The organism is Nitratireductor lacus (assembly GCF_056431025.1).
In genome coordinates this window covers 56400-112120 of record NZ_JBWKMB010000016.1, presented here as the reverse complement: position 1 = coordinate 112120, position 55721 = coordinate 56400, and the positions used below count along the sequence as shown (strand labels likewise).

Here is a 55721-nt window from a genome sequence, read left to right as displayed (position 1 = left end):
TGAGCTTCATGGCGCAGCGCGAATTGACCGGCTCGACCGTGATCGGTCTCGTGGGCAGCCTGCCGCATTCCAAATGGGTCAATCCCTCCATTGTCGCCACCAAGGTGGCGGAGCGCTTCAAAGTGGACAGCTACCAGATCAGCGCGCCGGTGGTGGTGGATGATCCAGACCTGCGCGAGCGCCTGTGGGAACAGCCATCCCTGCGCGACGTGCGCGAGCGCGCCGCCAGGGCGGACATGGCGCTCCTGACCGTGGGTGCGATCTCACCCGACGCGACGATCTTCCGTCACGGCATCGTGCCAAAGGCACTGATCGAACCGCTGCGCGACAGGGGCGCGGTGGCCAACATCCTCTGCTATTTCGTGGATGCGGCGGGACAGATGGTCGACCATGAGGTGAATCAGCGGATCATGGCGATCGATCTCGATGTCGTGGCACGCATTCCGCATGTCATTCTCGCTGCCGGCGGCGAACAGAAGGTTTCCGCAATCCTGGCGGCCCTGCGCACGGTGTCTGCAGCGGCACTCATCACGGATGCCGCTACTGCAAGAATGCTGCTTGAAAAGGCAGATGAAGACCGGCTCTGAAAGCCGGCAGGCAGTCAGATCAGACCGCGCTCACGCATGAAATCATCGAGGCCCACATGCGTGATGGTCTCGAATTCGCGCACCGCCTCGACCATGGCGCGGCGCTGGGCCGCGAGCAGCAAAAGCACCTGACGCATCTCGCCGGAAATGCCGAAACGCTCCCAGCGATCCGCAAGATGGCTCGGAAGACCGGCAGCCTCGCAAAAGGCCGCGATGTTCCTGTAACCCAGATCCGTCACGAGCGCCTGCGTCTCCTCCGGCGTCGAGCGCGGCTCGAGCGCGTGGTCATGCAGGCGCTGCGCCAGAAGGCGAATATCGTTCGGCTGCGGCGCGTTGGCCAGAACCTTGTTGATCAGAGACGAAACTCTCGGGGGCTTTTCGCTTTGCATCGCACTCTCCATTCGCGGCGATCATAGGACGAGAGCGGGCGGCGCTCAATCGGAAAGCGCCGCCCGGCGATACCACTTTCAAACAACGCGTTAGGCAAGAAGGCGTGCAAGGGGTTTAACACGCTGGATCACCAGCACATCAAACGCAAGAAGGGCCAGCAGCGTGATGCCCGCCAATGGAAACAGCAGTGACACCAGAAGCATCACGACCACCGCCCCTTTCCACAGAGGAAGGTTGGCCGGTAGCGGTGGAGCGGCGAGCCGCAGCACGCGCGAGGGCCGGCGCATCCACCACATGACGAGGCCGCTGACCGACAGGAAGATGACGGACAGGCAGAAAACCGTGTTCAGAACGAGGTTCCACAGCCCCATATCGCCTTCGTGGAAGGCGATACCGACTGCCATTGCCTTGCCCGCCGGCGAATAATCTGCAAAGCCCACATCCGCAAGGACATTGCCGGTATACTGGTCGATATGCACCGTCCTGTCGGATGCAGGGTCGGTGGAATCGTTGCTCATGGAATCCTGAGCAAGTGTCCACACGCCCGTATCGCCGCGCGGCGTGGCGACGCGAAAACGCCCCTCATAGCCAAGGCTGCGCCCGAATGCGGCGATCTCATCGAGATTGAACGGACCGGAAGCCGGAAGCCCGGCACTGCCTGCATCAGATCCCGACGCGGGGAGCGGCGTCTGCTCCAGCGCCCAGGGCACATCCTTGATCGCTCCATGATTGAGCGAGGCATGCGTCTTGTCGGAAAGAGGCACATTGTCCCATTTCTCCGCCGGAAAGGTGCTCCATGCCTGAACGAATTTTTCTCCCCAGACGCCAGCCCAGGACAGGCCGCTGATGAGAAAGACAAGAAGGATGAGAGCGGTGTAGAGCCCGGTGGTCTTGTGCAGCGACTTCCAGAACGAGCGGCCCCGCGCACCGAAATCGGGGCGAAGCGCCTTGCCAGGCCCTTGCCCGTCACGCGGCCACCACAGATAAAGCCCGGTCACGATCAGGACGATACCGAAACCGGCGGCAATTTCGATCAACCGGTCACCCAAATCGCCGATCAGCAGCGTTCCGTGAATGTCAGATGCGAAGTCGTACCAGCCCGCCTGCCTGTTCCAGATGTCCAGTACCTCGGCTGTGTAGGGGTCGACGGCAACCATCATCGCCTCACCTCCGCTATCGACACGGAAAACGGCGGCGCGGTCAGCAGCGGTCGGCGCGATATATTCGACCACATGGCCTTCGTGCAGCGCCGTCTGCGCGGCGGAGGCCTGTGCAAGAATGCTGGTCTGCGCACCCTGCGGCGTCACGGCAATCTTTTCGCCATCACGCCCATCAATGGCGCTCACCCAAAGCATGATGAGCCCAGTGGCGGCCAGCATCACCAGGAAAGGTGCAACATAGAGACCGGCATAGAAATGCCAGCGCCATGCCGCCAGATAGAATTTGCGCGTCAGCGTCCTCTCCGTCGCATCCTGCGTCGGCAGGTCGGAGAGCACCTGTGTATCGGTATTGCTCATAATCCCCCCCTCAGCCCTGCGTTGCCAGACGCTTCAGCTTTTCCAGCATGGAATCGTGCGCCTCGCCGTAGGACAGCGTGCCGACGAAGCCGCCTTCGGCGTTCATCAGATAGACCGATGCCGTATGATCGATCGTGTATTCGCCGCCTTCCGTCGGGACTTTCTTGTAATAGACGCGGTAAGCCCGGGTTACGGCTTCGATCTGCTCCTTTGTTCCGGAAAGCCCCCGGATCCGATCATCAAAACTCGACGTGTACCGGGCGAGCTCTTCCGGCCCGTCGCGCTCCCAGTCCACGGAAACGAAGGCGTAGTTCAGCCTGTCCGCGTCCGGTCCGAGCGCCTCGATCAGACCTGACAGCTCGAATAGCGTGGTCGGGCAGACATCCGGGCAGAAGGTAAAACCGAAGAAGATCGCCGTGGGCTTGCCAAGGAAATCAGCTTCGGTGACGGTCTCTCCGTCCTCTCCGGTGAGCGTGAACGCACCGCCAATATCGGCGGTGCCGGTTCCCCCGCCGGCCCTGCCGCCGGAGGTGATGTTCATCGTCGCCACAGCCACGATGGCAAGGACCAGCGCGAGAACCGCGCCGGCCAGGATTGAAAGCGAGCGGCGAGACATCAGTTCTTGCTCTCGCCGTGCATGTGACCGTGGCCTTCAGGGGCAGGTGCGCCCGGTTTCGCCACAGACATCTCCACCTCGATTGAGCCCGCCTTCTCGAAGGTCAGCGTGACGGGAACCGGCGCGCCCTCGGCAATCGGCTCCTTCAGTTCCATGAACATCACATGCAGGCCGCCCGGGGCGAGACTGACCGTCTCGCCCGCCGGCACCGGGATGCCATCGGGAAGATGGCGCATCTTCATGACACCATCGGCCATGTCCATCGTGTGCAGTTCCACGCGGCCCGCAAAAGCGGCCTCGGCGCTGACCAACCGATCGTCTTCTTCACCGCCATTGACGATGGTAACGAAGCCGCCTGCAGCTTTGGCACCGGGCGGTGTCGCACGGGTCCAGGGCTGGTCGAGCTCCAGTTTGCCGAGCGTGTAATCGCCAGCGAATGCGGGGGCGGCAATGAACAGCATTGCAGCCGTTAGGGTACGGGTCAAAATGCGCATGTCTTGTCTCCATAAGCGCAGATACCGGCCACGGTCACCCGTGGACGTTTTCATGATTCAATGCGTCAGATGGAGAAAGCCGGTGGCGCGCGCGCCTCTGCAAGAAAGCCAAGCGCAACAGGATGAAGAACCAGCGCACCGGGCAGGCGCGCAATGGAGAAAGCATCACGGGAGGCACAGTCTAGCCCCGCATGTTCACCCGGCAGGGCCGGCGATACGGCACAGCCTGCCTGACAAAGCGCGGTGCAGCAGTCATGCACGCTGCGCGCCGGCGCAGTCCCATCGCTTTCGGCAAGGCCAATGCCGCTCGGCGTGCAGATAATGAAACCGGGGATGCCGCCAGTGCCTGCCATCGCACCCTGAGCGAAGGCAGCAGCAAAACCCTGCATGATGAGGAAATAGGCCAGAAGACCGGCAATCAGGCCAGTCGCAAGGCGATCCTTCAGCATGTCACGCATCGGCTTCATGGAAGCTTCGTGACACATTTCGACAAAAGTGTCACTGCGACGAATGCGGCAGCCGGACCGCAGTGGGCGGAAACCGCCCACTGCGGTATCGGATACTCCTAGCGCCGCTTGAGCAGCGGCAGGTTCATGGCGTTGGCGTATTTCACGCTTTCCGCCAGGAAGGTGTCATAGCTCTCGCGCACGCGGGCAACATCTTCGCTCTGGGCGGTCAGTTCGTCACGAACCTCTTCCCATGCCTTCTTGAGCCCTTCGGCCACATCGTCCGGCACATCGCGGAAGATGACGCCCTCGGCTTCGAGCGCGGCCATGGCGCGGGCATTGTGATAATCGAACTGGGCAAGGGCCTCCTGGCTGGCTGCGAGAGCAGCCGCCTCGCAGATCGCCTGCAGGTCGGGCGAAAGCTCGGCCCATGCGTCCTTGTTGAAAACGATGGCAAGCGCCGCACTCGGCTCGTTATAGGCCGGCAGGTAGCAGTTCTTGGTGATCTTCTGCAGGCCGAACGCCTGATCGAGGAACGGCCCGACCCATTCAGCCGCGTCAAGCGCACCCGATTGCAACGCCTGGAAGATTTCCGGCGGAGGCATCAGAACGGCGTTGACGCCGAGCTTGCGATACATCTCGCCGCCAAGGCCGGCGATGCGCATGTTGAGACCCTTGAGGTCGTCCAGCGACTTGATCTCGGACTTGAACCAGCCTGCACTTTGCGTGTTGGAATTGCCGGAATAAAGCGGCTTCAGGTTGCGCTGGGCGTAGATGTCGTCCCACAGCTCCTGACCGCCGCCATAACGCAGCCATGCATAATGCTCGGCTGCCGTCATGCCGAAGGGCACCGCGGTGAACCAGTGCAGCGACGGGTTCTTGCCGGCGGCATAATAGGGCGGGTTGTGCCCGACCGGGGCCTTGCCCTGCTGCACGGCATCCTCCACGCCGAAGGGCGGCACCAGCTCGCCACCACCGAAAACCTTGAAGGTCAGCCGGCCATCGGACATGGCGGCCACCTTTTCGGCGAAGCCGGTGACGTTGGTGCCCACGCCCGGCGCATTCTTGGGAAAGCTGGTGGGCAGGTTCCACTCGATCTTGCCCTGCGCAATGGCCGGGGTGGCGAGCGCCGCAGCCGTGGCGCCGGCACCAGCCGTAAGGAATGTTCTGCGTTTCATGTCGGGTTTCCTCCTGAACAACGACTATCTGAAGAGCATGTCCGGCAGCCATGTAACCACAGCCGGAAATGTGATGAGAAGCACCAGAGCGACAAGCTGTATGGCCACGAACGGGATCACCGAGCGATAGATCTCCAGGGTCGTGATGCTGCGCGGCGCAACCGAGCGATAATAGAAAAGCGCGAAGCCGAAGGGCGGCGTCAGAAACGAGGTCTGCAGGTTCATGGCGAGCAGGACGGCAAACCAGACGGGCGAGAAATCGGTGGCCAGAATGGGCGCGCCGAGCAAGGGAACGACGATGTAGATGATCTCCACGGCTTCGAGGATGAAGCCAAGGAAAAAGACAACCACCATAACGAGGGCAAGCGCCCCCCATTTGCCGCCTGGCACCTGCTCCAGAAAGCCCGCGACCAGCTCGTCGCCGCCGAAACCACGAAACACCAGCGAGAGCATGGAGGCCGCGATGACGATGCCGAACACCATGCCGGAGATGCGCAGCGTATCGATGACGGCTGGAACGAGAATATCCGTACGCATCAGCCGCCAGCCGGAAAAGGCGACGCCTGCGGCGATCAGCGTGGCAGCAAGGAGCGCAACGAAGCCGGCCGAAGTGCCAAGCCCGGATGGCGGCACAAACCCGAAAGCGCGCAGGAGCACCAGAACGCCGCCCGCGACAACGGCAGAGAGGATGACGCCCCGCCCGATGCGGCCAACACCGCCGCGCGTGTAACCGGCGAGCAGGATCGTGCCCACGGCGCCAAGGCCGGCCGCTTCCGTTGTGGTCGCCACACCGCCGAGAATGGACCCCAGCACTGCCAGAATGAGCAGGAGCGGCGGCAGGAAAACGCCAAGGATACGGCTCAGCGGAACCCGCTTGCGGCTGGTATTCTCAATGGCCGTGTGCGCGCCGCGCAGAGTAAACAGGATATAGATACCATAGAGGCCAACGAGCAGCAGCCCCGGCAAAAGCGCGCCGGCGAAGAGATCGCCCACGGACACGGCGTCGGGCGCGAAATTGCCGGCCTTCTGCTGCGCTTCCAGATAGGTGTTGCCGATCTGGTCGCCCAGAAGCACGAGCAGGATGGACGGCGGAATGATCTGGCCCAGCGTGCCACTGGCACAGATGATGCCGCTCGACACGCGCGGCGAAACCCCCGCCTGCAGCATGGCGGGCAGGCTGACGAGGCCGAGCATGACAACCGTTGCGCCGACAATGCCGGTGGACGCCGCAATGAGCGCGCTGAAGAGCAACACGGAAAGGGCAAGGCCGCGGGGCGATGCGCCAAGCATCTCGCGCAGGACCTCGAGCATGCGCTCGGCAAGCTGCGACCGCTCCAGCACCACCCCCATCAGAATGAACAGCGGCACCGACATCAAAAGCGTGTTGCTCATCACGCCCCAGACGCGGCTTGGAAAGAAATCCAGAAAGGACAGATCGAACGCGCCGAAGAGGCTGGCAATGACCGCGACGACAAAGGGCACACCGGCAATGGCGAGCATGGCCGGAATGCCACTCAGAATGCCGGCGAACAGCCCGACCAGCATCAGGCACAGAAACAATTCCGAAAGGGTCATAGGGCCGGCTCGTCTTCGGCGATGCGTTGTGCGTCCGGCGCGAGCACCATGGCGATCCCCTGCAGGATCATCATCGCAGCCCCGAGCGGCAGGGCCGTCTTGACGATGAACAGGCCTGGAAGCCCACCCGTTTCGACCGAAGCCTCGCGGATGGACCAGGAATAGGCGAGATCCGCCCAGTCGGCCCAGATGATCAGCCCGAACACCGGCATGAGAAACAGGAGCACCGCAACCGCATCCGCGATACGCGCGTAGGTGGGTGAAAGATTCTCAGAAAGAACCTCAACGCGCACATGCCCGCCCCTGCGAAGACAGACCGGCACGGAGAAGATCAGAAGCACGGCAAATGTGTAGGAGGCGAAATCCTGCAGCTCGATGAAGCCGATGCCGAAACCATAGCGCATCACCACGATGGCAAGCACGCTGGCCGTCAGAGCCAGGCAGGCAAGGACACAAAACGCCGTCGCCAGCCGATCCAGCACGGCGCAAAACCTCAAATACAGATGCAAACCGGGCTCCCATGCGAATTCGGGCGCGAAGCTATCGCATGCGTGGAGGAAAGGAAACGGGTATTTGCCCGTGACCGGCGCACAACGAAATCGCTCGCCGGAGAAACCCGGCGAGCGCGTGACATGCCAGTGGTTTGGAGCCTGTTATCCGGCTTTGATCGTCGCAGCGAGACGCGCCGAAGCCTTGTTGAGGGCGGACAGCTTTTCAGCCTCGGACCCGTCCTTGAAAGCCGCATCGAGCGTGTTGACGATCTCGGTGAAGAGCTCCAGCTCTTCGTCCGCCGCCGTCATGGTGAGCGGCTGGTCGTCATAGGCTTCCACGAAACGCTGCGCCGCATAGGCGATGAGCAGAAGGGCAGCGGCGTTTTCCGGCTCGCTGGTGATGCGGGCGTGGGCCTTGACCGCGCAGCCTTCATAGGCGCGAACGCTTCCGCCCTGCTCGTTCAGATCCTTCAAAAACGTCTCAAACATGATCCAGGTCCTTTGGGATTTACTGCGGCAGTTCTGAAATGCCGCCATGGTTCGCCGACCATTCTGTCGGCGCATTCAGGAATTTTTCGACCTCAGCGATCGTTTCCGGCGAAAAGCGATTTTCTTCCTTGCAGACAGCGAGCACATCCCACCAGGTGGCCAGATGATGCAACCGCATGCCGGCAGCTTCAAGCCGCTTCGGCGTGTCGGGGAAGATGTCGTAATAGAACACGGCAAAGGTGTCGGTGACCTGCGCGCCGGTGCGCGCCACGGCCTCGGCAAACTTGATCTTGCTGCCGCCGTCGGTGGTCAGGTCCTCGACCAGCAGCACGCGCGCGCCTTCGCTCAATGCACCCTCGATCTGCGCATCGCGGCCAAAGCCTTTCGGTTTCTTGCGCACATATTGCATCGGCAGGCCCATGCGCTCGGCAAGCCAGGCTGCAAAGGGAATGCCAGCCGTCTCGCCGCCTGCCACCGCATCGAATTGCTCGAAACCAACATTGCGGAAGATGACGGAAGCGGCAAAATCCATGATCGCAGCGCGAACGCGCGGATAGGAGATCAACTTGCGGCAGTCGATATAGACGGGACTTGCAAGACCAGACGTGAAGGTGAACGGCTGCTCGGCGCGAAAATGCACCGCCTCGATCTCCAGAAGCATGCGGGCGACCATCTGCGAAATGGCGGACTGGTCGGGAAAGGTGTTGGAGAACATGTCGTGGTCCTGTTCGTTGATCGGGCCTTTTCGCTAACAGCAATCTCCCGCCTGAGCCAGCCCGGCAATGAGGAGATTCGTTTCCAGAAGACTCCGCACTGTCACTCCGCCCTCGCAAGGAAAGCAGAAAGGATATCCACGCCGGCAAGGAAATCGTCGATCTCCATCGCTTCCTGCGGATTGTGCGAGCCATTCCGGTTGCGCACGAACACCATGGCGGAGGGAACGCCGGCGGCAGCGAACACGGCTGCGTCGTGCCCGCCGCCGCTCGGCATGACGAAGGGCTCCTGTCCGACCTGGCGCATGGCCTCTTCAAGGCCTGCGACCAGCCCCCTGTCGCACAGCGCCGGCTCGACACGAAGCTCTTCGCCAAGCTCGAAACGCACCCGCCGGTCGCGTTCGATCTCGCGTATTTCGCTCTTCAGAAGCGCGCGCATGTCGTCCAGCGTTTCCGGCTTCTGGCTGCGCATGTCGAGGCTGAACGACACACGGTCGGGGATCCGGGACATGGCATGTTTTTCCGGATCGGTCGCCACGACACCGCTGGTGAGCACAAGATCGTCGCCCTTGTTCAGAATCGTCGTCCAGCTTTCATCGAGCCGCACCAGAAGATCGGCCATGGCAAGCACGGGATCACGCCGATAGGCCTTCGGCACCGCGCCGGAATGTCCGGCCTCGCCGTGACAGGTGATCGAGCGGTAGCGGATATTGCCGCGAATGCCCGACACAGCGGCCGCCGGAATGTTCTTGCCGATCAGGAGCGGCCCCTGCTCGATGTGAAGTTCGAGATAGGCCTCCATGCGGCTGACATCCATCAGTGGCTTTTGCGCCCGGATATCTTCGACCGGCAGGCCGATATCGGCCATGTGCTCTTCCAGCGTGCGACCATCGCCCTTGTGGGTTTCTTCAAGCTCGCGCTTTGAAAGCGTGCCGGTCAGCACCTTCGAGCCGATATAGCACGGGCCGAACCAGGCGCTTTCCTCGCCACGCATGGCGAGCACATGCACCGGTTTTGCAAAGCGGCGCCCCTCGCGCCGGGCGCGGATCAAACAGATGAGCCCCGCGACAACACCGGCCAGCCCGTCGAAATTCCCGCCGAATGGCACGCTGTCCACATGGGAGCCGACGACGACGACACGCTCGGCATCGCGGTCCTCAGGCAGCGAGAAAAGCGCGTTGCAACCTGCATCGTACCAGACCGCCAGCCCCTCGGTCTTCGCTACGTCTTCAAGATATTTCAGCGTCCGCGTCTCGATCTCGGAAAAGGCCGGACGACTGACGCCTTCCACGTCCGGCGAAAGACGCGCCACATCGTCGAAAAGGCGCGCGGCGAGCGCGTGATCCTGCGCCCGGACATCGGCGAGCGGAGCGGGCTGCGCGTTCATGGCGCTGCTTCCATGAAGACGACCGCCTCATCCTGTTCGCCATCGATCACCGTGCCGATCAGGTCTTTCACCGAGGAAAGCCCCTGGTTGGAAAGCCAGTCTTCCAGACCATCGATCAGCGACAGCATGATCGTCGGGTGAATAAAGGTGGCGGTGCCGACCTGAACGGCGGATGCCCCGGCGATCAGATATTCGATCACGTCTTCCACCGTGGAAATGCCGCCGCAACCAATGACGGGAATCTTGGTCGCACGCGCACACTGATAGGCCATGCGCAGAGCGATGGGCTTGAGGCTCGGGCCGGACAGGCCACCCATGAGATTGCCAAGCTTGGGCCGGCGCGTGTTGATGTCGATGGCCATCGAAAGGATGGTGTTGGCCACCACCAGCGCATCGGCACCCCCCTCTTCAGCGGCGCGCGCCACTTCAGAGGTTTCACCCGTATTGGGTGTGAGCTTTGCCCAGAGCGGCAGGTCGGTCGCCGCGCGCAGCCTGCGCATCACGTCATGGGTGGAAGACGGGCGGATGGCGAACGCCTTGCCGTCTTCTTCGATGTTCGGGCACGAAATGTTGACTTCGATGGCCGCAACGCCGAGAACACTGACCTCGGAACACAGCGTTGCGAATTCATCCGCCGTGTTGCCCGAAATGGAGACGACGAGCGGCGTCTCGTAATGCGCATAGAACGGCACGACCTTCTCGATGAAAGCCCCCACGCCCTTGCTCGGAATGCCGATGGAGTTGAGCATCGATCCGTTCACCTCGCAGACGCGCGGCGTCGGATTGCCGTCGCGCCAGCCACGGGTGATGGTCTTGGTCACATGCGCGCCAAGCCGGTCGAGATCGAACACCTCCGCGAGATCCTCGGAGAAGGTGCCCGATGCCGGCATGATCGGGTTCTTGAGCCTGAGCCCGCCGATATCGACAGAAAGATCTACCATGCGATCGCCTCCATCATGTCGAAGACGGGACCTTCGCGGCATACCCTCAGATGCACCTGACGGTCGCCACGATTGAACGGGCGAACACAGCAATGGCACATGCCGATGCCGCAGGCCATCTGCTGCTCCAGCGCGATCTGGCCGGGTATGCCGTGCCGCTCGCCGATGGTCTGCAACAGCCTGAGCATGCGGTTGGAGCCGCAGGTGTAGAAAGCATCGGCGCGACCGGCCGCGATCAGCCCCTCGATGACCTTTTCCAGATTGTCGAGATCCGATGTGCCTTCCGCATCGGTCAGCGTGATGACATCCGCGCCGAGCGACGCGAAATAATCCGTCGACATCAGATAATCGGGATGACGCGCGCTGCAGATCGCGGTGAGCCTGCGGCCAAGACGGTTGGCCTCCAGCGCCAGCGGGGCAAGTGTCGCAAGCCCAACCCCTCGCGCCACCAGAACGAGGTTCTGCCAATCGTCGGCAATGGTGAAGGGCTCGCCCAGGGGACCGAGAACATTCAGCCTGTCGCCCAGCGCCAGCGAGGCCAGCGCGCGGGTTCCAGCACCCGTCACCTTGTAGAGGAAATGCAGCTCTCCCTTCTCGGGATAGAAGCCGTAAATGCTCATGGGTCGGCGCAGATAGGGTGTCTCACCGCCGGCCTGCGGGCACAGAAGATGAAAGAACTTCCCTGCACGGCAGCGCTTCAGGATGTCGTGCGGCGCCGCAAGAACCAGAAGACGGTATTCGCCATTCACCGGCTCGTTGCTTTTGACCGAAAGCGGCAGCTCGAACGCCCTGATTGACGGTATATCGTCCATCGGTTCAATCCTTTCTGGCATTCCCGTCATCCGAACACGAGGCGTGGCAGGAAGGTGGAAATGTCCGGCACATAGGTGATGATCGCCAGCACGATGAGGTTCGCGATGATGAAGGGCCACAGGCCCGAAATGATCGTCAGAACCGGCTTGGAGAGCGTCGAGGACGCCACGAAGATGTCGAGCCCGAAGGGCGGCGTGATCATGCCGATTGAGATGTTCAGCGTAACGATCATGCCGAAATGGACAGGATCGATGCCGAGCGCCAGAGCCACCGGATAAAGCGGCGGCACGAGGATCAGGAGCGCCGAATTCGGATCGATGAACATGCCCGCAATCAGGAAGCTGATGTTCACGATCAACAGGAACATGACCGGCCCGGCGTGGATCGCTTCAAGAAACGCGGTGATCGCCGAAGGCACCTGCGCCAGCGTGATGAAGTAGGAAAGCAGCCCGCCCATCGCCAGAAGGATGAAGATGATCGCGGTGGAGATGGCCGCACGCTCCGTGACGGCGAAAAGCTTGCGCCAGGTGAGCTCGCGGAAGATCACACCTTCCACGAAAATGGCGTAGACGACGCTGACGGCCGCCGCCTCGGTGGGTGTGAAATAGCCGCTGTAAATGCCGCCCAGAATGATGATCGGCATGCCCAGCGCCCAGCCGGCCTCCCGGATTGCGACAAGACGCTCGCGCCAGCTTGTCCGCGGGCCGCGTTCGACGCCGGAGCGGCGCGCTTCAAGCGCCGCCATGATGGCGAAGGCGAGGCCAAGCACCAGCCCGACGGCAAGACCTCCGACAAACAGCTTGGCAACCGAGGTGCCTGTCATCCAGCCATAGATGATGAAGGTGATGGACGGCGGAATGAGCAGCGCCGTCTCGGCGCTGGAAACGATGAGGCCGAGCGAGAATTTGTCGCTGAAACCGGCCTTGCGCATTTCCGGATAGACCATGCGCGCCATGGCCGCGACGGTGGCCGGTGCGGAGCCGGAGACCGAGCCGAACGCCATGGAGCCGCCAATGGTGGTGTAGCCCATGCCGCCGCGCAGATGACCGACCAGCACCTTGACGAGCCCGGTGAGGCGGCGGGCGATCTGCCCCTCGCCCATCAGTTCGGCCGCAAGGATGAAGAAGGGAATGGCCAGAAGCGTCGTGTGGTTGATGCCGCCGAGAACCTTCTGAATGACCACCGGATCAGGCAGGTTGCCGTAGAAGAATTCCTTGATCATGAGCGCCGGCACGCCCAGCACGAGAAACATCTCGAAACCGAGGACCAGCAGCAGAACCGCGACAATGATGACGAGTGCGAAAAGGATCATTATTCCTCCGACGCCTGTCCGGCGAAGCGATCGATGCGGCCGAAGAAGCTGAGCGCGAAGCGCAGCGCCATAAGCGCAAAACCGATGGTGGGCGCGAGATAGATCCAGAAGACCGGGATGTTCAGCGTCGGGCTCTTCTGACCCATGCCGTATACGAAGGCGGTCATCTGGTAGCCGAGCCAGACAAGATAAATGCAGAACACAAAGCCGACCGCATCGATGATCTTTCTCAGCGGCAGCCCTGTCGCCCGCGCAATGCGGTCGCGCCAGGTATGAACGCCGGCATGACGCCCCTTCTCAAGGGCAAGACCGACCGTGAGGAACACGAGGAAGAGGCTCATCAGCCGCACGGCTTCCTCTACCCAGGCGAACTCGGAGGCAAACGTGCCACCGACCTGACGCGCCAGAACATTGGCGAAATAGAGCGCGACCATGACCAGGAAGATGGAGACCGCTGCTATGCGCTCGGCTGTTCTGATGATGGCAAGTGCTTTCAACGTCTCAATCCTTGGAAAAAGGGAACCGCTGCCGGGCCCGCGAGGGAGCCCGGCATATGAAAGTCAATGCTTTGGTTCAGGTAAGAGGCGGCGCTTACTTTGCGCCTGCCGCCTCATATTCCTTTTCGTAGATGGCGATCAGCTTCTCGCCCTCTTCGCCGGCGCGCTCAATGTAAGCGGCGCGCGCGGCCGGGTACATCTTGTCACGGAACGCGGCCTTTTCATCGTCGCTCATCTCGCGGATGTCGATGCCGGATGCCTTGATCTCCTCAAGTGCTGCAGCGACAGCCTCGGCCTTGTGGGTGATCAATTCGGGAATGACTTCGTTGAAGGCATCGACAATGGTCTTCTGATGCTCTTCGGGAAGGCTCGCCCACCAGGCCGGATTGAAGAGGATCACGTCCTCCATCGCTCCGTGGTCGGACAGGACAAGGTGCTTCTGCACTTCGTAGAATTTCATGCGCTGGATGGTGTCGAGCGGGTTTTCCTCGCCATCGACCACGCCGGTCTGCAGCGCCGTATAGAGCTCGCCAAAGGGAAGCGCGATGGCCGAAGCGCCAAGCGAGTTGAACTGCTCGATCAGAATGTTGGAATCCATCACGCGGAATTTCTGGCCGGCAAAGTCCTCAAGGCTTGCGAGCGGCTTGGAAGAGGTGAAGTTCTTCTTGCCGTTCGGCCACAGGCCGATGCAGGTCACACCCCGCGAATTGAAGCTTTCGCAGAGCGCCTCACCGAATGCGCCGCCGCGGATTTTCTGCGCGGTCTCGTCATTGTCGGGAAGCAGGAACGGAATGTCCATGATCGAAACGGCGGGGTTGAAACCTCCGAGGAAGGCTGCCGGCGCGACGGTTGCCTCGAGCGTGCCAAGCTGAACGCCCTCGGTCATCTCGCGCTGCTGGCCGAGCTGGCCCTGCGGGAAGAGCTGGAACTCAACTGCACCGTCGGTGCGCTCATTGACCAGCTTGGCCACTTTTTCAAGATGAACGTGACGCGACTGCTGCGCCGATTCCAGATGACCGATCTTGGCCACGAAATCCGCCGCCCAGACGCCTGTCGCGAATGCCGCGCCAGCCACGCCCATAACAGTCGTTGCAGCCAGTTTGCGAATGAGATGTTTCATTGTTCCGCCTCCATTGCTTTTTTGAAAACGCAGACTACGAGCCCCGAAATAGCCTGTCAACGAAATTCTCAAAATTGAGACGGGTTGCACTTTTGTCCAATTTATGAGCTTTCAACGCTTATTTGAGCATCTTCGTTGACAACCCGATACAGGGCACCCGATAACGGAAGGAACTGGAACTTGCGAGAAAAAAGCGTGTCACAGGGCGACTTGATCAGATTCAGCGACATCGGTGCCCGGCTGCGCGCGTATCGTCTCGGCAAGGGCCTTGCTCCCGACGAACTGGCAGAGAAGCTCGGCATCTCGCGCGCCGCTCTCTACCGCGCCGAGAAAGGCGAAATCCGCAAGATCGAGATGCTCACGAGCATCGCCGACGAGCTGGGCGTTTCGCTGCCCAGCCTGATGGGCGTGGGCGTGGAATATGTGTCGAGCGCCATCGCCTTCTTTGAGCGCATGCGCCAGCTTGAAGATGACTGCCAGCAGGTGATCGGCCTGTTCAGTCCCGTCTCCTATCTACTGACCTCGGATGCCTATGACGACGCGCTGCAGGAAGTGCTGCGGGAATCCGTGCCGCCCGAGATCGATCCCGAGGGGCTTTCGGGCGAAGTGGTGGATGCGCTGATCGACATTCTGCGGGCACGAAAGAAGGCGTTTCGCCTGCGCCGCCCGCTGATCGTGAGCCTCATCGCCTCGTCCGATCTGGAAGGGTTTCTGCTTCACGGCCTCATCGGACGGCACGACCTGCCGCCTGACGTGGTGAACAAGCGCCGCCTGCAGGCGCGCCGCGAGGCCGAATACATTCTTTCCATGCTGCGCGAGCAGCCTATCGGCATCCAGATCGGCATTGTGCGCGAACCGGTCCCGGCGACAAGTTTCCAGATATTCCGCCAGCAGGATAGATCGGTGCTGGCAATCAGCCCCTTCCGGCTCGGCGAACAGCCGAACATTCGTGTCGGCGTGGCGCTCATCACCTCCGCTCCCGAAGCGATGAAACTGCATGAAGACATCGCCGAGGGCCTCTGGGGCGACGCGCTCAAGGGCGATGAAGCGGCGAGCTATCTCGAAACCATGATCGAGAAATACGCGATCCCCGCCGAAGCCTGAAGCTTCTCATCCGCTTCCACGCCTCCAGTCACCGCACTGTCGTGCAGCCGCAACAAATCTGTCAGTTGCCCGACACGGAGAAATGATACCCGCTGCTCATCGGCCATCCGGCCCATGAAACAAGACCCAACACAAAAGCGGGACAGTCATGCTGAAATTCATCGTCATGAGCGACATTCACCTTTCACCCGAGGGTGTCGCCACAAACGGCCTGGACACGACCAGGCGCCTTCAGGCGGCTATCGACAGCGCCAACACCAACCATGGCGACGCGGATTTCTGCATCTTCGCCGGCGATCTTGCCGATCGCGGTGAAGTTCCCGCCTATGAGATTCTCGACCGGTTGATCGATCAGCTCAAAATGCCGGTCGTGCCCACCCTCGGCAATCACGATCACCGAGACCGGTTCAAGCAGGTGTTCGGCACCCTGCACGACGATGAAAACGGCCATATCCAGAAGGCCATCGATGCAAAGGGTTATCGCGTCATCGTCATCGATTCCTCCGAGCCGGAGATTGTCAGCGGCGTTCTGTGCGAAACGCGGCTGTCATGGCTCGCTGCACGCCTCGAAGAGGCGAAGGACCAGCCCGTCATCATCGTCATGCACCACCATGCAAACGATCTCCACATGCCCGTGGACCAGATCAAGCTGCAGGAATCCGACAGGTTCCGCGATGTTCTGAAGACGCACCCCGACATTCGTCAGGTGATTGCCGGACATGTGCACCGGCAGACGACGGGCCTGTGGCACGGCATCCCGCTGACCACGATTTCGGGCAACCACTACGACGTCAACGCGCACCTGCCAGGCATGCCCGGCCAGCCGCTGCGGCTCGATGGCCCCGCTCAGTACGCCGTGGTTCTGGCGGACGAGCACAGCACGCTCGTGCATTTCCATGACTACATTCACCGTCACGCGGAAATGGCCGACGGCCTGTTCGGCAAACGGCGCAACCATGCGGAAGGCAGTGCCGAACGCGAGAAAGTAGTCGGCTAATAATATAGCCGGGCACTGTCAAATAAGTTTCATTTCGCGGTCACCCGACTGTCAAGGCGCACCGATAGCCAAGGCGCGACCGGTATTGGTGCCGGCGACCGCTTCTTCCACCCAAGGAAACCAAGATGCAAAAGACATTCATCGCAAGCGCGTTCGCGCTGTTGGCACTGTCCACATCGGCCATGGCCGAGAAGGTGAAATTCGAATACTGGTATGGCCTGACAGGCCAGTTAGGCGACCAGGTTCAGGCCACCTGTGACCGTTTCAACGCCTCCCAGGACACATACGAAATTTCCTGCGTCAGCCAGGGCGATTATGCCACGGCTCTGCAGAACACCATCGCCGCCTTCCGCGCCAAGAAGCACCCCACCATCGTGCAGGGTGTTGAGGTCTCGGCACCTGACCTGATGCTCTCCGGCCAGGTTTACCCGGCTTACAAGCTGATGGAAGACCATGGCATCGACATCAACTGGGATTCCTATTTCCCGGGCATCGCCAACTATTATGCGGATTCGCAGGGCCGTCTGTGGTCCATGCCGTTCAATTCCTCGACGGCGATGATGTACTGGAACGTCGACGCCTACAAATCAATCGGCCGCGACGAGGCGCCGAAGACCTGGGAAGAGTATGAGCAGGTCCTGCGCGAGCTCAAGGAAGCCGGCAGCGCATGCCCCGCTGGCTATGCGCCATCCTCATGGGTCGACCTGGAGCAGTTCTCCATGGTTCATGGTGAGCCGATCGCCACGAAGAACAATGGCTATGACGGCCTCGACGCCGAAGTGGTGTTCAACACCACGCTTCATGCAAAGCACATGAAGAACATCAAGCGCTGGATCGACGAGGGCCTTCTGGTCATCAAGACCCGTGAAACCGGCCTCTCCGAGCGCGATGCCTTTGCAGCGGGCGAGTGCGCGCACTACTTCGGTTCCATCGCAAGCCACCAGGCCGTCACCGAGCAGGTCGGCGAAGGGTTCCTCTGGGACGTGGCCATGCTGCCGGTCTATGAAGGCACGGAGCGCAAGAACTCGGTCGTGGGCGGTGCATCGCTGTGGACGCTTTCCGGCAAGACCGATGAACAGTATCGCGGCGCTGCCGAATATTTCAAATTCCTCGCCAAGCCCGAATCCGCCGAATTCTGGAGCACGGTGACAGGCTATATTCCGGTGACTGACGAAGGCTTCGACTATCTCGTCAAGAAAGGCTTCTACGACGAGCGCCCCTACAAGGGCCGCGAGAAGGCCATTGAATCCCTCACTTACACGCCGGTCACGCCACTGACCCGCGGCATCCGTCTTGGAAACTTCGTGCAGATCCGCGCCGAGTGGACCTCGCAGATGCAGGCAGTCCTGAGCGGCCAGAAGACCCCGCAGGAGGCGCTGGACGACGCTGTCAGCCGCTCCAACACGATCCTGCGCAAATTCGAGCGCACCTACGCAGGCAAGACGCTTCCCTGAAGCAGGCCAAACACGCTGCGCCACGGCTCACCGAGCCGTGGCGCAACCATTTCAGCCTGTCTCCGCAACCCCCGGAACGTCCATGCAAAAGCGCGCTTATTTCAAGGCCAACTGGCTGGCCTATCTCTTCATTGCCCCCCAGTTGCTGATCATCTTCGTGTTCTTCTACTGGCCGGCATCGCAGGCCATGTATTGGGCCTTCACCCTTGAGCAGCCCTTCGGCGGCGGCAATCAATGGGTCGGGCTCGACAATTTCAAGGCCGTGTTCTCCGACGAAACCTACTGGGCCTCGATCTGGCGCAGCATCGTCTTTGCCGTGCTTTCGACCGGGCTTGCCATGTCCATCGCGCTGGTGCTGGCGCTCTTCGCCGACAGGCAATTGCGCGGCTATCGCTTCTTCCGCGTCGGCATGATCTGGCCCTATGCCATCGCGGCACCAGCCGCCGCGCTCGCGTTCCGCTTTCTTTTCAATCCGCAGTCCGGTGTCTTTGCCTATCTGAACACGCTGTCGCCCGGCCTGTGGAACCCGGCGCTCTCCGGCGTCGACGCCATGACCGCGATCATCATCACGCAGGCGTGGAAGCAGGTCTCCTATTCCTTCATCTTCTTTCTGGCCGGGCTGCAGTCCATTCCGCGCTCGCTGATCGAGGCCGGCTCCATGGATGGCGCGCGCGTGATGCGCCGCATGCTCGACCTGCAACTGCCGCTGCTCGCGCCGACCATCTTCTTCCTGCTGGTCATCAACATGACGGATTCCTTCACGGACTCCTTCGGCATCGTCGACATTCTCACCGAGGGCGGTCCGGCCCGCGCCACCGAGCTCATGGTCTACAAGATCTATGTGGATGGCTTTCAGGGGCTCGATTATTCCGGTGCCGCCGCGCAATCGCTGGTTCTCATGGGGCTCGTCATCCTCATGACGTTCTTCCAGTTCCGCTTCATCGAACGCCGCGTGCACTACACGTGAGGAGCCAGCCATGATCGAACGCACCCCACTCCTCAACATTCTCACGCATGTGATCCTCGTCGCCGGCGCCCTGCTTCTGATCGTGCCGATCTGGCTCGCATTCGTTGCCGCCACGCTGACGGTGGCCGAGGTCAACTCGCCCAACGTGCACTACCTGCCGGGCGGTGAATTGTGGAACAACCTCACCGCCGCATGGACCCGCGCAGAATTCGGCGTGAAGTTCATGAACTCCATGATCGTCGCCATCGCCGTCGTGATCGGCAAGGTGATCATCTCGGCCATCAGCGCCTTCTCCATCGTGTTCTTCAACTACCGCCTGCGCATGGTGTTTTTCTGGGTGATCTTCATCACCCTGATGTTGCCGCTGGAAGTGCGCATCGTGCCCACCTACTCAGTGGCCGCCAACGCGCTCTACCCGTTCCAGACCATTCTCGATGCAACGGGCATAAGCTGGCTCATCGCGCAGATCTCTGGCGTCGAGCTCTCGCTCGAATGGAACATGCTGAATTCCTATACCGGCCTGATCCTGCCGCTGGTGGCGACGGCGACCGGCACATTTCTCTATCGCCAGTTCTTCCTCACCATTCCCGACGAACTGGTGGAAGCGGCCAAGATGGACGGCTCCGGCCCGTTCCGCTTCTTCATCGAAGTGCTTCTGCCGCTGTCGCGCACCAACATCGCGGCCCTTGCCACCATCATGTTCGTCTATGCGTGGAACCAGTATCTGTGGCCGCTTCTGATCATCACCGACCGGGCCAACTACTCCACCGTGGTGATGGAGCTGCGCCGTCTCATCCCCGGCCCTGACGCCATTGCCGACTGGAACGTCGCCATGGCCGGCACACTCATCGTCATGCTGCCGCCGCTGCTCGTCGTTGTCCTGATGCAACGCTGGTTCGTGCGCGGCCTCATCAGCACCGAAAAATAACGTTAGGAAAGGCTGTCGTCATGGCCGATATCAACATTCGCAAAGTCGAGAAATTCTACGGCAAGAACCAGGTCGTCCACGGTGTCGACCTCGATATTCACGATGGCGAGTTCATCGTCATTCTCGGCCCTTCGGGCTGCGGCAAGTCCACGCTTCTGCGCATGATTGCCGGACTTGAAGAAATCAGCGCTGGCGAGATCGCCATCGAAAACACGGTGGTCAACAGGCTGGAACCCCGCGAGCGCGGCTGCGCCATGGTGTTCCAGAACTACGCGCTCTACCCGCACATGACCGTGGCACAGAACATCGGCTATGCCCTGAAGGTTGCCGGTATGCGCAAGACGGAGCGGATGCAGAAGGTGGAAGCCACGGCAAAAAGCCTCGGTCTCGACCAGCTTCTCGACCGCAAGCCGGCGCAGCTGTCGGGCGGCCAGCGCCAGCGCGTTGCCATGGGCCGCGCCATCGTGCGCGAGCCGAAAGTGTTCCTGTTCGACGAGCCGCTTTCCAACCTCGACGCCAAGCTGCGCGTGCAGATGCGTCTTGAAATCCGCCGCCTGCACCGCGCGCTGAAGGCCACCTCGGTTTTCGTGACGCATGATCAGGTGGAAGCCATGTCGCTCGCAGACCGTCTTGTGGTGATGAACGGGGGCCGGATCGAGCAGGTCGGCACGCCCGAAGAGGTCTACCACGCGCCTGCCAGCGTCTATGTCGGCGGCTTCATCGGCTCGCCGGCCATGAATTTCCTGCCCTGCGGCGTGTCCGAAGACGGAACCTTCGCGGTGATCGACAACACAAAATTCCGCCTTCCCATAGACCCCAACATCGGCAGGAGCATCGCCGGCCAGTCGGTCATCGTGGGCCTGCGCCCCGAGGATCTGAAGATCGTGCCGGAAGCCAACGACCCGCACCTTCTGACCGTCGCCTTCGATTTCTCCGAAGAACAGGGCAGCGGCCGGCTCATGCATGGCCGTCTCGCCGGGCGCGATTTCGTGCTCCATTCCGCCGGGCGCAGTCACCCGAAGCCGGGCACACCCTGCTCGCTTTCGATTGCGCCTGAAAGCGTGCATCTCTTCGACCCCTCGACCGAAAAGCGCATCGTGGCGGCAGCCGGCCGTGCCGACAAATCCGCCGCAGTCAGCCAACCCCATTTTGCCGGAGCCATTCAATGAAGCTCGTCAGCTACAACATCCAGTATTCCAAAGGGAAGGACGAGCAGTTCAACCTCGACCGCATCGTCTCGGAACTTGAGGGTGCGGACCTGATCGCGCTGCAGGAAGTGGAAACCCACTTCCCGCGCACCGGCCTCGTCCATCAGGCGCAGGAGATCGGCGCACGCCTGCCCGATTATCACTGGGTCTATGGTCCCGGCATCGACATCGACGCCTCGATCGTCGCCGATGACGGCACGGTCACGCATCGCCGGCGGCAGGTCGGCAACATGGTGCTTTCGCGCTGGCCGATCCTCTCCTCCATGAACCATCTTCTGCCCAAGATGGCGCTGACGAACCAGTATCACCAGCAGCGCGCAATGATTGAAACGGTGATCGTGACGGACGCCGGCCCGCTGCGCTTCTGCTCGGTCCATTTCGATCATATCGGCCCGCAGACGCGGCTGCCGCAGGTGCATCATGCGATGGACCTGCTCCTCAACGCCTCCCATCGTGGTTCGGCATGGGGCGGAAAGATCGCGGGCGACTGGTATGAAATCCCGCCGCCGCCCGTGCCCGAAAGCACCATCGTGATGGGCGATTTCAATTTCACGCCCGACAGCGAGGAATATGCGTTGCTGATCGGCGACCGCTCGGAGAAGCATGGTCGCCTCGTGCAGGATGGCGGGTTTACCGATGCATGGGTGGCCGCCGGTAATGATGAGGATGAAGGCGTTAGCTTCATCGGCACGGGCGTGCGAATCGACCATTGCGTCGTGAGCTCGAACATGGCCGAGAGCGTCAAGCGTGCATGGATCGACATGGATGCGCAGGGCTCCGACCACCAGCCGCTATGGGTCGAGATCGACCAATAAAGCGTATTTAGCGGGTGCCGGCCTCAGGCCGGCATCCGCGGCACGCTCGCAAGCAGCTTCTGCGTATAGGGGTGCGCGGGGTTTGCAAGAATGTCGGCGGTCCTGCCGCTTTCGACGACCCGCCCGTTCTCAAGAATGACGATCTCCTCGCAAAGCGCCGCGACAACGGCCAAATCGTGCGAAACGAGCAGGATCGTCATCTCTTCCGAAAGCGCCTTGAGAAGATCGACGATGCGCGCCCGCGTCGAGAGATCCAGCGCGCTCACCGCCTCATCGGCAAGGATGAGTTGCGGCCGCGCGACGATGGCGCGCGCGATGGCGATGCGCTGGCGCTGACCGCCGGAAAACTCATGCGGATAGCGGTCGATGGCGTCTGCCGGCAGGCCGACATCGTGGAGCGCTTTCTCAATCGCCTCCTGATGAGAGCCCGGGATACGCAGCGCCCGCAATGGCTCGGCGATGATCGATTGCACCTTCTGGCGCGGATCGAGCGAGGAATAGGGGTCCTGGAAAACCGCCTGAACCGCCTTGCGGTACCCGCGCATGAAGGCGCGGTCACGCGGGTTGAGCTCGGCCTCGCCAAAACGGATATGTCCGCCGGTCGGACGCGCCAGCCCGAGCAGGAGCTTCAGGATCGTGGATTTTCCGGAGCCGGATTCCCCCACCAGCCCCACGTTCACACCAGCACGAAGGCTGAACGAGACATCGTGCAGCACCTGCTGCTTGCGCGAGTAGCCAAAGGACACGTTGTCGAGTGAAATCAGGCTCATCGTGCAGGCCCCAGCGCCTTGTCGAATGCGGTGGCCGCATTGACCAGCGCCTTCGTGTATTCGTGTTTCGGTTCATCGAACACGGTATGGACCTCACCCCGTTCGATGACCGCGCCGCGCCGCAGCACGACGACAGTCTCCGTCACGCGCGCCACCACCGGCAGATCGTGGCTGATGAAAAGCAACGCCATGCCTTCTTCGCGCACCAGACCGGACAGAAGATCGAGGATTTCCACCTGTGTGGTCACGTCGAGCGCCGTGGTGGGTTCGTCCGCGATCAGCAGTTTCGGGCGACAGGCGAGCGCCATGGCAATGGCCACGCGTTGTCTCTGGCCGCCGGAAATCTCGTAAGGATAGGACTTCACGATCCGGTCGATGTCGGGCAGGGAAACACGCTCAAGCAGCGACCGCACCTCGCGCGCGACGGCTGCGCGGTCAACCGCCTCACCCGCGCGGCGATGCCTGCGGAAGACCGGTTCTGCAACCTGCTTCCCAACCTTCATCAAGGGGTTGAGCGCGGTGAGCGGCTCCTGAAACACCGTGGCCGCCGCCGCACCCCGCAGGGCGATCATCGCGCTTTCGGATGCTCCCACCACCTCGTGGCCGTCGAGCCGGATGGAGCCCTCGACCCGGAACCCACGCGGCAGAAGACCAATGGTGGCAAGCGCGGTGAGCGACTTGCCGGAACCGGATTCGCCAATCAGGCCAAGCCGTTCGCCGGGCGCGATGGAGAAGGAGACGTCGGAAACCAGTGTCTGACCGCCAGTGGCAAGCGTCAGGCCGCGAATGTCGAGAAGGCTCATCGCCGGCCCCTCCGGGTCGGGTCGCCCGCGTCGCGCAGACCATCGGCCAGAAGGTTCATGCCGATCACCAGCGTGACCAGCGCGATGCCCGGCGCAATGGCCCCGAAGGGCGCGGTGTAGACAGTGCCCTGCGCCTCCTGCAGCAGGCGCCCCCACGAGGCGTTGGGCGGCGGTGCGCCAAGACCGAGATAGGAAAGCGAAGCCTCCGCGATGACCGCGAGGCCGAACTGCAACGCGAAATTCACCGCCAGCATCGGCCATATGTTGGGCAGGAGATGACGGAAGACGATGCTCGGCCAGGAGGCTCCCGCCGTGCGCGCGGCGGTGATGTAATCCATCGACAGAACACGCTTGGCGAGAATGCGGGTCAGCCGCGCGACAATGGCTGAAATGGCGATGCCCAGCGCCAGCGTGGCCGAAAACAGGCTGGCGCTCTCGGTGGCGGCGACCACCAGCATTGCCAGAAGCAGCGTTGGGAAAGCGATCAGAATGTCGAAGGCGGCTGCCAGAATGTCATCGAGATAACGCGTGGCGAAGGCCGACAGAACGCCAAGCGTGACGCCGATTGTCGCCGCTATGGCCACCGCACCGAATCCGACGATCAGCGCGATGCGCGAGCCGATCATGATCTGCGTGAAGAGATCGCGCCCGAGACGATCCGTGCCGGCCCAATGGGCAAGTGACGGCGCTTCGAGCCGCCCGCCCGCCATGCCCGTGGGGTCGTAGGGCGTCCACATCAGCGTCAGCACCGCGACCGCCACATGAAGTCCGACGAGAACCAGCCCGACAGTAAGCGTGAGCGAACCGCGCCTGTTCGGCACCGTCGCCGTTTCCACCTGCCCGCTCATGACCGCGCTCCGCGGCTTTCACGCAGTCTCGGATCGACCAGCCGCTGGCCGAGATCGGCCAGAAAACCGATAAGAAGAACGAGCAGCGTGGAGATGAAGAGAACGCCCTGAATGTTCGGATAATCGCGCTGCTCGATGGCAAGCAACAGCATGGAGCCAAGCCCCGGCAGGTTGAACACCCGCTCCACCACCACCGCACCAAGCAGCGCCGTGGCAAGCTCGATGCCGAGGATCGACATGACCGGCACCGCGCCATTGCGGATGCCGTGGCGCACCAGCGCTTCGGAAAAGCCTGCGCCAAGCGCCCGCGCCGTGCGCAGATAGTCGCTTCCAAGCACATCCTGTGTCGCCGAGCGCACATAGCGCAGAAGCGAGGCGGACATCACGATGGCGATGGTGAGGATCGGCAGAAACAGCGTGCGCAGCGCCTCGACCGGCGTTTCCCAGCCGCGCGGCGGAAAACCGCCGGAGGGGAAGAGCCGCAGATTGACGGCAAACAGCGTGACCAGAAGAATGCCCACCCAGAAGACGGGGATGGCGATGCCGAGCTGCGAGACGACCGAGATGGCCGCGCCATACCAGCGATCCGCCTTGACCGCCGAGAGGATGCCGAGCGGCACGGCAATCACGAGCGCCAGCAGGAACGACAGCACGGTCAGCGGAAGCGTGACTGCCAGCCGGTCCATGATTTCGGGCAGCACCGGCGTGCGGCTGATGAAGGACGTGCCGAGGTCGAAACGCGCCAGGCTGGTGATGAACTGGACGAATTGCTGGGCAAGCGGCAGATCGGAGCCGACCTGCCGCCGCGCGGCTGCGATCTGCGCCTCGTCGGCGCCCACGGAGATCAGCGAATTCGCCGGATCACCGGGCAGAAGCCTGAGCAGTATGAACAGAACCACACAGGCCGCCAGAAGCGAGAAGAAAAGAATGGCGAGCCGCCGGGCGATATAAACGAGGATCGGAACCTCCCTCAGGACAATTCCACGCGAGGTGGAACCGTATGGCGGCTCGCCGGATCGGTTACTGAGCCTGCTTGACGATATCGTATGCGAAGAACTGCGAGTTCAGGCCGTTGACCGGATACCCGCTGACCGACGCGGTCGATACCACAATCTGCGGATAGAGATAAAGCCACCCGCTGGCGGCATCCTCGGCGATGATGCGGTTTGCCTGCGTGAGCTTTTCATCACGCTCGGCTTCGGAACCGCTCGCTTCTGCCGATGCGATCAGTTCCACCACCTGCGGGTTGTTGTAGCCCCAGTAGAAATTGGGGTTTCCGTAGAACACAATGTCGCGGTGGTTCACATGCTCCTGCAGCGTCGCCTGGAAATCATGCGCCTGATAGATCTTCGTGTACCACTCATTGGCGGTGATGATGTTGATCTCTACCGTGATGCCGACCTTGGCCAGTTCGTTTTGCAGGAACTGGGCGACGATCGGATGCGGGTCGTAGTTCGGCGTGTCGAGCGTGAAGGTGAAACCGTCCGCATAGCCGGCTTCGGCCAGCAGCGCCCTGGCGCTTTCCGGGTCGTAGGCGTCGACATCGTTCAGATCGACATACCACGGGTCCGTCGGCGGAACGAAGGAACCGATCAGCGTGCCGTAATCGCCCCAGATGGAGTTCAGCAGGCGCTCGCGGTCGATGGCGCGGGCCACGGCCTTGCGCACCTTCACATTGTCGAAGGGGGCGACGCGGTCGTTATAGGCAAGCACTTCCTTGGTGGTGGACTGGCCATCCGTGACGACAAACGACGGATTGTCCTGGAACTGGATCAGGGAATCCGGGCTCTGTACGCTGGTGATAATGTCCACCGCGCCTGTCAGAAGCGCATTGTTCAGCGCGGTCGCCTCCTTGAAATAGGAGAAGGTCACGCCGCCATTCTTCGGCTTTTCGCCCCAGTAGTTTGCATAGGGCGAAAGGGTGATGCTGGAACCGCGCCGCCAGTTGTCGAGCTTATAGGGGCCGGTGCCATCCTCACTGGAGGTCAGATCCTCGGCGGCATCGTTGACGATCCACACATAGGTCAGATTGTAAGGCAGCGAGATGGAGCGCTCCTTGAGGGTGACAACAACCGTGGTATCGTCCTTGGCCTCCACGCTCTCGATGTTCGCCAGGCTGCGCTTGCGCGAGCTTTGCGAGGTCTCGGCGGTGACACGCTCGATGCTGTGTTTTACATCGGCCGCCGTCAGCGGATCGCCCGAGTGAAAGGTGACATCCGGCTGCAGCGTGAAGGTGTAGGTGAGCCCGTCCTCGCTCATCTCGAAACCGGAGACCAGCTTCTCCACCACGTCGCCATCGTCGGTGAGCTGAAACAGCCCCTCATAGACATTGCCGTTGAAGGCCTCGTTGATGCCCTGCCCGGCACCCGCCGTGTTGTCGAGGTTCTGCGGCTCATAGAGCGAGCCGATGCGAATGACGGCGGAAGGGTCTGCGTTGTCCTGCGCCATGGCGCCGGTCGCGCCAACAATGGCGAACGCCACACTTATCGTCAGCCTGCGAAGGCCCAGACCCGTCTCTTTCAGCGATGCTGTCATCTTGCTTGTCCTTTGCGAACTCCAAACCGCGCAGTCGCCTGGCCCGTGGCCACGAACCCGCAGTTTCGTGGCTAATCTAACCGGCAAACACGATGACTGCGAGACATTTGAATCCCGCAAAAAGCAAAATGTTCGCACCGGACCGACATATCTGCCGGGCCGGTGCGAATTTTATTCCTTCATAACGCTAATTCGTAGAACGTAAGACGCGCGTCAGGCGCCGTAGGGAACCCAGATGTTCTTCACCTGAACGGCGCGGCGCAGATAGTCGCGCCCGCGCCCCTGCGCGTCATCGAGCCAGTCCGGCATACGACCATTGTTGACCCAGGTCGACTTCAGGTTCCCGGCCGATGCCTTCTCGACCATGGCGCTGCCTTCCGCCGAGCCGAAATACCAGAGCGCGGCCACCTCGTCGTGCTCGGCAAGCGTCTTCACCAGAAGATCGCGCTCGCCGGTGACGATGTTCACCACACCGCCCGGCACATCGGACGTGTCGAGCACCTGATAGAAATCGCCGGCGATCAGGGGATGGCGCGCGGACGGCACCACCACAACCCGGTTGCCCATGGCGATGGCCGGCAGCACCAGAGATACCAGAGACAGAAGCGGGGCCTCATCCGGGCAGGCAATGCCCATCACGCCAAAGGGCTCGTTCATGGCAAGGGTCACATGGCGCGACTGGGTGGAATGAACCGCGCCGTCGAACTTGTCGGCCTGCGCGGCGTAATAGAAGATGCGGCGCAGCGCGGTGTCGAACTCTTCGGTCGCCTTCTTGGCACTCACGCCCGTACTCTCGCACAGAAGGGCTTCCATGCCCGCGCGCCGCGCCTCCAGGTTTTCACCCAGATAGTAGAGCACCTGCGCGCGGTTGTGACCGGTCGCGCCGCCCCAGCCGCCGGCCTTCGAAGCCGCCTCGACCGCATTGCGGATGTCCTTGCGGTTGCCGATGCCGGCCTGCCCGATCAGCACGCCGCCCTTGCCGGCAACAGAATAGACATAGCCGCCATCGGGCCTTGCCTGCTTGCCGCCGACATAGTTCTTCATGGTGCGGTCGATGCCCTCGACCATTACCTTGCCCTCACCCGCCGGAGAGGCGGAGGGAATGAAAGTCTCCGATGTCTTGGGTGCGGAAAGCTTCTTTTCCCAGTCTGCAGCGAGATATTCGTAAAGCCCCTCGCGCGCGCCCTCGCGACCGAAGCCGCTCTCGCGATAGCCGCCGAACCCAGCGCCCGCATCGAGCATGTTGGTGCAGTTGATCCAGACCACGCCGGCCTTCACCCGCGCGGCAAGGTCGAGCGCCACATTGATGTTTTCCGACCAGACGGAAGCGGCGAGCCCGTAGCGGCTGTTGTTGGCGAGTGCGGCGGCCTCGTCCGGTGTGCGGAAGGTCATGGAAGCGGCGATGGGGCCGAAGATCTCTATCTGGCAGACGGTCGCGGCCGGCTCCACATCGGTGAAGAAACCGGGCGCGATATAATTGCCCTTTTCAGGCAGCGGGGCGGAAGCCTGCCACAGCTGACCACCTTCCTCGACACCCTTCGCCACCAGTGCGGAAATCCGCTCCACCTGAACCGGCGACACGATGGCGCCCACATCGGTGGATTTGTCGAGCGGATCGCCGACGCGCAGCGTTTCGAGACGCGCCTTCAGCTTGGCATGAAAGCGTTCGGCGATGCCTTCCTGCACGATCAGGCGCGAGCCGGCGCAGCAAACCTCGCCCTGGTTGAACCAGATCGCATCCACCACGCCCTCGACAGCCGCATCGATGTCGGCGTCCTCGAACACGATGAACGGCGATTTGCCGCCCAGCTCCAGCGAAAGCTTCTTGCCGGAACCGGCGATCTGCTCGCGGATGACGCGGCCCACCTGCGTGGAGCCGGTAAAGGCCACCTTGTCGACGCCCTCATGACCGCAGATGGCGGCACCCGTAGCGCCATCGCCCTGAACGATGTTGACCACACCGGCCGGAAGGCCGACCTCGTGGCAGATCTCTGCAAATGCGACAGCCGTCAGCGGCGTCAGGTCGGCGGGTTTCAGCACCACCGTGTTGCCGGCGGCCAGCGCCGGCGCGATCTTCCAGGCCAACATCAGCAGAGGGAAGTTCCACGGGATCACCTGCCCGCACACACCCACGGGCGAGAAGCCGCGGAACTCGTCTTCCACCATCTCGGCCCAGCCGGCGTGATGATAGAAGTGGCGGGCGACCAGCGGAATGTCGATGTCGCGCGTTTCGCGCACCGGCTTGCCATTGTCCATGGTTTCCAGCACCGCAAGAAAACGCGAGCGCTTCTGCACATGGCGGGCAATGGCGTAGAGATATTTCGCGCGTTCATGGCCGGGAAGCTTCGACCATTTGCCAAAGGCGGCGCGGGCGGCCTTTACGGCAGCGTCCACGTCCTCTGCCGTGCCGCAGGCGATTTCGGCCAGCTGCGATCCGTCCGACGGGTTTGAAACGGCAACCTGGCGCGCACCTTTCGGTTTGACAAACCGCCCGTCGATGAAATGACCGAAGGAGCGGCCATGGGCGTCGAGCCACGCAACAACATCGCCATTGGCTTCCGGAGAGGGGCCGTATTCCATGGTGTTCAAAATATCCTTGATGGAAGACATGTCTTTGATCCTCATGCCACCGCGTGACGGTTGGCGCTGGAATAGCGGCCGGTCACGTAGTGCTCCAATTGCCGTTCGATGTCGCCCAGAAGCGAGCTTGCGCCGATGCGGAACAGGTCCGGCTCCAGCCAGCGATTGCCGGCCTCCTCTTTCATGAGCGTCAGCCACGCGAGAGCATCCTTGGCCGTCTTGAGGCCGCCCGCCGGCTTGAACCCGACGATCTGGCCCGAATAGTCGCGATAGTCGCGCAGCGCCCGCACCATGGTCAGGCTCACCGGCAGGGTGGCGTTCACGCCTTCCTTGCCGGTCGACGTCTTGATGAAATCGGACCCTGCCTGCATGGCGACCATCGAAGCGCGATAGACATTGGTGAGCGTGCTCAGATCGCCGGTCGCCAGAATGGCCTTCATATGCGCCGCGCCACAGGCCTCGCGCATCGCGGCAATCTCGTCATAAAGCGCGCTCCAGTTCTGGGTCAGCACGTGCTCTCGCGTGATGACGATGTCGATCTCATGCGCGCCCTCTTCCACCGCATAGCGGATTTCGGCGAGCCGCAGCGGCAGTGGCATGAGACCGGCAGGAAACCCGGTTGCCACCGATGCAACGGGAATGTTGCTGCCTTCCAGCGCCTTGACCGCATGGCCAACCATGGTCGGATACACGCAGACCGCGCCGGTGGCGATGCCCGCATCGGCAAGCCCCAGAGCTTCCAGAATATCCTCGCGCACAGGGCGCCGCGCCTTGGCGCAGAGCCGGCGCACGCGGCCCGGCGTGTCATCGCCGGCAAGCGTGGTGAGATCGATACAGGTTATGGCCTTCACCAGCCATGCCGCCTGATAGGCCTTCTTGACCGAGCGGCGCGCGGTCAACGTGCCCGCCCGGCGCTCGGCCGCAGTGCGGTTGACGGTCACGTCCTCGAACCATTCAGGTTTCAGTTGCGTGCCGGTGTTTCGGGCGAGAGCGTCGGTCATTGCAGCGTCCGTGGTTTCGGAATCGCCCGGCGAGGCGGGCAGCCAATCGATATGTTACGATAGAAACATTATGTTTGGATCGTTTCATAATTTCCACCTCCCTGTCAAGCCGCCCCGCCTTGCCACAAGCCGAGCCAGGGGGTTACTTTGCCGAAAGGACAACTCCGGGCGGCAAGGCTCATTCGACGATGCCGGCGCAACCGGAGCAAAGGGGAACGCGGCCGGCAGCAAATGGGGCATCTTTCGCAGATCGAACTGCTTCTTCCCGAGCTGCGTGCTTATGCGCACTCGATCTGCGGGCCTGCGGAAAGCCCGGAGGATCTGGTTCAGGACGCGATCGAACGCGCCCTGCGCCACGAAACCCGCCCCTCGCGCACGGACGAGCTGCGCCCCTGGATGTTTCGCGTCATCCGCAACCTGCATTATGACGAACTCAGAAAAAGACGTGTGCGCCGTGAATATATAGCAGTGCAAAAACGTCTTATGGATGAAAGCGACGGAACGGGCAGCGAAGGCCGCGATGTTCTGATCCGCCTCGCCTTCGAGAGACTGCCACCCGAAACACGGGAGGTGCTGTTTCTCATCGACATAATGGGTTTCAAATATGCGGAGGCGGCAGAAGTCATGAACGTGCCCATCGGCACCGTCATGAGCCGCGTTAGCAGGGCCCGGAAAGAACTTTTGCGCCGTGTCAATGGCGACGGCCAGGATGAAGAGCAGGCAAAGCAGACTCCATGAACAAGGTAACGGAAGAGGATTTCATCAGGGTCAACGCATTTCACGACGGCGAAATGATCGAGGATCGCGCCGCTTTTGCACGCCGGCTCGAGGAAGAGCCGGAATTGAAGGCGGCACTTGCCGAAATCCGTGAAATGTCCGCCAGCCTGAAGGCCCTGAAGCCGCAGCCAGCCACACAACCGTCTGCGCGAAACGACAACCGTAGTGCAGGGCGCGGGTGGGGACGCTGGTGGCCCGGCTCAGCCCTTGCGGCTTCCGTCGCACTCGCCATTGTCCTTGCTTATCCGTTCACCCGCCCGGATACGCCTGCACCGGAAGATCCGCTCGCCATTCACGAGACGTTCTCCGCTCAGGCCTTTGTTTCGCAAGACGGTGTTTTCCAGACTGTTTCGGGCGAAGAGATCGCTCTGTTCCCCGATCTCTCGGCGGCCAATCTCACGCTTGTGGCGGTCAGGAAAGTGCCGCATGGCATGGCAGCTCATTTCGCCGGCCGGGAGGGCTGCCGCCTGACGGTCTTTTCGAGCGAAAAGCCCCTGAATGCCGAAGGCTCTGCCCCGGACCTGCAGAGCGCGGCATGGGAAGTGTCCGACCGTCTCTATCGGATCGTCGCCACCGGCATGGATGCGGGCAAGTTTGCGGCGATCACGGCCTATCTGGAACAGGCGACGCGCAGGATGGCGCAGCCCGACACCGTGATCGCTCTAAGGGACGCGACCGCACAGGCCACATCCTGCGGCTAGAGCAAACCTTTGCACCGCTTCACCCGGGCCCGGTGAAGCGGTCCAGGCTTCGGTCCAATGTTCTAGTTCGGATTGGGGAAGTTGGGGCGGTCCTCATTATAATGCGTCGCCAGATAGTCGAGTATCTCGGTGCGATCCGGCTCCGGAATGTCGTCCATGCCCTGCTCGTCGACCATCCATTCAAGCATCTCGTCCCAGCCCTCACGGGTGAGACCCTGCTGCGCGACAATCATTTCCGAATGGCAGGCGGTACAGGCGTAGAAGGTCGTATCGACCCCCGGTGCGACCTTCAGACGCCCGAAATCGCCTTCGATCTCCTGAACGGCCCCCTTCGCGGGTTCCGCGCTCGCCGTCTGCTCGGCCGGGGCGGCCTCTTCCACCGCAGCGCCTGACTGATCGGGTGTGTCGGAGAAGGTGCCTAGATAAGCGATCAGGTTGACGCGATCCTCTTCCTTCTTGAGGCCGGCAAAGGCCATCTTGGTGCCCTTCACCTCGGCGCGGGGCTGAAGCAGATAGGCGTCCAGCCGTTCAACCGTCCACTCCCCGCCATAGGCCTTCATGGCAGGCGAATAGGAATAGCCTTCAACCTGTGCGACCGGCTTGCCGACCACTCCATAAAGATTTGGGCCAACCTTGTTCTTGCCGTCCTTCTCGATCGTGTGGCATGCGACGCACCGCTTGAAGATCTTTTCACCTTTTGCGGTGTCGGCATCGGCCAGGCTGGCCTGAATATCCGCCAGAGCGGGCGTGGCAGCAAAGAGAGCAAATCCGACAACACCCAGCCGAACGCGAGCAAGCTTCATTCTTCATTTCTCCGTGGAATTGGGGTCCGTGAAGCAGCATCCCGCCGCTTCACGGTATCATGACGATTGAGCACGTTGCGCTGTGCGATCAGCTCGCGCGCACACCCACCCGGTGCATCGTGTTGTTGAGATAACCCTTGGGGTTCCAGGCGATCGCGAAAGGCTGCATGTCGCCCTCGCTGTCCGTCGCCCGCGCCCAGATCTCATAGTAGCCGGCCTGCGGGAACGTCACCTTGCCGCGCCAGTTCTGCCAGGCACCATCATTGACCGGATCGTCCAGTTCCACTTCCTGCCAGGTCGTGCCGAAATCGGTGGAGATGTCCAGCCTGCTGATGGAACGGTCGCCCGACCACGCATGGCCGCGTACCTCCGTCTCCATGCCGATATCCGCACCATTGGCCGGGAAGGTGACGAGAGATTTCACCGGCATGCGCTCGATGATGACGAAGTCCTCTTCCGGAACGTCCTGGCCGGGCGCCACCGGATAGGCCGGCACACGGTAGGATGTGCCCGTCATCTTTGGGCCGTCATGCACCTGATCGCGCAGCTCGATGCGGGTCAGCCATTTCTGGGCGGTCGAGGCCGGCCAGCCAGGAACCACGAGACGCAGCGGCGCGCCATTCATCGGGTGCAGCGCCTCGCCATTCATCTCAAAGGCAATGAGAATGTTGTCGGTCATCGCCTTGTCGATGGGCAGCCCGCGCGAAATCGGCAGCTTGTCGGGATTGCCCGAAAGGTGGCCGTCTGCACCGTAATGGGCGGTGTAGACGACATTCGACTGGACGCCGGCCTTTTCAAGCACGTCCTTCAGCCGAACGCCCGTCCATTCCGAGCAGGCCACGGCGCCATGGGTCCACTGATTGCCCTTCGCCGGCGGATCGAAGGCGCTGCGCCCATTGCCGCCGCATTCCAGCGTCAGTTGCAGCGTGACCACTTCAAACTGCTCGCGCAGATCGGCGATGGAAAGCTCCAGCTTGTTGTCGACGAAACCGTCAATCGTCAGCGTCCAGCTTTCCGGGTCCACATTTTCCGGCGGAATGCCGTTGTTGCGAATGAAGTGCCGGCTCGTCGGCGTAACCGCATCGTCAAGCAGTTCAGCCGGGGTCTCGGCGTTGACCGGGCGGTCGTTGAGAAGCGTCAGCCCGTCCTTTCCGGCCAGCACGTCGCTGTCCTGCGCGAACGCTGCCGGCACCAGCCCCGCTGGCATGTTGCGGTGAAACGGTATCGAAGCCCCGACCATGGCGGCCATGGTGGCAAGCCCGGTGTTTTTCAGGAAACCACGACGCCCCGAATTCACAATGCCTTCCGAAGGCTTCGCAGGATGACTTTCATCTGCAGGTGCTGCCCCGTCCTGGGCCCTGGTTGTCTCGGCGATGCGCGTCATCTGGTTCCTCCCTCTGCGCTGGCAAAATTGGCTGGCGGACACACTTTTTGGCATGTGTCGACACAGAGACGTGCGAAGCGGGGAAATTATTCCACCATTCCGCGCCGGTTTTGGCGGAAATGTAGGCGTCTTAACGAAAAATCATGAAATGTATGGCAAATTCCCGCCCTACGCGCCTGAACACAAAAAATGTCTCCGGTAGGTTGCAGGAAGCGGATATTCATGGTTGAGCACCAAAACGGTATCGCACAAGCGACTTCCGGCCAAAGCAAACCAGACTGCCACGTATGCTCGGTCAAGGGCTCGGAAGCCTATATCGAGCTGCCGATCGTCAGAACGACGGAAGAGCTTCGCACAACTGTCGGAAAATTCATGGCCATCATGGCCGGCACACGCGAACTTCTTGGCGTGGTAACGGAAGTCTCCCTGAAAACGCCGCATACGGTCTCGGGTCCCGAGCTGAAGGCCATCGCCCGGGTCGACCTGGTTGGCGAGATTTCAAGGGACGAGACAGGCCGGCAGCGCTTTCGAAGAGGTGTCGGAGCCTATCCGGCAATCCACGACAGGGCGCGCATCATCAACAGTGAGCAGCTTCGCCTCATCTTCCGTGGCAACAAGTCCACCTTTGCGGAAATCGGGCGACTGCACAACGACACCAGTGTTCCCGCCTATGTGGATGTAGAAAATCTCGTCACCAAGCATTTCGCCGTCCTGGGTTCCACCGGCGTGGGCAAATCCAGCGGGCTAGCAGTCATCCTTCGACAGGTGATCAGAACCTGGCGGGAGCTGCGTGTTCTCATCCTCGACCATCACAATGAGTATGGCAGCGTCTTCGGCGACCAGGCCAATCTCGTCGGAGCAAAAAACCTGCGCCTGCCATTCTGGCTCTTTAACTTCGAAGAGTTCTCGGACGTTCTTTACGCGGGCAAGCCGCCCGTTCCGGCTGAGCAGGATATCCTTTCGGAACTCATTCCTCTCGCGAAGACCCAGTATCTCAACCGCCGCCAGAGCGCAGAACGCCCGAGCGCATTGCGAAAGGTCGAGCCACGTCAGTCGGGTTTTACCGCCGACACGCCGGCTCCCTATCTGATGCAGGACCTTCTGGCGCTGATCGACGAGCGCATGGGCAAGCTGGAAAACCGCTCCTCGCGCATGACCCATCACCGGCTGATCGGCCGTATCGAGACCCTCAAGAACGATCCGCGCTACGCCTTCATGTTCGCCAATGCGACAGTCGGCGGCGATACGATGGCAACGATACTGACCGAGCTGTTCCGCCTCGAGGCGAACGGCCGTCCGGTAACGGTGATCCAGCTTGCCAGTTTACCGATCGAGGTGGTGGATGCGGTGGTCTGTGTCATCTCGCGGCTCGCCTTCGATTTCGGCATGTGGAGCGACGGCGCGATGCCACTGCTTCTCGTTTGCGAGGAGGCACACCGGTTTGCGGCAGCTGATCCGAGCGTCGGCTTCCTGCCGAGCAAAAGCGCGCTCTCCCGCATTGCCAAGGAAGGGCGCAAATACGGCGTCTATCTCGGCCTTGTAACCCAGCGGCCGGCCGAGCTCGATGCAACCATCATCTCGCAGTGCAACACGCTCTTTGCGATGCGCATGGCCAATGAGCGCGACCAGGCTCTGCTCAAATCGGCCGTCTCCGACGCAACGGCCAATCTGGTGGACTTCGTGCCGTCGCTCGGCACCGGCGAGGTGATCGGCTTCGGCGAGGGCATGCCGCTCCCGGTCCAGTTCGTCTTCAACCGTCTGTCTGAAGAGCTGCTTCCCAGAAGCGAAGCCGCAGCAGCGCTTCCCAGAGACCTCAATCCCGGCTCGCGCCGGGAATTTGTCAATGCCGTCGTGGAACGCTGGCGCGGTTCAATCATGAGCCATGACCAGAGCGCCCCACCGCAGGAACCCGCTGCTGTCGATACAGGGTCGGACGGGCATGTCCGCACATCCGCGGGAGCCGCTGAGGACAAGATCTCCAGAGCCCTGCAGATGGCGCGGCGCGAATATCTGGGCAGGTAGCCAATGAACCCGGTTCGCCCGGCAGGTGCCGATCTGGAGGCCATTCTCGAGCACGCTCCGTTCGGCCTGGCCATTGCCGATTCCGAGGGGCAGCGTGTTTATGTCAATCAGCAGGCCAGCCTGTGCTCATCCGCGCTCGATGCGTGAGCTGCGCTTTGCCTCGAAGACCGGTGATCGCGCGTTCAACTGCAGCCTGTGGCTGGATATCGAAGCGAAGCCCGTATTCGACGAAGAGATATTCAGACTTGCCTTCTTTGATGAACTGACCGGCCTGCCGAACAAAACGCTTCTGGCGCGCACCATAGGCGCCGAACTCGAGGCCCAGCCCGACGCTGAAGCCGCCCTGCTTCTGGTCGATCTCGACGGGCTCGGTCGCACCAACGACTATTACGGCGCAGCCTTTACCGACGGGCTCATTGCAGCATTCGCCGAGCGGCTGTCGGGCTGTGTTCGACACTCCGACATTCTCGGCTACCTCTCAAACGGCATGTTCTGCGTTTTCGTGACGGATCTTTCGGGCCTCGACCTGACGGAGTATGCAAGCGCAATCCTCAACCGCTCCAAGGAGCCTTTCCAGGTCAAGGGTATCGAAACCTTCTCCTCCGCCTCCATTGGCATCAGCATGTTTGCGAAGGATGGTGCCAGTTTCGAGGAATTGCTGGTCTCGGCAGATCAGGCGCTTCGTGGCGCAAAGTCGGAATCGAAGGGAAGGGTCGGCTACAAGCCGGACACACCGGCCCGGCCCGGCAATGGCGACATGTCCGTCGAACAGCGCCTGCGCACCGCCCTGCGCGACCACAGGCTCTGTTGCGCCTATCAGCCGAAGGTCGACATCCATACCAATGGTGTGGTCGGGATCGAGACATTGCTGCGCTGGAGAGATGACGACGGCCAGCTCCGGGTTCTGGGCGACTTCGTCAATCTCGCGACCGACGCAGGTATCATCGACACGGTTTCCGAGCACGTCGTCGACGAGGTGATGACCTCGCTTCCGCAGATTGACGCCGTTTTCTCGCACGGCACCTCAATCAGCCTCAACATCACGGCGCACCAGTCGACCGATCCCGATTTCATGCGCAAGCTGCTCGATCGGCTGACCTCCTATCGCCGTCCGGAGCGCTTTGTTCTCGAAATCACCGAAGAGGCTTTTCTGAACGGCGATCTCCTGAGCAGGAACATCCTGCCCATGGTGCGCGAGGCCGGGGTGAAAGTCTCCATCGATGATTTCGGCGTTGGGTACTCCTCCCTCTCCGCACTCGCTGCCGTGACCGCAGACGAGTTGAAGATCGACCGGTCTTTCGTGCAGAACGTCCATCAGAGGCCACGCAGCCAAAGCGTGCTGAAGGCCATCGAGTCACTTGGCCGCGCCCTCGGCATGACACTGGTGATCGAGGGGGTCGAGACCCGGGAAGAGGTCGACTATCTGAAGCAGCACACGGCGATCAGGATCGCGCAGGGCTATTACTTCAGCAAACCGTTCGCACTGGAAGAATTCACGCTCGATGACGAAGCGCTGCCGGCAGCGCGGCAGCCGGAGCAGGCGCGCACTCGGGTCCCTACCCGCTCGTCGCCGAACCGTTCGCAGCGCTGAAGCGAGGTCGGGAAAGAGCGAAACCGGCTTATCTGTCCCCCCCCCTTTTTCGACTCTCGGCATTTCCGGAGAACCAGGCACGTGCGGAGTGCCTAGCGATCGTAAAAGACGTCCACGAGCCCGAGCGAAACGGACGGCACATAGGTCACCAGCAGAAGCACAAGCATCAGAACGGCGATGAATGGCAGATTGGTCTTGGTCGTGCTCCACACATCTGTTTTGGCGATGGAGCACGACGTCACCAGAACGCTCGCCACCGGCGGCGTCTGCTGACCGAGCGCGATGTTGAGCGTCAGGAGAATGCCAAACTGCACGGGATCGATGCCCAGCTGATGCACCAGCGGCATGAAGATCGGCACCGTCAGAATGATCGCGGCCGCGCCGTGCAGGATCATGCCGAGAAACAGCAGGAACACATTGATGATCATCAACACGACCAGCTTGTTGGTCGTGACGGCCGAAATGCCCTGCGCCAGCCGCTGCGGCAGCTCGGTTTCGGTCAGATAGAGCCCGAGCACGGCGGAAGTGGCGACAAGCAGCATGACCACCGCCGTCTGCACCACACCTTCCACCAGCGCGTGATAGAGCCGACCAAGATCGATCTCGCGGTATATGAAAACGCCGATGAAGAGCGCGGTGACGACGGCCAGGCCCGCACCTTCCGTCGCCGTAACCACACCACCGAAAATGCCACCGAGAATGATCACCGGAAGCACCAGTGCCCAGGCAGCATCCTTCGTGGTCTCCCACAGGCGTGGCAGGCTGAAACCCGCTTCGCGCGGCAGATCGTAGCGAACGGCAAAATAATAGGAGAGCGCCATCAACAGAAAGCCGCCGATCACGCCCGGCACGATGCCCGCTACGAAAAGCTGCACGATGGACGTGTCCGACAGCGCGCCATAAAGGATCATCGGGATGGATGGCGGGATGATGATTGCCAGCGATGCGGAAGACGAGGTGATCGCGGCGGCAAAACGCGGGCTGTAGCCGCGCTTCTTCATGGCCGGAATCAGGACAGACCCGGTCGCAGCGACATCGGCGACGGCAGAGCCCGATATTTCGGCAAAGAACATGGAGACGCCGACATTGACCATGGCAAGCCCACCGCGAATGAAGCCGATAAGCGCGGAAACGAAGGCGATAAGACGCGTGGAGATGCCGCCCGTGTTCATCAACGCACCGGCGAGAATGAACAGCGGGATGGCAATCAGCGGAAAGCTGGTCGCGCCGTCGAAGATGGACAGCGCGGCATTCAGGAACCCGAGATGTCCGTTGAGAAGCCACAGGCCTAAAAGCGCGCTCGCCAGGATCGAAACGGCAATCGGAAGGCCGATCGCGATCATCGCAAACATGGAGAAGAGAATAAGGGCTTCGGTCATCGTGACGTCTCCGCGCGGACGCGCGACAGCTCTTCCTGTGCGCGGGCGATTTCATGTTCAATCTCGACCGCTTCGTGGTCGATGCCGGCCTGCGCCGCACCCAGCCGTTGCGGCAGGGTCAGAAGCCTCCCGGCAAGCATCAGGCCCGCACTGATCGGCAGGATCGACTGAACGAAACTGCGCGGCACGAAACGCAGCGTGGTCATGCTCTCATTGCCGAAAATGTCCAGAATGGCCCAGCCCGCCCAGAGCATCGCAGCGAAGACGGCGGCGAAGATCGCCTCACCAAGCCAGAAAAGCACCATCCTCATGGCAGGCGGCGAGCCAAGCAGGAGACCGTTGAAGCCCAGATGCGCATTGCGCAGCGTCGCCAGCGCAGCGCCGGAAAAGGTGATCCAGGCAAGCAGCACCGCTGCGACCTCGTCATACCAGATCAGCGAATTGCCCGAATATCGAAAGGCGACGCCAAGCACCACGACGCATGAAAGCGCCAGAAGCAGTGTCAGCGTCACCACCTGCAAAAAAAGATCGAGCCAATGGGCAAGCCGTGCCATGTCAGGAAATCCCAAGCCGGGCGGAAAACGATTTGGTGGATAGCGGGGTGGCACTTCAAGGAAAGCACCACCCCGGAGGCGTCAGGATCGGCGTCAGGAACCATCGGCCAGCGACAGTACCTGATCGATCATCGCCTGTCCGTTTTCGACTTCGGTGGCGAATTTCTCATAAAGCGGCTTGGAGGCTTCCACGAACGCGGCGCGATCCGCCTTGTTGACCTTCATGCCACTTTCCTCAAGCTGCTTCAGCAGATCGTCATCCTTGGAAGCGCCCGTCTCGCGCGCCCAGCCGGCAACTTCCTGAGCCGTCTCGGCCAACACCGTCTGAATCTCCGGGTCCAGTTTTTCAAACGCCGCCAGCCCCACCGTCGGATAGGCGGGCGAATAGACATGCCCGGAAAGCGACAGATACTCCTGCACTTCGTTCAGCTTGCCGGCGGCAATGTTGGTCAGGGGATTTTCCTGCCCGTCGATCACGCCCGTCTGCAGCGCGACGAACACTTCCGAAAAGCCCATCGGGGTGGGGTTCGCGCCATATTCCTTGAACATGGCCACCCGCCAGGATGAATTTGGCGTACGGATTTTCAGCCCGCTCAGGTCTTCCGGCGTGTTGATCGGGCGCTCATTGTTGGTGATCTGCCGAAAGCCGTTTTCCCAGATCGCGAGCGGTCGATAGCCCTGCGCCTCGGCAGCCGGCACCAGCACGTCCTTGAACAGGGTTTCGTCGATCTTCTTCAGATGCTCGCGGTCGGCCACGAGGAACGGCAGATCGAAAATGGCGTATTCGGCGGCAATGTCGGGCATGGTGGAAGACGGAAGCGTCAGGTGCATGGTCCCGAGCTTGATCTTCTGCAGCATGTCCTTGTCTTTGCCAAGCTGCGAGCTGTCGAAGACCTTGACCACCGCCTTGCCGTCGAGCTTCTCGTTGACGCGGCGGGCAAACTCGCTTGCCGTCTGCTCCTGCAGCGACCCCGTTGCCGCGCTGATCCCGAAAATGATCTCTTCCTGCGCCTGGGCGGCGCCGGCTCCCATGGCGGGCATCAGTGCCGCCACGCAGAATGCTATGTGCTTCAGTTTCATGTTTTCCTCCCTCTGTTTCGTTTCGCGCAGCCCTCCCCGGCTGCGCGCTCAACGTTGCCGGTCCGCCTAACCCTGGGCCTCCTGGTATCTGCGTGCGCCGGCGCCCTCCCCGACAGCACGCGAAGCAATCCGGTCACCAAGCCTCCGGCCAAGCGCCAGCGCGTTGAACGACGCGCCGGTGTCGGCAATACCCTTGCCGGCAATGTCATAGGCCGTGCCGTGCGCCGGCGTGACGATTGGAAACGGGTAGCCGGCAATCAGTGTGACGCCGCGGTCGAAACCGAGCAGCTTCATCGCGATCTGCCCCTGATCGTGGTACATGGTCATCACCGCGTCGAACTCCCCCCTGATCGCACGCACGAAGACCGTGTCAGACGGGATCGGCCCCGTGACGGCCATCTGTTCCTCCTGCGCGCGCTGCACCGCCGGAAGCAGGATGTCCTCATCCTCCCAGCCGAAATTGCGCCCGTCTCCCGCATGCGGGTTGAGCGCGGCCACGCCAATGCGCGGGCGCTTGATGCCTGCCCCCTCCATCACCTCGGTGGTCAGCTTCAGACTCTCATAGATTCGCTCTACCGAAAGTTTGCCGGCCACGTCGCGCAGGGGAATATGCGACGTGACGCGTGCGTTCCACACTTCATCGAGAACGTTGAACTCCCGCCCGCTGCGTTCTGCCTCGATCGTGGCATCGATGAAGCCGATCTCGTCCACATAGTCGGCTTTCGCGAGTCGCATTGCATGCTTGTTGAACGGCGTGAAGAAAACCGCTTTCGCAAGGCCGGCCTTGCCAACAAGCAAGGCTGTCGCGAAATTCTCCAGCGCGGCGCGGCCACCCTCCATGCTGGCCTCGCCAAGCGGCACATCGTCCGGATCGCAATTGGCCATGTCCACGAGGACTGTACCGTCCGGGAGATCGCCTTCCAGCGCATCGCGCGAGACAACCGGCACATCCAGCGTCACGCCCGCCTGGCGCGCGCCCAGCGCAAGAACACGCTCATCTCCGATAACGATCAGGTCGCCGCGATTGGCGCCCTGATCGGCAAGAATGCGGGCCGAAAGCTCCGGGCTGATGCCCGCCGGATCTCCAATCGCAAAGGCGATGCGTGACTGCTGCATTGTGTATTCCTTATTTTGTATACAAAATATACTATTGAAAATTCGCACGTCAACGCATCTTTTTTGTATGATCGATAAATCCGGATGATTCAGGAGACCTCGTTTGGAACTCAGCAGCCCATTCCCCCTGGAAACCGTGGCGATCGAAAAGCAGACGCTGCACGATCAGGTCGCGAACCGGATTCGCGATCTCATCATCGAAGGGCACCTCGCTCCCGGCACGCGGATCGACGAAACGATGCTCGTGGAACAGCTTGGCGTTTCCCGCACTCCCTTCCGGGAAGCATTGCGCACACTGGCGGCTGAAGGACTGGTCATCATCCGTCCGTCGAAGGGAAGCGTGGTGCGCAAGCTTACCGCCCAGGACGTGTTCTCCATGCTGGAACTGCTCTCGCATCTGGAGAAACTGGCGGGGCAGCTCGTCTGCGAACGCGCCAGCGACGCAGATATCGATGGGCTTCTCAAGCTCCATGAAGACATGCTGAAGCGTTACCGCGAAGGCGACCGCCTGCCCTATTACAAGCTCAATCAGGAGTTCCACTCCCGCGTCTCCGAGCTGGCAGGCAATGAATCGCTGCGCGAGGTTCAGGCCAACATTCAGGCACGCCTCAAACGCATCCGCTTTCTGGGAAACAGCAAGCCGGATTACTGGGCCTCGGCCGTTGCCGAGCACGAGCAGATGGCCGCCGCCCTAAAAAAACGCGATGGCGAAGCCCTCGGGCGCGTGATGGCGCAGCACCTGATGAACACCTGGGACCGCGTGAAGGACAATCTGTGACGAAGCGGCATCAGCTTTCGGTGTATACCCCGCGCCAGCCAAGCCCCGCATCGGTCCCGGCGCGCGGCCTGTACTCGGCACCGAAAAACCCGTCATACCCCTCGTCACGCATGGCCGGCAAAAGGCGCTCGAAACAGACCTCGCCCTCGTCGGGTTCAGCGCGTGACGGCACCGCCGCGATCTGCACGTGCCCGATCAACGGGCGGTGCGCGATAAACCGGTTGAGCAGATCGCCCTGCATGATCTGCGTGTGATAGCAGTCGAACATGATCTTGAGATTGGCCGCGCCCACGCGGGCGATGACATCCGCCGCCTGCTCGACACGGGAAAGGAAATAACCGGGAACGTCGCGGTGATTGATTGGCTCGATCAGAATGCCGATGCCCCGCGCTGCTGCCGCCGAACAGGCGTATGCGAGGTTTTCGGCGAATGCGGTTTCCGCCGACGCGCTTTCCGCCACCCTGCCCGCCATCACATGCACCGCACCCGCGCCCACGGCTGCGGCGTAAGCCACCGCCTCGTCGATTGCTGCCCGCGCTTCGTCTTCACGCCCCGGCAGCGCCGCAAGGCCGAAGTCTCCCTCACGCTCTCCCTTGCGGGTGTTTAATCCCAGCAGTGGCAGGTCCGTTTCCTCAAGTGCCTTTCGCAGCTCTTCAGCCGGAACGGCATAAGGCCAGTGGCACTCGACGGCATCGAAACCGGCCGCATGCGCCCGACGGACCGCATCCGGAAGGGCGAGCTCTGTCCACAAAAACCCGAGATTGGCGGAAAAACGCAGCATCACGACCACTCCACATCGAATTTCGTCACCACCTGATCGATCTGCTCCGGTGTCAGAAGACGCGGCGAAAGCCCGCGCGTGAGAAGCGCGAGACGCGCCGTCTCTTCCAGTTCCTCGATCGCCTGACCGGCTGCCCGCAGGTCCTTGCCCGCCACCACCGGGCCGTGATTGGCCAGCATCACCGCCGAGCGCTTGCCTGCCAGTCCGCGGATCGCCTCTCCAATGGCCACGTCCCCGGGGATGAAATAGGGAAGCAGCTTCACCTTGCCGAGCTGCATGATGGAATAGGCCGTGAGCGGCGGAAACAGATTGTCCGGGTCGACATCGGGAAGAAGCGACCAGGCGACCGAATGCGTCGAATGCAGATGCACGATCGCACCGGCCTTGGAACGCGTCTCGTAAAACGCCTCGTGCAGAGGCATTTCCTTTGTCGGCTTATCGCCATCCACATGCCGGCCCGCCGCATCGAAGCGGCTCAACCGGGCCGGATCGAGCGTGCCGAGCGTCGAGCCCGTCGGCGTCACCAGCAATCCCCCGTCGCTCGTGCGGGCGGAAACATTGCCGGTGGCCCCATGCGTCAGCCCGCGCGAATGAAGCGAGGCGGCAAGGCTGCACATCTCCTCACGAAGCCTGCTTTCCTCGCTCATGCCGCCTCTCCCTTCAACACATCAAGCGCCTTGATGAAAAACGCATCGTCACCAAAATTGCCGGATTTGAGCGCCACCCAGACGGGGCGGCCCGCAACCTTCAGCCCCGGCACGCCCTGCGCAATCTGCGGGCCAACCTCAAGCGCGGAGCAGTCGAGCGCCTCGACAACCGCACCCGACGTCTCGCCGCCCGCCACCACAAGCCGCTCATATCCACCGGCGACAAGCTGCGCGGCGGTCGCAGCAAAAAAACCCTCAAGGGCTGAAGCGACCTCTTCCCGCCCGAACGCAGCCTGCGCCGCGCGCACCACTTCGGGATCGGCCGAGGAATAGACGAGCGGTGCGGCACCTGCGTCCTGCGCCCCGATCCACTCCACCGCCGCCCGCGGCGTCATCGTGCCCGAAAGAACGGCCTCAGGCTCAACCCTGAGCGTGGGATGAAGCTTTGAATATTCGGCGATCTGCCGCCGCGTCTGGCCCGAGCACGACCCCGAAAGGATGGCAGCCCGGCCCGCCGATCCCTGCCAGCCCTCTCTGTTCTTTCCGAGCAGTCCCGCTTCACGGAAATTTGCCGCCAGTCCCAGCCCCAGCCCGGATCCGCCCGTGACGAGCTTCATGCTGCGCACGGCGGTGCCGATGCGATAGAGATCCTCGTCGGAGACCGTGTCGACGACAATGCGCGTCTTCCCCTCCGCCGCCGCCCGGTCGAGCGCATCGGAGATGGCCGCCGCTCCCTCGCGCACCACCTGAGCGGAGACATGGCCCACCGCTCCGTCCGTCTGCGGCGCAAGCCAGCGGCGGATGTCTGCATCGCGCATCGGTGTGAGCGGATGATGTTCCATGCCGCTCTCGTTGAGAAGGCGGTCATTCACGAAGAGATGCCCCTGGTAGACCGTCCGCCCCGTCGCCGGAAAAGCCGGACAAACCACCGTCTGCTCCGCACCGAGACGCTCCACCAGCGCATCGATGACCGGGCCGATATTGCCCTCCGGCGTCGAATCGAAGGTCGAGCAGTATTTGAAGTAGATCTGCCCCGCGCCCTGCTCCAGAAGCCAGTCGACGGCCTTGAGCGACTGGCGGACCGCGTCCGCCACCGGAATCGTGCGCGACTTGAGCGCCACCACCCCCGCTTCCACGGAGGGATCGGCAGGGCCGTTCGGCACACCACAATACTGGATGGTCTTCATACCGCTTCTGGCCAGCATGTTGGCGAGATCGGAAGAGCCTGTAAAATCATCCCCAATACAGCCGAGCAACATTCGCACCTCCTCCTTCGCGCATGCATCACGGCTTAATGCGACAACGTATCCATAAAAGTCAATGCAGATGAATGGGAGAGGTTCTGCGTGAATTCTGGACAAAGAAGGTCCGGGAAAATCTTACGAAACCGTGCTTCTTCTATTTGTTTTTCCTGACGAAATCAGCGCGACGGAATCCGACCTCGGCAACTCTCGAAATTCGGTGCACTCTTGATTTTTGTGTATACATTGATTGGCAAGAAGCTAGAATAGGCGCGCAATCAAGTATCCGGAGACGACATGAGCAACAACCCCAAAGCCCCTTCCCTGCGCTCACGCGCGTGGTTCGACAATGCGGGCAATCCGGATATGACAGCGCTTTATCTGGAGCGCTACCTGAATTTCGGATTGTCGCAGGAAGAACTGCAATCCGGCAAGCCCATCATCGGAATTGCCCAGACCGGCTCCGATCTTTCGCCCTGCAACCGGCACCACCTCGAACTGGCGAAGCGCGTGCGCGAAGGCATTCGCGAGGCCGGCGGCATCGCCATCGAGTTTCCCGTTCACCCGATCCAGGAAACCGGCAAGCGCCCGACAGCGTCTCTCGACCGCAATCTCGCCTATCTCAGCCTCGTGGAAGTGCTCTACGGCTATCCGCTCGATGGCGTCGTGCTCACCGTCGGCTGCGACAAGACCACGCCGGCTCTGCTCATGGCGGCAGCCACGGTCAACATCCCGGCCATCGCGCTTTCGGTGGGCCCGATGCTCAATGGCTGGTTCCGGGGTGAGCGCACGGGTTCGGGTACCATCGTCTGGAAGGCACGCGAGATGATGGCTGCCGGCGAGATCGACTATGAGGGCTTCGTGCGGCTCGTCGCCTCCTCCGCGCCGTCCACCGGATATTGCAACACGATGGGAACGGCCACCACGATGAACTCGCTGGCCGAAGCGCTCGGCATGCAGTTGCCCGGTTCCGCAGCCATCCCCGCCCCCTATCGCGACCGGCAGGAAATGGCGTATCGCACCGGCCTTCGCATCGTCGACATGGTGCATGAAGACATCAAGCCGAGCGACGTGATGACCCGCGAAGCCTTCATCAATGCAATCCGCGTCAACTCCGCCATAGGCGGCTCCACCAACGCCCCCATCCACCTGACGGCTGTCGCCCGCCATCTGGGCGTTGAACTGTCCATCGACGACTGGCAGACCTATGGCGAGAGTGTGCCTCTCCTGGTGAACCTCCAGCCTGCGGGCGAATATCTGGGTGAGGATTATTACCATGCCGGCGGTGTGCCGGCGGTTATCAATCAGCTCATGTCGGCCGGGCTCATCAACGAGGATGTGCTGACGGTCAACGGCAGGAGCATCGGCGAGAACTGCCGCGATGCCGCCATCGCTGACGAGAAGGTGATCCGTCCCTTCGCGAAACCGCTCAGGGAGAATGCAGGCTTCCGCGTCCTGAAAGGCAATCTGTTCGATTCCGCGATCATGAAACTCTCGGTCGTCTCCGACGAGTTCCGGGACCGCTATCTTTCCAATCCCGACGATCCCATGGCCTTCGAGGGCCGCGCCATCGTGTTCGACGGGCCGGAGGATTATCACGCGCGCATCGACGATCCGGCACTCGCCATCGATGAGAAGAGCATCCTTTTCATGCGCGGTGCGGGACCCATCGGCTATCCGGGCGCGGCGGAAGTGGTGAACATGCGCGCGCCCGATTACCTCATCAAGCGCGGCATCACCTCTCTGCCCTGCATCGGGGATGGTCGCCAGTCCGGCACATCGGGCTCGCCCTCCATCCTCAATGCCTCGCCGGAAGCCGCCGCCAATGGCGGACTTGCTATCCTCGAGACCGGTGACCGCGTGCGCATCGACCTCAACAAGTGCACGGCAAACATTCTCACCTCCGATGAAGAACTGACCCGGCGCCGCGAGGAGCTGGAGAAGGCCGGGGGATATGCCTATCCCGCGCACCAGACGCCCTGGCAGGAAATCCAGCGCGGCATGGTCGCCCAGCTCGAAGCAGGCATGGTGCTGGAACCCGCCGTCAATTACCAGCGGCTCGCACAGGGCGGGAAGGACGGCAACATGCCGCCAGTCCCGCGCGACAACCACTGAAGCAGACATCGAAAACACGCCACAGGGAGGAGGAACCCGCATGCGCATCCTGATTATCGGAGCCGCCGGCATGGTCGGTCGCCGGCTGGCCGAGAAGCTGCTCTCCGATGGCAAGCTCGGCAGCGAGCGCATCGAAACCATCCATGCATTCGATGTGGTCGAAGCCCCGCTCGCCCCTGCCAATGGCATTCAGATCGAGGCGCAGGCTGGCGATATCGCGGATGCAAAAACCGTCGAGGGGCTGATCGCGCAGAAGCCCGATGTCATCTTCCATCTGGCCGCCATCGTTTCCGGCGAGGCGGAAGTCGCGTTCGAGAAGGGCTACGGCATCAACATGGATGGCACGCGTCATCTGCTTGAAGCCATCCGCCTTCTTGGCGAAAATGGAGGAGGCCCCTATCGACCCCGCCTCGTCTTCACCTCTTCCATCGCGGTCTTCGGCGCTCCCTTCCCCGACAAGATCGACGACGAGTTCTTCCGGGCCCCGCTCACCAGCTATGGAACGCAGAAGGCGATTGGCGAGCTTCTTTTGGCCGACTATACGCGAAAGGGTTTCATAGACGGGATCGGCATTCGCCTGCCGACGATTGTCGTTCGTCCCGGCAAACCCAACAAGGCTGCGTCCGGCTTCTTCTCCGGCATCATCCGCGAGCCGCTCGCCGGGCAGGATGCCATCCTGCCTGTCTCGGACGATGTGCGCCACTGGGTGGCGAGCCCGGATGCTGCGGTGGGTTTCCTGCTGCATGCCGGCACCATGGACCTGGCCCAGCTCGGAGACCGGCGCTGCCTCACCATGCCCGGTCTCTCGGTCACCATTTCGGAGATGATAGAGGCTCTCGCGCGCGTTGCCGGCCATGACGTCGTGGCGCACATAAAGCGCAGGCACGATCCGCAGATCGCCGCGATTGTGGATGGCTGGCCGCGTGATTTCATCGCCCGGCGCGCGCAGGAAGCCGGCTTCACGGCCGACCGGGATTTCGATTCCATCATCCGCGCGCACATCGCAGACGAGGCGGCACGCAAATAAAGGGGTTGAGGCGGCCGGAGACGATTGACCGACGACATCCTTGCCTGTGAAGAACCGGCATGACGATGCCCAAGCGCTTGGACATGACAGCGGATATCTGCCAACCATCGTCGGCAGGGCTGAACCGCACCGGGCAAATATGGAGGGGGTGCTGAGCACGAGCGAACGCAGAAAGGTCGGAACCGCAGGGCGAAAACCGGCAAGCAGGAGCGCCGATGCGCAGGCTGCGTCACGCCCGCGCCCGAGCCTGCAGGGCATCGCCAAGATGCCGGCACGCGACCGGGCGTATCACGAGCTCAAGTTCCGCATTCTGGAAGGGCGGCTGCCGCCCGGCACCACACTTCTGGAAACCGAGGTTGCGAGCCTTCTTTCGCTCAGCCGGACACCCGTGCGCGAAGCGCTGATACGGCTCGAGGAAGAAGGGCTTGTGGATGTGCGGCCGCGCCACGGCATCACAGTCAAGGCGCTGTCGGTCGATGAGATCGAGCAGATCTACCAGGTTTTTTCAACGCTCGAGGTCAAGGCGGCGCAGCTCACGGCGCGACGCGGCATCACCGCGGCGGACCACGAGCGTCTGGACGGTATCCTCACCCAGATGGAGCGCGCCTCGAAGCGGGGCGACATCGAAGCCTGGTCCGAGCTGGACGACGAGTTTCATTCCGAACTGGTCGGTCTTTGCGGCAATCCGCGCCTGCAGGCCATGTTGCGGCAGCTCTGGGACCTGCAGTATCACGCCCGTCGCGCGATCATAAAACTGCGTCCCCTGCCGATTGTTTCAGATCGGGAACACCGCGCAATCCTTGCCGCCATCGCGGCCGGAAACGCAGAGGAGGCAACCCGCCTCCATCAGCAGCACCGCGATCGCGCCGACGAGCAGCTCGTCTCCCTCCTGCGCCGGCAGGCGACATTCCCGCCAGGCCAATAGAGCATTTTGCAGTCGGGTGGAATCTCGTGACAGTCGCATCCGCGCCGATTAACAATGTATACATTGTTCTTTTGCCATGTCTGTGCAATGACAGCGAACGGAACAGAATGAGGAGGGGGCGTACATGAACCAGATCGATCTTGCCGGACGGAGGGCGATCATCACAGGCGGGGCGCAGGGCATCGGGCTCGCAACCGCGGAGCGTTTCATTGCAAGCGGCGCCGAGGTCGTCCTTTGGGACATCAACGCCGCGAACCTCGACAGGGCAACAGACGCGCTGGGAGGCAGCGCATCGGGCCGTGTGGTGGAACTCACCGACGAAAGCGCGGTAAACGACGCCGCACGGGAAGCCGGCGCGATCGACATTCTCGTCAACAATGCCGGCATCACCGGCGGCAATGGCAAGACCTGGGAACTGGCGCCGGATGTCTGGCGCCGCACGGTCGAGGTCAATCTCGTCGCCCCCTATCTCACCTGCCGTGCACTCGTGCCAGGCATGATCGAACGCGGCTATGGGCGCATCGTCAACATTGCTTCCATAGCCGGCAAAGAAGGCAATCCCAACGCCTCGCACTACTCTGCCTCCAAGGCCGGTCTGATCGGGCTGACCAAATCGCTCGGCAAGGAGCTCGCCAAAACCGGCGTGATCGTCAACTGCCTCACTCCGGCAGCGGCCCGCACGCCGATCTTCGACCAGATGAGCCAGGAGCATATCGACTACATGCTGTCCAAAATTCCGCTCGAGCGCTTTCTCGAACCGCCCGAGGCGGCTGCCATGATCGCGTGGCTCGCTTCGCAGGAGTGCTCCTTCACGACAGGCGGTGTGTTCGACATTTCAGGCGGCCGCGCCGTCTACTGATCAAGGCAAGTACAGAGGAATACCGATATGAAACTCTTGCGTTACGGTCCGGCGGGTCAGGAAAAACCGGGCATGCTCGCTGCCGATGGCACCCTGCGCGATCTTTCCGGCGTGGTTGACGATATTGCCGGCGACGTCATTTCGCCGGCGGGCCTCGACAGGCTGCGCGCCATCGATCCGCAGACCCTTCCCGCCGTCGATGGAACTCCCCGCCTCGGCCCCTGTGTCGCGGGCCTTCAGAAGATCATCTGCATCGGCCTCAACTACTCCGACCATGCCGCCGAAACCGGCGCCGAGCCTCCGGAGGAGCCCATTGTTTTCGCAAAGGCGCTCAACGCGCTGTGCGGCCCCAATGACGATGTCGAACTCCCGCGCGGTTCAAAGGCGCTCGACTGGGAGGTTGAACTCGCCGTCATCATTGGCTCGAAGACCAAATATGTCAGCGAAGCCGACGCGATGGATCATGTCGCGGGCTTCGCCATCATGAACGATGTTTCCGAGCGCGACTTCCAGACAAAGCGCTCTGGACAGTGGACCAAGGGCAAAAGCCACGACACGTTTGGCCCGCTGGGGCCCTGGCTCGTCACCCGCGATGAAGTGGCCGACCCGCACAATCTGGACATGTGGCTCGACGTCAACGGCGAGCGCCGCCAGACCGGCAACTCAAACACGCTGATCTTCAACGTGCCGCACGTCGTTTCCTACCTCTCGCAGTTCATGACGCTGATGCCCGGTGACGTGATCTCCACAGGCACCCCTCCCGGCGTCGGCATGGGCATGAAACCGCCCCAATATCTCAAGGCCGGCGACGTCATGACCCTGTCCATTGCCGGACTTGGCGAGCAGCGCCAGACCGTCGTCAACGCCTGATCGCAATATCTGGAGCCCGTCATGAACATCAAGAACGTCACCGTCATCGGCACCGGCATCATGGGTGCCCCCATGGCACGAAACATTGCCAGGGCGGGCTTCAATCTCACCGTGTGGAACCGCACGCGCGCCAAGGCGGAGGCCCTTTCAGACGTTGCAACCGTCGTTGATGATCCCCGCTCAGCCGTCGCCAGCGCCGATGCCATCGTGACGATGGTCGACAATTCACCCATCGTCACCCAGATCTATTTCGGCGAGAACGGCATCGTGGAAGCCGCACCGAAGGGCGCGCTTTTCATCGACATGTCGTCAATCCAGCCTGCGGTCGCGCGCGACCACGCCGATGCACTTTCAAAGACGGGGCACCGGCATCTCGACGCGCCGGTGTCGGGCGGCGAGAAAGGCGCGATCGAGGCGACGCTCGCCATCATGGCCGGCGGCGAAGCTTCCGATTTTGCAGAGGCCGAGACGCTTCTGTCCGCCATGGGCCGCGCGACCCATGTCGGCATTCATGGCGCGGGTCAGGTCGCCAAGCTCGCCAACCAAGTGATCGTCGCCGTCACCATCGGTGCGGTGTCGGAGGCGATGCTTCTGGCGCAGGAAGGCGGCTGCGACCCCGCCGCACTGCGCGATGCGCTGATGGGCGGGTTTGCCACCTCCCGCATTCTGGAGCTGCACGGCGAACGGATGGTCGAGCGCAATTTCGTGCCCGGCGGCCCGCTCGAATTGCAGCTCAAGGATCTGGAGAATGCGCTTGAAGTGGCCCGCAGTGCCGGGCTCTCGCTCCCGCTCACCGAGAAAACGCGCGACGCATTCCACACGCTGGCCCATGAGATGAAGATGGGCCGCCACGATCACGCTGCCTATCTTCTCTGGCTCGAGGCCATCAATTCCGGCAAGCGGCTGGGCACGGGCGAAACCAGCGCCCCGCCGCTCAAGGCATGACGATCAGGTGCTGCGCGCTGCGGAAGCGGGCTTCTCGGACACCGGGAAGATCACGTCATATGCCCAGTTGAACACGAAGGCGTAGACCAGGTAGAACACCGCGAAAGACGCGTTGACGAACAATGCGTCCAGCACCGGAACACCGAGGAACAGCGCCGTGGTGGGCATGAGGGCCACCAGAAGCCCGCCTTCAAACAAAAGCGCATGGACGACGCGGACGGGCAGGGATTTGCGCACACTGCCGGTGAGCCTTCGCAGCGCGTGATCGAAGCCGAGATTGTAAACGTAGTTCCACAGTGTGGCGATCGTGGCGCTCACAATGACAACGACGCCCATGTCGAACATGGGCTTGCCAAACAGCCATGAAGCGGCCGGTGTAACGATTAGAAGGGCAATCAGCTCGAAGCTGATGGCATGGCGAATACGATCTGCAGCGGTGCGCATACTGCTCCCCATCTGGTTCTCGGGCCGTCCCGACATGATTCCCTGAATGGGGGAGGTCGTCCTCGCTTTCGAGCGGAATATAGGTGCACTCGGGGATCATGCAAGAGTGATTTTTTGACACTATCAGACGTCTACTCTTCGGGATTCTTGCCCGGTAACGTGATGCCGGGAAACATCTTGATGACCGCGCTGTCATCCCATCGTCCGTAGCCGGCCATGCTTGCCGAGGCAAACATCGTATAGGCGGTGGAGGCAAGCGGCAGGGGAAACCCGAGCGCGCGCGCCGTATCGGTGACAAGCCCCAGATCCTTTACGAAGATATCGACCGTGGATCGTGGCGTATAGTCCCCGTCCACCACATGACGCATACGATTTTCGAACATCCAGGAATTGCCGGCGGCATTGGTGACCACCTCATACATGGTCTCGAGCGGGATGCCGGCCCGTGAGGCGAGAGCCATGGCTTCAGCACCGGCCGCGATATGCACGCCTGCAAGAAGCTGGTGGATGACCTTGACGGCCGCGCCATCGCCTATCCGGTCGGAAATGCGGAAAACCCGCTCCGCCACGGCATCCAGCACCGGCGCAAGCCGCTCGAACGCCTTCTCCGGCCCTGCCGCCATCACGGTCATCGCACCCTCACGCGCCTTGGCCGGCCCACCCGAAACCGGCGCGTCGAGCATCATGTGCCCCGCCTGCTCCAGGTCCCTGCCAAAACGGCGCGCATCGTCCGCCGAGACCGTCGACGAGATCATGACAGGCGTTCCCGCCGGCAGCTTTCCGGCTATTCCCGCCTCTCCGAAGAGAACGCTTTCCACCTGCTCAGCATTGACGGTGAGGATCAACACGGCCTCGACACGACAGGCAAAATCGAGCCCCCGCGGCCCGGTCTCCCTGGCCCCCGCATAGCGAAGTTCCGCACGGGCCTCACAGCGCGGGTCCACTCCGAAAACCTCGTGCCCGGCACGCACGAGCGAGAGCGCCGCCCCCATTCCCATCGACCCGAGACCGACCACCATCACCCGCATGGCTCACTCCCAAAAGACCGGAATTCTCATTCTTTCACCGCACCCGTCATGGACGAGACGTAGTAGTCGACGAAGAAGGAATAGAGGATGACCACGGGCAGGGAGCCAAGCAGCGCGCCCGACATCAGTGCCCCCCACTCATAAATGTCGCCGCGCACCAGCTCCGTCAGAACGCCGACAGGCACCGTCTTGTTCTCCGACGAGGAGATGAAGGTAAGCGCGTAGATGAATTCGTTCCACGACAGCGTGAACGCGAAGATACCGGCCGAGATGAGACCGGGCACCGCCAGCGGCAGGATAACCTTGGTCAGGATCTGCCAGCGCGTCGCCCCGTCCACCAGCGCGCTTTCCTCCAGCTCGAAGGGGATGCTGCGGAAGTATCCCATCAGAAGCCAGGTGCAGAACGGAATCAGAAAGGTCGGATAGGTGAGGATCAGCGCAAGGCGCGAATCGAAAATGCCCACCTTGAACACGATGAAGGCCAGCGGAATGAACAGGATGGATGGCGGCACGAGATAGGCGAGAAAGATCATCAGCCCCGTCACCCGCGCACCGGTAAACCGCACCCGCTCGATGGCATAGGCAGCAAAAACCGACGCTGCGAGCGAGATGAAGGTGGAGGCAAAGGACACCAGCATCGTGTTCCATAACCAGCCCGGATAGGACGTTTCGAACAGCAGGAATTTCACATGTTCGAGCGTCGGCTCGATCACCCAGAAGGGGCTGTAGTTTTTGTAATCCGTGAGCTGGTAATCCGGTTTGATGGCGGTGATCGCCATCCAGTAGAACGGAAACAGAAGCACGAATACGAACACCGCGAGCGGCAGATAGACCGTCACGATCCGCCGCGGCAGCGTGTTGAACTGTTCCATGCCTTCCGAATCGTCGTGAAGGCCGGCCTGTTTTGTGTTTTGGGTGATCTCGCTCATGGCCTTCCTCCTCAGTCGCCGCCGCCCTGCTGCCATTTGCGGCGCTGCAATCCGAAGAAGGAGAACAGGATCGCCGCCAGCAGGAAGGGGATCATCGCCACGGCAATCGCCGCGCCCTCGCCCAGTTGTCCGCCGGGAATGGCGCGCTGGAAGGAAAGGGTTGCCATCAGATGCGTGGCGTTGACGGGCCCGCCGCGCGTCAGCACATAGATGAGCTGGAAATCGGTGAAGGTGAACAGCACCGAAAACGTCATCACCACGGCGATGATCGGCGTCAGAAGCGGCAGTGTGATCTTTGTGAACCGCTGCCATGAGGTCGCGCCATCCAGCGCTGCCGCCTCGTTCAGCGACTGCGGAATGGTCTGCAGACCGGCCAGCAGCGAAATCGCCACAAACGGGATGCCGCGCCAGACATTGGCCGCAATCACCGAAGCTCGCGCCGTGTTCGGATCACCAAGAAAATTGATCGGCTCGCTGATGAGACCGAGATTCATCAGCACATAGGAGATGATCGAAAACTGGGAATCGTAAATCCACCAGAAAGCCAGCGCCGAAAGCACGGTCGGCACCACCCAGGGCAGCAGGATGATGGCGCGAAAAAACGTCTTGAACGGCAGATGCTGGTTCAGGATGAGCGCGAGCCATAGCCCCAGCACGAATTTCAGCACCGAGGCCACGACAGTGTAGAGCATCGTGTTGAAAACGGAGAGCCAGAAGACCGGATCGTCGAACAGCCAGATATAGTTTTCGAGCCCGACGAAAATGCCCTCGCGCCCGATCCGCGCATCCGTGAAACCGAGCCACACGCCCAGCCCCAGCGGATAGGTGAGAAAACACAGAAGAAACACCGCCGCCGGCAGCATGAACAGGAGCCCGAGCCCGTTGCGGCTTTCCAGAAGCCATCCGAGGATCGAAAAGGAACGCGCGGGCCTCGCCTGCATGGGTCATCCTGCCTTTCTTGATACTGACCTGCATGAAGAAGCGGCGCCGGCGATTGGCCGGCGCCGCCTGTCCATCAGCGGTAGTAGCGCGCGATGCGCCGCTCCGCGTTGGCAATGGCCTCTTCGGGCGTCCGTTGTCCGGTCACCGCCTCGGCAAACATGTCGACCAGCACATAATCGGCCATCACACCGGCCGATGCCGGTCCGA

General features: G+C 61.8%; 57 protein-coding genes (2 of these 57 cut by a window edge). 20 read left to right on the top strand and 37 right to left on the bottom strand.

The annotated features are described in order from the left end of the window. On the top strand, positions 1 to 587 hold the 3' portion of the coding sequence (locus tag AC07E3_RS15005) for a sugar-binding transcriptional regulator (RefSeq protein ID WP_223006412.1). The gene continues 424 nt to the left of window position 1, outside the view; the window shows 587 of its 1011 coding nt (coding positions 425-1011); its start codon lies beyond the left edge, outside the window; its stop codon occupies positions 585 to 587. 14 nt (positions 588 to 601) lie between these two features. On the opposite strand, the gene AC07E3_RS15000 is transcribed toward AC07E3_RS15005, so the two are convergent. The 16 genes from AC07E3_RS15000 to AC07E3_RS14925 all read right to left on the bottom strand — a co-directional run bounded on the left by AC07E3_RS15000 (position 602) and on the right by AC07E3_RS14925 (position 14566). Continuing rightward, complete coding sequence (locus AC07E3_RS15000; RefSeq protein WP_025029349.1) at positions 602 to 976, bottom strand: hypothetical protein; 375 nt, start codon at positions 974 to 976, stop codon at positions 602 to 604. Positions 977 to 1066: 90 nt separating this feature from the next. Then, positions 1067 to 2494: a PepSY-associated TM helix domain-containing protein gene (locus AC07E3_RS14995; RefSeq protein WP_478363006.1), complete on the bottom strand. Its 1428-nt coding sequence runs from the start codon at positions 2492 to 2494 to the stop codon at positions 1067 to 1069. A gap of 10 nt (positions 2495 to 2504) precedes the next feature. Then, complete coding sequence (locus tag AC07E3_RS14990; RefSeq protein WP_478363004.1) at positions 2505 to 3110, bottom strand: SCO family protein; 606 nt, start codon at positions 3108 to 3110, stop codon at positions 2505 to 2507. Beyond that, a complete protein-coding gene (locus tag AC07E3_RS14985) occupies positions 3110 to 3604 on the bottom strand; it encodes a copper chaperone PCu(A)C (RefSeq protein WP_478363002.1) in 495 nt (164 codons plus the stop codon). The genes AC07E3_RS14990 and AC07E3_RS14985 overlap by 1 nt, the downstream gene beginning before the upstream one ends. Positions 3605 to 3669: 65 nt before the next feature. Beyond that, positions 3670 to 4071 (bottom strand): hypothetical protein, encoded by a 402-nt coding sequence (locus AC07E3_RS14980; RefSeq protein ID WP_478363000.1) that lies wholly within the window; start codon positions 4069 to 4071, stop codon positions 3670 to 3672. A 98-nt stretch (positions 4072 to 4169) separates the two neighbouring features. Further along, the gene (locus AC07E3_RS14975) at positions 4170 to 5228 is read right to left on the bottom strand and encodes a TRAP transporter substrate-binding protein (protein ID WP_223006417.1); all 1059 of its coding nucleotides are present in this window, start codon (positions 5226 to 5228) and stop codon (positions 4170 to 4172) included. Between the two features lie 24 nt (positions 5229 to 5252). After that, positions 5253 to 6803 (bottom strand): TRAP transporter large permease, encoded by a 1551-nt coding sequence (locus AC07E3_RS14970; RefSeq protein WP_478362997.1) that lies wholly within the window; start codon positions 6801 to 6803, stop codon positions 5253 to 5255. Next, on the bottom strand, positions 6800 to 7285 hold the full coding sequence (locus AC07E3_RS14965) for a TRAP transporter small permease subunit (RefSeq protein WP_478362995.1): 486 nt from the start codon (positions 7283 to 7285) through the stop codon (positions 6800 to 6802). Before AC07E3_RS14965 ends, AC07E3_RS14970 begins: the two co-directional genes overlap by 4 nt. A gap of 171 nt (positions 7286 to 7456) precedes the next feature. Beyond that, positions 7457 to 7783: a hypothetical protein gene (locus AC07E3_RS14960; RefSeq protein ID WP_336071181.1), complete on the bottom strand. Its 327-nt coding sequence runs from the start codon at positions 7781 to 7783 to the stop codon at positions 7457 to 7459. Between the two features lie 19 nt (positions 7784 to 7802). Then, the gene (locus AC07E3_RS14955; RefSeq protein WP_336071182.1) at positions 7803 to 8498 is read right to left on the bottom strand and encodes an orotate phosphoribosyltransferase; all 696 of its coding nucleotides are present in this window, start codon (positions 8496 to 8498) and stop codon (positions 7803 to 7805) included. 101 nt (positions 8499 to 8599) lie between these two features. Next, entirely contained in the window at positions 8600 to 9883 is a 1284-nt protein-coding gene (locus AC07E3_RS14950; RefSeq protein ID WP_478362992.1) for a hydantoinase/carbamoylase family amidase, read from the bottom strand. Next, positions 9880 to 10824, bottom strand: coding sequence for a dihydroorotate dehydrogenase (locus AC07E3_RS14945; RefSeq protein ID WP_478362990.1), 945 nt, complete (start codon positions 10822 to 10824; stop codon positions 9880 to 9882). The genes AC07E3_RS14950 and AC07E3_RS14945 overlap by 4 nt, the downstream gene beginning before the upstream one ends. Beyond that, positions 10818 to 11636, bottom strand: coding sequence for a dihydroorotate dehydrogenase electron transfer subunit (locus tag AC07E3_RS14940; protein ID WP_478362988.1), 819 nt, complete (start codon positions 11634 to 11636; stop codon positions 10818 to 10820). The genes AC07E3_RS14945 and AC07E3_RS14940 overlap by 7 nt, the downstream gene beginning before the upstream one ends. 26 nt (positions 11637 to 11662) lie before the next feature. Then, positions 11663 to 12949 (bottom strand): TRAP transporter large permease, encoded by a 1287-nt coding sequence (locus AC07E3_RS14935; protein WP_478362986.1) that lies wholly within the window; start codon positions 12947 to 12949, stop codon positions 11663 to 11665. Beyond that, a complete protein-coding gene (locus tag AC07E3_RS14930; protein ID WP_223006423.1) occupies positions 12949 to 13446 on the bottom strand; it encodes a TRAP transporter small permease in 498 nt (165 codons plus the stop codon). The genes AC07E3_RS14935 and AC07E3_RS14930 overlap by 1 nt, the downstream gene beginning before the upstream one ends. Positions 13447 to 13540: 94 nt before the next feature. Next, complete coding sequence (locus AC07E3_RS14925; RefSeq protein WP_336071187.1) at positions 13541 to 14566, bottom strand: TRAP transporter substrate-binding protein; 1026 nt, start codon at positions 14564 to 14566, stop codon at positions 13541 to 13543. A 210-nt stretch (positions 14567 to 14776) separates the two neighbouring features. On the opposite strand from AC07E3_RS14925, the gene AC07E3_RS14920 reads away from it, so the two are divergent. The 7 genes from AC07E3_RS14920 (at position 14777) to AC07E3_RS14890 (ending at position 22039) form a co-directional block, all read left to right on the top strand. After that, a complete protein-coding gene (locus AC07E3_RS14920; RefSeq protein ID WP_336071188.1) occupies positions 14777 to 15670 on the top strand; it encodes a helix-turn-helix domain-containing protein in 894 nt (297 codons plus the stop codon). A 148-nt stretch (positions 15671 to 15818) separates the two neighbouring features. Continuing rightward, the gene (locus AC07E3_RS14915; RefSeq protein ID WP_478362982.1) at positions 15819 to 16667 is read left to right on the top strand and encodes a metallophosphoesterase; all 849 of its coding nucleotides are present in this window, start codon (positions 15819 to 15821) and stop codon (positions 16665 to 16667) included. Between the two features lie 125 nt (positions 16668 to 16792). Continuing rightward, positions 16793 to 18121, top strand: coding sequence for an extracellular solute-binding protein (locus tag AC07E3_RS14910; protein ID WP_336071190.1), 1329 nt, complete (start codon positions 16793 to 16795; stop codon positions 18119 to 18121). An 82-nt stretch (positions 18122 to 18203) separates the two neighbouring features. Continuing rightward, entirely contained in the window at positions 18204 to 19088 is an 885-nt protein-coding gene (locus AC07E3_RS14905; protein ID WP_223006426.1) for an ABC transporter permease subunit, read from the top strand. A 10-nt stretch (positions 19089 to 19098) separates the two neighbouring features. After that, positions 19099 to 20016: an ABC transporter permease subunit gene (locus tag AC07E3_RS14900; RefSeq protein WP_223006427.1), complete on the top strand. Its 918-nt coding sequence runs from the start codon at positions 19099 to 19101 to the stop codon at positions 20014 to 20016. A gap of 20 nt (positions 20017 to 20036) precedes the next feature. Then, on the top strand, positions 20037 to 21185 hold the full coding sequence (gene ugpC, locus AC07E3_RS14895; protein ID WP_478362980.1) for a sn-glycerol-3-phosphate ABC transporter ATP-binding protein UgpC: 1149 nt from the start codon (positions 20037 to 20039) through the stop codon (positions 21183 to 21185). After that, entirely contained in the window at positions 21182 to 22039 is an 858-nt protein-coding gene (locus AC07E3_RS14890; protein ID WP_478362978.1) for an endonuclease/exonuclease/phosphatase family protein, read from the top strand. The genes ugpC and AC07E3_RS14890 overlap by 4 nt, the downstream gene beginning before the upstream one ends. 23 nt (positions 22040 to 22062) lie before the next feature. Here AC07E3_RS14890 and AC07E3_RS14885 read toward each other — a convergent pair whose 3' ends face one another. The 7 genes from AC07E3_RS14885 to deoC form a co-directional block, all read right to left on the bottom strand. Then, positions 22063 to 22809, bottom strand: a complete 747-nt coding sequence (locus AC07E3_RS14885) for an ABC transporter ATP-binding protein (RefSeq protein ID WP_478362976.1) — start codon at positions 22807 to 22809, stop codon at positions 22063 to 22065. After that, positions 22806 to 23612: an ATP-binding cassette domain-containing protein gene (locus tag AC07E3_RS14880; RefSeq protein ID WP_478362974.1), complete on the bottom strand. Its 807-nt coding sequence runs from the start codon at positions 23610 to 23612 to the stop codon at positions 22806 to 22808. The genes AC07E3_RS14885 and AC07E3_RS14880 overlap by 4 nt, the downstream gene beginning before the upstream one ends. Next, a complete protein-coding gene (locus tag AC07E3_RS14875; RefSeq protein WP_478362972.1) occupies positions 23609 to 24460 on the bottom strand; it encodes an ABC transporter permease in 852 nt (283 codons plus the stop codon). The genes AC07E3_RS14880 and AC07E3_RS14875 overlap by 4 nt, the downstream gene beginning before the upstream one ends. Next, positions 24457 to 25407 carry an ABC transporter permease gene (locus tag AC07E3_RS14870; RefSeq protein ID WP_336071405.1) on the bottom strand — a complete coding sequence of 317 codons (951 nt, stop codon included), beginning with the start codon at positions 25405 to 25407 and terminating at the stop codon, positions 24457 to 24459. The genes AC07E3_RS14875 and AC07E3_RS14870 overlap by 4 nt, the downstream gene beginning before the upstream one ends. A 73-nt stretch (positions 25408 to 25480) precedes the next feature. Continuing rightward, positions 25481 to 26995, bottom strand: coding sequence for an ABC transporter substrate-binding protein (locus tag AC07E3_RS14865; RefSeq protein ID WP_478362970.1), 1515 nt, complete (start codon positions 26993 to 26995; stop codon positions 25481 to 25483). Between the two features lie 213 nt (positions 26996 to 27208). Continuing rightward, entirely contained in the window at positions 27209 to 29605 is a 2397-nt protein-coding gene (locus AC07E3_RS14860; RefSeq protein ID WP_478362968.1) for an aldehyde dehydrogenase family protein, read from the bottom strand. An 11-nt stretch (positions 29606 to 29616) separates the two neighbouring features. Further along, positions 29617 to 30576, bottom strand: coding sequence for a deoxyribose-phosphate aldolase (gene deoC / locus AC07E3_RS14855; RefSeq protein ID WP_478362966.1), 960 nt, complete (start codon positions 30574 to 30576; stop codon positions 29617 to 29619). A 231-nt stretch (positions 30577 to 30807) separates the two neighbouring features. Between deoC and AC07E3_RS14850 the strand changes: the two genes are divergently transcribed. Beyond that, complete coding sequence (locus AC07E3_RS14850; RefSeq protein ID WP_478362964.1) at positions 30808 to 31314, top strand: RNA polymerase sigma factor; 507 nt, start codon at positions 30808 to 30810, stop codon at positions 31312 to 31314. After that, positions 31311 to 32054 (top strand): hypothetical protein, encoded by a 744-nt coding sequence (locus AC07E3_RS14845; RefSeq protein ID WP_478362962.1) that lies wholly within the window; start codon positions 31311 to 31313, stop codon positions 32052 to 32054. Before AC07E3_RS14850 ends, AC07E3_RS14845 begins: the two co-directional genes overlap by 4 nt. A 62-nt stretch (positions 32055 to 32116) precedes the next feature. On the opposite strand, the gene AC07E3_RS14840 is transcribed toward AC07E3_RS14845, so the two are convergent. Both AC07E3_RS14840 and AC07E3_RS14835 read right to left on the bottom strand, forming a co-directional pair. Next, positions 32117 to 32857, bottom strand: a complete 741-nt coding sequence (locus AC07E3_RS14840) for a c-type cytochrome (RefSeq protein WP_336071202.1) — start codon at positions 32855 to 32857, stop codon at positions 32117 to 32119. A gap of 88 nt (positions 32858 to 32945) precedes the next feature. Further along, positions 32946 to 34241: a sulfite oxidase gene (locus AC07E3_RS14835; RefSeq protein WP_478362960.1), complete on the bottom strand. Its 1296-nt coding sequence runs from the start codon at positions 34239 to 34241 to the stop codon at positions 32946 to 32948. A 222-nt stretch (positions 34242 to 34463) separates the two neighbouring features. On the opposite strand from AC07E3_RS14835, the gene AC07E3_RS14830 reads away from it, so the two are divergent. From AC07E3_RS14830 to AC07E3_RS14820, 3 genes are read left to right on the top strand one after another with little or no spacing between them, the layout of a single operon-like run. Next, positions 34464 to 36263 (top strand): ATP-binding protein, encoded by a 1800-nt coding sequence (locus AC07E3_RS14830; RefSeq protein WP_478362958.1) that lies wholly within the window; start codon positions 34464 to 34466, stop codon positions 36261 to 36263. 3 nt (positions 36264 to 36266) lie between these two features. Then, complete coding sequence (locus tag AC07E3_RS14825) at positions 36267 to 36410, top strand: PAS domain-containing protein (RefSeq protein WP_478362956.1); 144 nt, start codon at positions 36267 to 36269, stop codon at positions 36408 to 36410. Continuing rightward, the gene (locus tag AC07E3_RS14820) at positions 36403 to 37854 is read left to right on the top strand and encodes a putative bifunctional diguanylate cyclase/phosphodiesterase (RefSeq protein WP_478362954.1); all 1452 of its coding nucleotides are present in this window, start codon (positions 36403 to 36405) and stop codon (positions 37852 to 37854) included. Before AC07E3_RS14825 ends, AC07E3_RS14820 begins: the two co-directional genes overlap by 8 nt. Positions 37855 to 37946: 92 nt before the next feature. Here AC07E3_RS14820 and AC07E3_RS14815 read toward each other — a convergent pair whose 3' ends face one another. The 4 genes from AC07E3_RS14815 to AC07E3_RS14800 all read right to left on the bottom strand — a co-directional run bounded on the left by AC07E3_RS14815 (position 37947) and on the right by AC07E3_RS14800 (position 41983). After that, positions 37947 to 39233, bottom strand: a complete 1287-nt coding sequence (locus tag AC07E3_RS14815; protein WP_336071206.1) for a TRAP transporter large permease — start codon at positions 39231 to 39233, stop codon at positions 37947 to 37949. Then, positions 39230 to 39787: a TRAP transporter small permease gene (locus AC07E3_RS14810; protein ID WP_025029371.1), complete on the bottom strand. Its 558-nt coding sequence runs from the start codon at positions 39785 to 39787 to the stop codon at positions 39230 to 39232. The genes AC07E3_RS14815 and AC07E3_RS14810 overlap by 4 nt, the downstream gene beginning before the upstream one ends. A 93-nt stretch (positions 39788 to 39880) precedes the next feature. Then, positions 39881 to 40867: a TRAP transporter substrate-binding protein gene (locus AC07E3_RS14805; RefSeq protein ID WP_007009174.1), complete on the bottom strand. Its 987-nt coding sequence runs from the start codon at positions 40865 to 40867 to the stop codon at positions 39881 to 39883. Between the two features lie 66 nt (positions 40868 to 40933). Further along, positions 40934 to 41983: a 4-hydroxythreonine-4-phosphate dehydrogenase PdxA gene (locus AC07E3_RS14800; RefSeq protein ID WP_478362951.1), complete on the bottom strand. Its 1050-nt coding sequence runs from the start codon at positions 41981 to 41983 to the stop codon at positions 40934 to 40936. Positions 41984 to 42086: 103 nt separating this feature from the next. On the opposite strand from AC07E3_RS14800, the gene AC07E3_RS14795 reads away from it, so the two are divergent. Next, entirely contained in the window at positions 42087 to 42761 is a 675-nt protein-coding gene (locus AC07E3_RS14795; RefSeq protein WP_478362949.1) for a GntR family transcriptional regulator, read from the top strand. Between the two features lie 10 nt (positions 42762 to 42771). Here the strand turns inward: AC07E3_RS14795 and AC07E3_RS14790 are convergent, their stop codons facing one another. The 3 genes from AC07E3_RS14790 to otnK are packed head-to-tail and all read right to left on the bottom strand — an operon-like array spanning position 42772 to position 45448. Further along, positions 42772 to 43542 carry a hydroxypyruvate isomerase family protein gene (locus AC07E3_RS14790; protein ID WP_478362947.1) on the bottom strand — a complete coding sequence of 257 codons (771 nt, stop codon included), beginning with the start codon at positions 43540 to 43542 and terminating at the stop codon, positions 42772 to 42774. Further along, entirely contained in the window at positions 43542 to 44189 is a 648-nt protein-coding gene (gene otnC, locus AC07E3_RS14785) for a 3-oxo-tetronate 4-phosphate decarboxylase (RefSeq protein WP_007009169.1), read from the bottom strand. The genes AC07E3_RS14790 and otnC overlap by 1 nt, the downstream gene beginning before the upstream one ends. After that, complete coding sequence (gene otnK, locus AC07E3_RS14780) at positions 44186 to 45448, bottom strand: 3-oxo-tetronate kinase (RefSeq protein WP_478362945.1); 1263 nt, start codon at positions 45446 to 45448, stop codon at positions 44186 to 44188. Before otnK ends, otnC begins: the two co-directional genes overlap by 4 nt. Positions 45449 to 45727: 279 nt before the next feature. Between otnK and AC07E3_RS14775 the strand changes: the two genes are divergently transcribed. The 6 genes from AC07E3_RS14775 (at position 45728) to AC07E3_RS14750 (ending at position 52171) form a co-directional block, all read left to right on the top strand. Then, complete coding sequence (locus tag AC07E3_RS14775) at positions 45728 to 47545, top strand: IlvD/Edd family dehydratase (protein ID WP_478362943.1); 1818 nt, start codon at positions 45728 to 45730, stop codon at positions 47543 to 47545. Positions 47546 to 47585: 40 nt separating this feature from the next. Further along, the gene (gene denD, locus AC07E3_RS14770) at positions 47586 to 48572 is read left to right on the top strand and encodes a D-erythronate dehydrogenase (RefSeq protein WP_478362941.1); all 987 of its coding nucleotides are present in this window, start codon (positions 47586 to 47588) and stop codon (positions 48570 to 48572) included. A gap of 46 nt (positions 48573 to 48618) precedes the next feature. After that, the gene (locus tag AC07E3_RS14765) at positions 48619 to 49497 is read left to right on the top strand and encodes a GntR family transcriptional regulator (protein ID WP_336071406.1); all 879 of its coding nucleotides are present in this window, start codon (positions 48619 to 48621) and stop codon (positions 49495 to 49497) included. Between the two features lie 124 nt (positions 49498 to 49621). Next, positions 49622 to 50356, top strand: coding sequence for an SDR family NAD(P)-dependent oxidoreductase (locus AC07E3_RS14760; RefSeq protein WP_478362939.1), 735 nt, complete (start codon positions 49622 to 49624; stop codon positions 50354 to 50356). A gap of 27 nt (positions 50357 to 50383) precedes the next feature. Beyond that, the gene (locus AC07E3_RS14755; protein WP_478362937.1) at positions 50384 to 51226 is read left to right on the top strand and encodes a fumarylacetoacetate hydrolase family protein; all 843 of its coding nucleotides are present in this window, start codon (positions 50384 to 50386) and stop codon (positions 51224 to 51226) included. Positions 51227 to 51247: 21 nt separating this feature from the next. Beyond that, positions 51248 to 52171, top strand: coding sequence for an NAD(P)-dependent oxidoreductase (locus AC07E3_RS14750; protein WP_478362935.1), 924 nt, complete (start codon positions 51248 to 51250; stop codon positions 52169 to 52171). 3 nt (positions 52172 to 52174) lie between these two features. Here the strand turns inward: AC07E3_RS14750 and AC07E3_RS14745 are convergent, their stop codons facing one another. From AC07E3_RS14745 to AC07E3_RS14725, 5 genes are all read right to left on the bottom strand, one after another. Continuing rightward, a complete protein-coding gene (locus AC07E3_RS14745) occupies positions 52175 to 52615 on the bottom strand; it encodes a PACE efflux transporter (protein ID WP_478362933.1) in 441 nt (146 codons plus the stop codon). Between the two features lie 131 nt (positions 52616 to 52746). Then, complete coding sequence (gene ltnD, locus AC07E3_RS14740) at positions 52747 to 53643, bottom strand: L-threonate dehydrogenase (protein ID WP_478362931.1); 897 nt, start codon at positions 53641 to 53643, stop codon at positions 52747 to 52749. Positions 53644 to 53669: 26 nt separating this feature from the next. Continuing rightward, positions 53670 to 54572: a carbohydrate ABC transporter permease gene (locus AC07E3_RS14735; RefSeq protein WP_336071218.1), complete on the bottom strand. Its 903-nt coding sequence runs from the start codon at positions 54570 to 54572 to the stop codon at positions 53670 to 53672. Positions 54573 to 54583: 11 nt separating this feature from the next. Beyond that, positions 54584 to 55513, bottom strand: coding sequence for a carbohydrate ABC transporter permease (locus AC07E3_RS14730; protein ID WP_336071219.1), 930 nt, complete (start codon positions 55511 to 55513; stop codon positions 54584 to 54586). A 74-nt stretch (positions 55514 to 55587) separates the two neighbouring features. Then, positions 55588 to 55721, bottom strand: the final stretch of a protein-coding gene (locus AC07E3_RS14725) for an ABC transporter substrate-binding protein (RefSeq protein WP_478362928.1). Its footprint extends 1183 nt past the window's final position; 134 of the gene's 1317 nt are visible here — the last part of the coding sequence; the start codon falls outside the window, past its right edge; the stop codon is at positions 55588 to 55590.

What these genes read in the sequence shown, in the direction of transcription:
- AC07E3_RS14975 (WP_223006417.1), bottom strand. Translation starts at nt 5,228, where the DNA reads ATGAAACGCAGAACATTCCTTACGGCTGGTGCCGGCGCCACGGCTGCG.
- AC07E3_RS14880 (WP_478362974.1), bottom strand. Translation starts at nt 23,612, where the DNA reads ATGAGCCTTCTCGACATTCGCGGCCTGACGCTTGCCACTGGCGGTCAG.
- AC07E3_RS14860 (WP_478362968.1), bottom strand. Translation starts at nt 29,605, where the DNA reads ATGTCTTCCATCAAGGATATTTTGAACACCATGGAATACGGCCCCTCT.
- deoC (WP_478362966.1), bottom strand. Translation starts at nt 30,576, where the DNA reads ATGACCGACGCTCTCGCCCGAAACACCGGCACGCAACTGAAACCTGAA.
- AC07E3_RS14910 (WP_336071190.1), top strand. Translation starts at nt 16,793, where the DNA reads ATGCAAAAGACATTCATCGCAAGCGCGTTCGCGCTGTTGGCACTGTCC.
- AC07E3_RS14775 (WP_478362943.1), top strand. Translation starts at nt 45,728, where the DNA reads ATGAGCAACAACCCCAAAGCCCCTTCCCTGCGCTCACGCGCGTGGTTC.
- AC07E3_RS14835 (WP_478362960.1), bottom strand. Translation starts at nt 34,241, where the DNA reads ATGACGCGCATCGCCGAGACAACCAGGGCCCAGGACGGGGCAGCACCT.
- AC07E3_RS14805 (WP_007009174.1), bottom strand. Translation starts at nt 40,867, where the DNA reads ATGAAACTGAAGCACATAGCATTCTGCGTGGCGGCACTGATGCCCGCC.
- AC07E3_RS14745 (WP_478362933.1), bottom strand. Translation starts at nt 52,615, where the DNA reads ATGCGCACCGCTGCAGATCGTATTCGCCATGCCATCAGCTTCGAGCTG.
- AC07E3_RS14985 (WP_478363002.1), bottom strand. Translation starts at nt 3,604, where the DNA reads ATGCGCATTTTGACCCGTACCCTAACGGCTGCAATGCTGTTCATTGCC.
- AC07E3_RS14850 (WP_478362964.1), top strand. Translation starts at nt 30,808, where the DNA reads ATGGGGCATCTTTCGCAGATCGAACTGCTTCTTCCCGAGCTGCGTGCT.
- AC07E3_RS14935 (WP_478362986.1), bottom strand. Translation starts at nt 12,949, where the DNA reads ATGATCCTTTTCGCACTCGTCATCATTGTCGCGGTTCTGCTGCTGGTC.
- AC07E3_RS14875 (WP_478362972.1), bottom strand. Translation starts at nt 24,460, where the DNA reads ATGAGCGGGCAGGTGGAAACGGCGACGGTGCCGAACAGGCGCGGTTCG.
- otnK (WP_478362945.1), bottom strand. Translation starts at nt 45,448, where the DNA reads ATGTTGCTCGGCTGTATTGGGGATGATTTTACAGGCTCTTCCGATCTC.
- AC07E3_RS14970 (WP_478362997.1), bottom strand. Translation starts at nt 6,803, where the DNA reads ATGACCCTTTCGGAATTGTTTCTGTGCCTGATGCTGGTCGGGCTGTTC.
- AC07E3_RS14820 (WP_478362954.1), top strand. Translation starts at nt 36,403, where the DNA reads ATGCGTGAGCTGCGCTTTGCCTCGAAGACCGGTGATCGCGCGTTCAAC.
- AC07E3_RS14960 (WP_336071181.1), bottom strand. Translation starts at nt 7,783, where the DNA reads ATGTTTGAGACGTTTTTGAAGGATCTGAACGAGCAGGGCGGAAGCGTT.
- AC07E3_RS14755 (WP_478362937.1), top strand. Translation starts at nt 50,384, where the DNA reads ATGAAACTCTTGCGTTACGGTCCGGCGGGTCAGGAAAAACCGGGCATG.
- AC07E3_RS14830 (WP_478362958.1), top strand. Translation starts at nt 34,464, where the DNA reads ATGGTTGAGCACCAAAACGGTATCGCACAAGCGACTTCCGGCCAAAGC.
- AC07E3_RS14735 (WP_336071218.1), bottom strand. Translation starts at nt 54,572, where the DNA reads ATGAGCGAGATCACCCAAAACACAAAACAGGCCGGCCTTCACGACGAT.
- AC07E3_RS14945 (WP_478362990.1), bottom strand. Translation starts at nt 10,824, where the DNA reads ATGGTAGATCTTTCTGTCGATATCGGCGGGCTCAGGCTCAAGAACCCG.
- denD (WP_478362941.1), top strand. Translation starts at nt 47,586, where the DNA reads ATGCGCATCCTGATTATCGGAGCCGCCGGCATGGTCGGTCGCCGGCTG.
- AC07E3_RS14800 (WP_478362951.1), bottom strand. Translation starts at nt 41,983, where the DNA reads ATGCAGCAGTCACGCATCGCCTTTGCGATTGGAGATCCGGCGGGCATC.
- otnC (WP_007009169.1), bottom strand. Translation starts at nt 44,189, where the DNA reads ATGAGCGAGGAAAGCAGGCTTCGTGAGGAGATGTGCAGCCTTGCCGCC.
- AC07E3_RS14825 (WP_478362956.1), top strand. Translation starts at nt 36,267, where the DNA reads ATGAACCCGGTTCGCCCGGCAGGTGCCGATCTGGAGGCCATTCTCGAG.
- AC07E3_RS14925 (WP_336071187.1), bottom strand. Translation starts at nt 14,566, where the DNA reads ATGAAACATCTCATTCGCAAACTGGCTGCAACGACTGTTATGGGCGTG.
- AC07E3_RS14950 (WP_478362992.1), bottom strand. Translation starts at nt 9,883, where the DNA reads ATGAACGCGCAGCCCGCTCCGCTCGCCGATGTCCGGGCGCAGGATCAC.
- AC07E3_RS14980 (WP_478363000.1), bottom strand. Translation starts at nt 4,071, where the DNA reads ATGAAGCCGATGCGTGACATGCTGAAGGATCGCCTTGCGACTGGCCTG.
- AC07E3_RS14865 (WP_478362970.1), bottom strand. Translation starts at nt 26,995, where the DNA reads ATGACAGCATCGCTGAAAGAGACGGGTCTGGGCCTTCGCAGGCTGACG.
- AC07E3_RS15000 (WP_025029349.1), bottom strand. Translation starts at nt 976, where the DNA reads ATGCAAAGCGAAAAGCCCCCGAGAGTTTCGTCTCTGATCAACAAGGTT.
- ugpC (WP_478362980.1), top strand. Translation starts at nt 20,037, where the DNA reads ATGGCCGATATCAACATTCGCAAAGTCGAGAAATTCTACGGCAAGAAC.
- AC07E3_RS14810 (WP_025029371.1), bottom strand. Translation starts at nt 39,787, where the DNA reads ATGGCACGGCTTGCCCATTGGCTCGATCTTTTTTTGCAGGTGGTGACG.
- AC07E3_RS14995 (WP_478363006.1), bottom strand. Translation starts at nt 2,494, where the DNA reads ATGAGCAATACCGATACACAGGTGCTCTCCGACCTGCCGACGCAGGAT.
- ltnD (WP_478362931.1), bottom strand. Translation starts at nt 53,643, where the DNA reads ATGCGGGTGATGGTGGTCGGTCTCGGGTCGATGGGAATGGGGGCGGCG.
- AC07E3_RS14845 (WP_478362962.1), top strand. Translation starts at nt 31,311, where the DNA reads ATGAACAAGGTAACGGAAGAGGATTTCATCAGGGTCAACGCATTTCAC.
- AC07E3_RS14790 (WP_478362947.1), bottom strand. Translation starts at nt 43,542, where the DNA reads ATGCTGCGTTTTTCCGCCAATCTCGGGTTTTTGTGGACAGAGCTCGCC.
- AC07E3_RS14990 (WP_478363004.1), bottom strand. Translation starts at nt 3,110, where the DNA reads ATGTCTCGCCGCTCGCTTTCAATCCTGGCCGGCGCGGTTCTCGCGCTG.
- AC07E3_RS14730 (WP_336071219.1), bottom strand. Translation starts at nt 55,513, where the DNA reads ATGCAGGCGAGGCCCGCGCGTTCCTTTTCGATCCTCGGATGGCTTCTG.
- AC07E3_RS14940 (WP_478362988.1), bottom strand. Translation starts at nt 11,636, where the DNA reads ATGGACGATATACCGTCAATCAGGGCGTTCGAGCTGCCGCTTTCGGTC.
- AC07E3_RS14900 (WP_223006427.1), top strand. Translation starts at nt 19,099, where the DNA reads ATGATCGAACGCACCCCACTCCTCAACATTCTCACGCATGTGATCCTC.
- AC07E3_RS14915 (WP_478362982.1), top strand. Translation starts at nt 15,819, where the DNA reads ATGCTGAAATTCATCGTCATGAGCGACATTCACCTTTCACCCGAGGGT.
- AC07E3_RS14890 (WP_478362978.1), top strand. Translation starts at nt 21,182, where the DNA reads ATGAAGCTCGTCAGCTACAACATCCAGTATTCCAAAGGGAAGGACGAG.
- AC07E3_RS14955 (WP_336071182.1), bottom strand. Translation starts at nt 8,498, where the DNA reads ATGTTCTCCAACACCTTTCCCGACCAGTCCGCCATTTCGCAGATGGTC.
- AC07E3_RS14885 (WP_478362976.1), bottom strand. Translation starts at nt 22,809, where the DNA reads ATGAGCCTGATTTCACTCGACAACGTGTCCTTTGGCTACTCGCGCAAG.
- AC07E3_RS14815 (WP_336071206.1), bottom strand. Translation starts at nt 39,233, where the DNA reads ATGACCGAAGCCCTTATTCTCTTCTCCATGTTTGCGATGATCGCGATC.
- AC07E3_RS14840 (WP_336071202.1), bottom strand. Translation starts at nt 32,857, where the DNA reads ATGAAGCTTGCTCGCGTTCGGCTGGGTGTTGTCGGATTTGCTCTCTTT.
- AC07E3_RS14905 (WP_223006426.1), top strand. Translation starts at nt 18,204, where the DNA reads ATGCAAAAGCGCGCTTATTTCAAGGCCAACTGGCTGGCCTATCTCTTC.
- AC07E3_RS14750 (WP_478362935.1), top strand. Translation starts at nt 51,248, where the DNA reads ATGAACATCAAGAACGTCACCGTCATCGGCACCGGCATCATGGGTGCC.
- AC07E3_RS14760 (WP_478362939.1), top strand. Translation starts at nt 49,622, where the DNA reads ATGAACCAGATCGATCTTGCCGGACGGAGGGCGATCATCACAGGCGGG.